At 41.2% G+C, this 42741-nt stretch carries 40 protein-coding genes; 8 read left to right on the top strand and 32 right to left on the bottom strand.

All coding sequences use genetic code 11. The annotated features are described in order from the left end of the window. On the bottom strand, window positions 1-1194 hold a 1194-nt coding region (locus tag DC345_RS29970; protein WP_113056246.1), incomplete at its 3' end, for a sensor histidine kinase. 491 nt (window positions 1195-1685) lie between these two features. Here DC345_RS29970 and DC345_RS32380 point away from each other — a divergent pair. Further along, window positions 1686-2327: a phosphatase PAP2 family protein gene (locus DC345_RS32380; RefSeq protein WP_113056245.1), complete on the top strand. Its 642-nt coding sequence runs from the start codon at window positions 1686-1688 to the stop codon at window positions 2325-2327. A 70-nt stretch (window positions 2328-2397) separates the two neighbouring features. On the opposite strand, the gene DC345_RS29960 is transcribed toward DC345_RS32380, so the two are convergent. After that, window positions 2398-3255, bottom strand: coding sequence for a hypothetical protein (locus DC345_RS29960; protein WP_113056244.1), 858 nt, complete (start codon window positions 3253-3255; stop codon window positions 2398-2400). Between the two features lie 170 nt (window positions 3256-3425). Between DC345_RS29960 and DC345_RS29955 the strand changes: the two genes are divergently transcribed. Both DC345_RS29955 and DC345_RS29950 read left to right on the top strand, forming a co-directional pair. Next, complete coding sequence (locus DC345_RS29955; RefSeq protein ID WP_113056243.1) at window positions 3426-4094, top strand: response regulator transcription factor; 669 nt, start codon at window positions 3426-3428, stop codon at window positions 4092-4094. Continuing rightward, window positions 4094-5485, top strand: coding sequence for a HAMP domain-containing sensor histidine kinase (locus DC345_RS29950; protein WP_113056242.1), 1392 nt, complete (start codon window positions 4094-4096; stop codon window positions 5483-5485). Before DC345_RS29955 ends, DC345_RS29950 begins: the two co-directional genes overlap by 1 nt. A 137-nt stretch (window positions 5486-5622) precedes the next feature. Here DC345_RS29950 and uptA read toward each other — a convergent pair whose 3' ends face one another. The 12 genes from uptA to nikA all read right to left on the bottom strand — a co-directional run bounded on the left by uptA (window position 5623) and on the right by nikA (window position 17860). Next, entirely contained in the window at window positions 5623-6219 is a 597-nt protein-coding gene (gene uptA, locus DC345_RS29945) for an undecaprenyl phosphate transporter UptA (protein ID WP_113056241.1), read from the bottom strand. 207 nt (window positions 6220-6426) lie between these two features. Beyond that, complete coding sequence (locus tag DC345_RS29940; RefSeq protein WP_113056240.1) at window positions 6427-7179, bottom strand: iron ABC transporter ATP-binding protein; 753 nt, start codon at window positions 7177-7179, stop codon at window positions 6427-6429. Further along, a complete protein-coding gene (locus DC345_RS29935; protein WP_113056239.1) occupies window positions 7176-8240 on the bottom strand; it encodes an iron chelate uptake ABC transporter family permease subunit in 1065 nt (354 codons plus the stop codon). The genes DC345_RS29940 and DC345_RS29935 overlap by 4 nt, the downstream gene beginning before the upstream one ends. Then, on the bottom strand, window positions 8237-9253 hold the full coding sequence (locus tag DC345_RS29930; RefSeq protein WP_113056238.1) for an ABC transporter permease: 1017 nt from the start codon (window positions 9251-9253) through the stop codon (window positions 8237-8239). The genes DC345_RS29935 and DC345_RS29930 overlap by 4 nt, the downstream gene beginning before the upstream one ends. Before the next feature lie 19 nt (window positions 9254-9272). Then, the gene (locus DC345_RS29925) at window positions 9273-10286 is read right to left on the bottom strand and encodes a siderophore ABC transporter substrate-binding protein (protein WP_113056237.1); all 1014 of its coding nucleotides are present in this window, start codon (window positions 10284-10286) and stop codon (window positions 9273-9275) included. A gap of 272 nt (window positions 10287-10558) precedes the next feature. Next, the gene (locus tag DC345_RS29920; RefSeq protein WP_113056248.1) at window positions 10559-11239 is read right to left on the bottom strand and encodes a response regulator transcription factor; all 681 of its coding nucleotides are present in this window, start codon (window positions 11237-11239) and stop codon (window positions 10559-10561) included. A 266-nt stretch (window positions 11240-11505) separates the two neighbouring features. Then, window positions 11506-12738, bottom strand: a complete 1233-nt coding sequence (gene cntE, locus DC345_RS29915; protein ID WP_113056236.1) for a staphylopine family metallophore export MFS transporter CntE — start codon at window positions 12736-12738, stop codon at window positions 11506-11508. After that, on the bottom strand, window positions 12735-13595 hold the full coding sequence (locus DC345_RS29910) for an ATP-binding cassette domain-containing protein (RefSeq protein ID WP_113056235.1): 861 nt from the start codon (window positions 13593-13595) through the stop codon (window positions 12735-12737). Before DC345_RS29910 ends, cntE begins: the two co-directional genes overlap by 4 nt. 14 nt (window positions 13596-13609) lie before the next feature. After that, window positions 13610-14425, bottom strand: coding sequence for an ABC transporter ATP-binding protein (locus tag DC345_RS29905; RefSeq protein ID WP_113056234.1), 816 nt, complete (start codon window positions 14423-14425; stop codon window positions 13610-13612). After that, window positions 14388-15269, bottom strand: a complete 882-nt coding sequence (gene nikC / locus DC345_RS29900; protein WP_113056247.1) for a nickel transporter permease — start codon at window positions 15267-15269, stop codon at window positions 14388-14390. Before nikC ends, DC345_RS29905 begins: the two co-directional genes overlap by 38 nt. Window positions 15270-15273: 4 nt before the next feature. After that, window positions 15274-16215, bottom strand: a complete 942-nt coding sequence (locus tag DC345_RS29895; RefSeq protein ID WP_113056233.1) for an ABC transporter permease — start codon at window positions 16213-16215, stop codon at window positions 15274-15276. Between the two features lie 19 nt (window positions 16216-16234). Beyond that, window positions 16235-17860 carry a nickel ABC transporter substrate-binding protein gene (gene nikA / locus DC345_RS29890; RefSeq protein WP_113056232.1) on the bottom strand — a complete coding sequence of 542 codons (1626 nt, stop codon included), beginning with the start codon at window positions 17858-17860 and terminating at the stop codon, window positions 16235-16237. A gap of 374 nt (window positions 17861-18234) precedes the next feature. On the opposite strand from nikA, the gene DC345_RS29885 reads away from it, so the two are divergent. Further along, window positions 18235-19779 carry a helix-turn-helix domain-containing protein gene (locus DC345_RS29885; protein WP_181586782.1) on the top strand — a complete coding sequence of 515 codons (1545 nt, stop codon included), beginning with the start codon at window positions 18235-18237 and terminating at the stop codon, window positions 19777-19779. A 187-nt stretch (window positions 19780-19966) separates the two neighbouring features. Here DC345_RS29885 and DC345_RS29880 read toward each other — a convergent pair whose 3' ends face one another. The 10 genes from DC345_RS29880 to DC345_RS29835 all read right to left on the bottom strand — a co-directional run bounded on the left by DC345_RS29880 (window position 19967) and on the right by DC345_RS29835 (window position 31816). Next, the gene (locus DC345_RS29880) at window positions 19967-20455 is read right to left on the bottom strand and encodes an NUDIX hydrolase (RefSeq protein ID WP_113056230.1); all 489 of its coding nucleotides are present in this window, start codon (window positions 20453-20455) and stop codon (window positions 19967-19969) included. A gap of 168 nt (window positions 20456-20623) precedes the next feature. Next, the gene (locus DC345_RS29875) at window positions 20624-21517 is read right to left on the bottom strand and encodes an SDR family oxidoreductase (RefSeq protein ID WP_113056229.1); all 894 of its coding nucleotides are present in this window, start codon (window positions 21515-21517) and stop codon (window positions 20624-20626) included. Window positions 21518-21706: 189 nt separating this feature from the next. After that, on the bottom strand, window positions 21707-22594 hold the full coding sequence (locus tag DC345_RS29870) for an AraC family transcriptional regulator (protein WP_113056228.1): 888 nt from the start codon (window positions 22592-22594) through the stop codon (window positions 21707-21709). Window positions 22595-22721: 127 nt separating this feature from the next. Beyond that, complete coding sequence (locus DC345_RS29865) at window positions 22722-23927, bottom strand: MFS transporter (RefSeq protein WP_113056227.1); 1206 nt, start codon at window positions 23925-23927, stop codon at window positions 22722-22724. A gap of 493 nt (window positions 23928-24420) precedes the next feature. Further along, on the bottom strand, window positions 24421-25602 hold the full coding sequence (locus DC345_RS29860) for a NupC/NupG family nucleoside CNT transporter (RefSeq protein WP_113056226.1): 1182 nt from the start codon (window positions 25600-25602) through the stop codon (window positions 24421-24423). A 41-nt stretch (window positions 25603-25643) separates the two neighbouring features. Beyond that, the gene (locus DC345_RS29855; RefSeq protein WP_113056225.1) at window positions 25644-26921 is read right to left on the bottom strand and encodes a purine/pyrimidine permease; all 1278 of its coding nucleotides are present in this window, start codon (window positions 26919-26921) and stop codon (window positions 25644-25646) included. A 4-nt stretch (window positions 26922-26925) separates the two neighbouring features. Continuing rightward, window positions 26926-27633, bottom strand: coding sequence for a purine-nucleoside phosphorylase (gene deoD, locus DC345_RS29850; protein WP_113056224.1), 708 nt, complete (start codon window positions 27631-27633; stop codon window positions 26926-26928). A gap of 157 nt (window positions 27634-27790) precedes the next feature. Next, window positions 27791-29227, bottom strand: coding sequence for an AcpB/EbpR/MafR family transcriptional regulator (locus DC345_RS29845; RefSeq protein ID WP_113056223.1), 1437 nt, complete (start codon window positions 29225-29227; stop codon window positions 27791-27793). 572 nt (window positions 29228-29799) lie between these two features. Then, a complete protein-coding gene (locus DC345_RS29840; RefSeq protein WP_113056222.1) occupies window positions 29800-30429 on the bottom strand; it encodes a DapH/DapD/GlmU-related protein in 630 nt (209 codons plus the stop codon). A gap of 31 nt (window positions 30430-30460) precedes the next feature. Then, window positions 30461-31816 (bottom strand): MATE family efflux transporter, encoded by a 1356-nt coding sequence (locus DC345_RS29835; RefSeq protein WP_113056221.1) that lies wholly within the window; start codon window positions 31814-31816, stop codon window positions 30461-30463. A 157-nt stretch (window positions 31817-31973) separates the two neighbouring features. Between DC345_RS29835 and DC345_RS29830 the strand changes: the two genes are divergently transcribed. Next, entirely contained in the window at window positions 31974-32861 is an 888-nt protein-coding gene (locus DC345_RS29830) for an AraC family transcriptional regulator (protein WP_113056220.1), read from the top strand. On the opposite strand, the gene DC345_RS29825 is transcribed toward DC345_RS29830, so the two are convergent. Next, the gene (locus DC345_RS29825) at window positions 32823-33260 is read right to left on the bottom strand and encodes a cache domain-containing protein (protein WP_146752173.1); all 438 of its coding nucleotides are present in this window, start codon (window positions 33258-33260) and stop codon (window positions 32823-32825) included. The genes DC345_RS29830 and DC345_RS29825 overlap by 39 nt on opposite strands. Before the next feature lie 366 nt (window positions 33261-33626). Beyond that, entirely contained in the window at window positions 33627-34316 is a 690-nt protein-coding gene (locus DC345_RS29820; protein WP_113056218.1) for a nitroreductase family protein, read from the bottom strand. A 194-nt stretch (window positions 34317-34510) separates the two neighbouring features. Here DC345_RS29820 and DC345_RS29815 point away from each other — a divergent pair, with 194 nt between their 5' ends. Continuing rightward, window positions 34511-35107 carry a TetR/AcrR family transcriptional regulator gene (locus DC345_RS29815; RefSeq protein ID WP_113056217.1) on the top strand — a complete coding sequence of 199 codons (597 nt, stop codon included), beginning with the start codon at window positions 34511-34513 and terminating at the stop codon, window positions 35105-35107. 146 nt (window positions 35108-35253) lie between these two features. On the opposite strand, the gene DC345_RS29810 is transcribed toward DC345_RS29815, so the two are convergent. Together DC345_RS29810 and DC345_RS29805 are read right to left on the bottom strand one after the other, a co-directional pair. Further along, window positions 35254-35994, bottom strand: a complete 741-nt coding sequence (locus DC345_RS29810; protein WP_113056216.1) for a hypothetical protein — start codon at window positions 35992-35994, stop codon at window positions 35254-35256. Window positions 35995-36047: 53 nt separating this feature from the next. Further along, window positions 36048-36953: a LysR family transcriptional regulator gene (locus tag DC345_RS29805; protein ID WP_113056215.1), complete on the bottom strand. Its 906-nt coding sequence runs from the start codon at window positions 36951-36953 to the stop codon at window positions 36048-36050. Window positions 36954-37082: 129 nt separating this feature from the next. Here DC345_RS29805 and DC345_RS29800 point away from each other — a divergent pair, with 129 nt between their 5' ends. Next, window positions 37083-38108 carry an alpha/beta fold hydrolase gene (locus DC345_RS29800; protein ID WP_113056214.1) on the top strand — a complete coding sequence of 342 codons (1026 nt, stop codon included), beginning with the start codon at window positions 37083-37085 and terminating at the stop codon, window positions 38106-38108. A 121-nt stretch (window positions 38109-38229) separates the two neighbouring features. On the opposite strand, the gene DC345_RS29795 is transcribed toward DC345_RS29800, so the two are convergent. Beyond that, window positions 38230-38658, bottom strand: coding sequence for a MarR family winged helix-turn-helix transcriptional regulator (locus DC345_RS29795; protein WP_113056213.1), 429 nt, complete (start codon window positions 38656-38658; stop codon window positions 38230-38232). A gap of 158 nt (window positions 38659-38816) precedes the next feature. Between DC345_RS29795 and DC345_RS29790 the strand changes: the two genes are divergently transcribed. Next, entirely contained in the window at window positions 38817-40127 is a 1311-nt protein-coding gene (locus tag DC345_RS29790) for an amidohydrolase family protein (protein WP_113056212.1), read from the top strand. A 293-nt stretch (window positions 40128-40420) separates the two neighbouring features. Here DC345_RS29790 and DC345_RS29785 read toward each other — a convergent pair whose 3' ends face one another. From DC345_RS29785 to DC345_RS29775, 3 genes are all read right to left on the bottom strand, one after another. After that, complete coding sequence (locus tag DC345_RS29785) at window positions 40421-41407, bottom strand: glycoside hydrolase family 43 protein (RefSeq protein ID WP_113056211.1); 987 nt, start codon at window positions 41405-41407, stop codon at window positions 40421-40423. Window positions 41408-41495: 88 nt separating this feature from the next. After that, on the bottom strand, window positions 41496-42518 hold the full coding sequence (locus DC345_RS29780; RefSeq protein ID WP_181586781.1) for an endo-1,4-beta-xylanase: 1023 nt from the start codon (window positions 42516-42518) through the stop codon (window positions 41496-41498). 51 nt (window positions 42519-42569) lie between these two features. Next, window positions 42570-42741: beta-xylosidase family glycoside hydrolase (locus DC345_RS29775; protein ID WP_472924298.1), on the bottom strand; the 172-nt coding region annotated here is incomplete at its 5' end.

The following is a 42741-nucleotide window of genomic DNA, read 5'->3' as shown; positions in this document are numbered from 1 at the left end:
ATCCAGCGTATTCATCAAAAAGTGTGGGTTGATCTGGTAAAGCAGCTTTTCAATTTCCAGATCTGCCCTGCGTTTCTCTTTCAACTCTACCTCGGAATATAACCTCGCAATATGCGCCTTCATCCGACCGAATTGCGTCAGCAGCATTTCGAATTCCGGAATGCGCGAGTTCGCATCCACCACGTTGAAATTGCTGTTAAGCATCTGCTTCATTTCCCGGTGGAATTGGGACAAGGGTCTGTATACCATTTTCCACAACAACCAGCCGATGGCCAAACTAACTGCAGCAAACAGCAAGGTTAACAGAAACATCTGCATCATCCAATGGTTTTTCTCCTGATTGTAATCCGCCTTGGAGACTAGGGAGACCACGCTCCATCCCTGGTTGCTGTATTGCCTGTACCAGTAATAGCCTGAAGCGATTCCTGAAGTTGACACAGCAAGCGAAGTATCGTCAGGAACCGAAAACGTTGTATTTTCGGGAAAAACATCCTCTAACTCGCTGTAAGAGACCCTTCCATGGTTATCCAAAATGAGATGGGCCGTATTTTTGCTGATACCGTCTAAATCAAGAATGCTTTGCGTTAGCTTGAAGCTGGATTCACTGTATATGTAGGCATCATCACGTTCCGGCAAATCCACCTTTCGCAATGCCGAAAGGACGTATTGATCGTTAAACCTGTCGTTGCTGATATGGGGCCCGAAATAAGTGATTCCATAATAACTGGCCATGATCGGCAGCTTGTCTGGATCGAATGAATCCTTTACTCCCATTGTTTCAAATAGATAGATACCGTCATCGCGGAAATAGTACATGGATAACCCAATATTGGGATTGGTAAATGCAATTAGGTTCAACTGGTATTTGATCTGGTCGGTCAAATCACTGCGGTCATAAGGTTGATCCGCAATCATGAGCTGCTCCAGCTGTTTGCCGATGCTTCCCTCAAAGGCGAGCTGTTGGGATACATGATTCAGGTTGCTGAGCGTATTTTCTAGGGATAACGTCACCTGTTTCAGATTGTTCTGAATGCCGGATTGTAATTTGGTTGTCAGAATGGAATTGATCGTACGGTAGGATAGGTAGCAGGAAAAGAGGAATGGAATGAGGGCTACGGCCGAAAAAAGAAAAAGAATTCGATTTTTGAGAGAGATTCGCTCGATACGAGACTTTCGTACATGATCTGTGTTCATGCATTCATCTCCGCTTCCGAGGTTTCAACACGCCGATATGGCGGAACCAAACTCCCCTGTAAAACACAAGGTCCTTCTGTCCTGCCAGGCTCAAAACCCCCGTTATGTTAGGTTACCATTCAATGCATTGAAACAATCGATTTGCTTGGATGGCACCTCTGTACAAGCTCAATTATATGCTTGGTATTACCTACTTAATAGGAGTGGAATGAACCAATTTCTATAAAATATAACACAATGAAAGGGTTCACATATCCCCCCCATTTACTCACAGGATAAAGAAGAACACCAACCTGTATTTTGCTCAAGCCTCTGTTATATAGACACTGAAAAAGCCTCCAACCAAATTAATCGCAGATTTTGTTGCTCCGCTTAAGAATAATATGATCTCGTTTATTAAGATTTTTTTATTCTTCTCACAGAGAATTCTTAACAAACAAGAGTAGACTGGTGAAACGTTAAAGCGATTAAATACATTGCATGGAGGAATTATGTTTAATATGTCTAATTTCAAGAAAATACTTCCAATCCTCATACTTCTCGTTTGTTTTACTAGCTTCGGTGTGGATGTTTTGAGTATCTATAACAATCACATTCGCAATTTTGACCAAAGTGTTGGATCATGGATTCAAGGTTTCGAGACACCTGCAATAACAAGCCTAATGAAGTTGTTTACGGACATTGGCGGAGGGTTACCATTAATCATTATCATTCTTTTGGCTCTCTTCATTATGTATCGATATTTGAGTTACCACAAAGAACTGGGCTTCTTGATTGGTGTTATGGTTGGCTCTACTGTGTTAAATGCATGCCTCAAATTCCTATTTCACCGAGATCGACCACTCATTCACCGGATCATAGATGCTCATGGTTACAGTTTTCCGAGTGGTCATTCGATGTCTGCTTTTAGCTTCTATGGTGCTTTGTCTTTTATGCTCTGGAAACATGTGCCTACATTGGTGGGACGTATAATCTTAGTTCTGATAAGTTCCTTTTTAATTCTTGGAATCGGAATCAGCCGCATATATCTGGGTGTACATTATCCTAGCGACATCATTGGAGGATATTTTGTAAGTGCCTCTTGGTTAATACCCTGTTTCATGTTGTACAGGAAATATATAAAGCGAGAATAACAGCTCAACGAATATTCTCATAGACCTACAAATTTAAATACATGGATTCCTTAATGGACACCTGTGCTTATTACTTCCCTAAGGCTTGGATGATTTTAGTAGCCGTACTTGCCATTCCCTTGTTCGATGCCATAGCTGTCAGCAGTTTAGATTGATTTTGTTCATTCATTTTTTTTATTACTTGGATTGTAGTATCTGAATCCGTCTTCATCATTTCCTGAATCAGTTTGGCTGCTGCAGTAACTGGCATATCCGAATAAAGATTAGATAGATCTTGTATCGACTTGTTTTGTGTATCCTTTGCCTCAGAATGGATTTTTTTCTGTAAAGCTGCAAGATCCTTATCTTTTACGAGAGCCCGCGGTTTTATTTGAGCTGAGACATCTGCAACAACAGCAGGATCCATTTTACTCCATATTTTCGATCTTTCTTCCGTCGACATCTCTGTCATTGCATAAACGATCGTTACAGTGGACTGCTTCTCTAGAATAGCTGCTGCTTTGTTTGGCATCATTGCCGCATACACTTTTGCTATATCTTTTGCTTCGGCAATGTGTACACCTGCCTCGAGAGTTTCCTTGGACGGTATAATCGTGCCCGCATTATTTGTTAGCGTTGTACTCGGCATTTGCCTGTCTGTTTTCGTCGGTTTTGGTTTAACATCCGTAACCAGTGTCGGTTTAACTTCTGAGGGATTGTTACTTGATGAACCGCTCCCACCTAACGCAGTAAAAAACAAATCCTTGGTAGCAGGTACCTTTAGGACTGTATACCCCACAAGTACGCCCAACATGACTAAAATAAACAACCAAATTTTCCATGCAGATTTCTTTTGATTTGGTTTCTTTTTAGTTTTTTTCTCAATGGTTTTCGCTTCACTTTCCATTCCGGTATGTACTGCTGTTCTGATTTTTGTGACTTGACTCACGTCATCACTTCCTTGTTCATAATTTAATTAGTTCACTTCAAATCCAAGTGTATACAATCTTTCTTAAGAGACAATAAGAAATAAAGCATCCTTTTTAAGGATTTTCTAATGTAATCGTTATAAACTCAGATAGACCAGAAGAATCCATACTAAAGGGACCGATGACAATCATGAAAAACATTTTACTGATTGAAGACGAAAAGAATATTGCGAGATTTATTGAACTTGAACTCAAACATGAGTCTTATCTAGTGACCGTGATTCATGACGGACGTAAAGGATTAGATCAGGCGCTTGAGGAGGAGTGGGACATGATTATTCTTGATTTGATGCTACCCAGTATCAATGGTATGGAGGTTTGTAGAAGAATCCGAAGAGAAAAAGATACGCCCATCGTAATGTTAACAGCCAGAGACGGTGTAATGGACAAGGTGATGGGACTCGATAGTGGAGCAGATGACTACATTGCCAAACCTTTTGCTATTGAGGAACTACTGGCTCGTATGAGATCACTGTTCCGCAGAGCTCTTTCTAAAGAAGAACGGCCGTTTCTTGTATTTGATGACCTAGAATTAGAACCTGAATCCCGCACTGTGCAAAAAAAAGGAAGACAGATTGATTTGACTAAGAGAGAATTCGACTTGCTGTTTATTTTAATGAAAAATATGGGACGTGTAATGACTAGAGAGATGTTGCTTGAAAAAGTCTGGGGGTATGATGCTGAGGTAGAAACAAACGTTGTAGATGTTTACATCAGTTATTTGAGAAGTAAAATCGATGACATCGAATGTCCCAGTATTATTCAAACCATTCGTGGATTGGGGTACAAAATACAGTAATGCGACATATTAATCTAAGATTCAGCCAACTGCCTATTCGCTGGAAATTGGCTACTTGGTCATTTTTCTTGTTAAGTACCCTCTTCATTGTCTATAACGTAGGACAGTATTTTGTCCTCAGTCAATGGTTGATTCATCAAGAAGAAGATGCCATTCGAACAAAAATGCAGGAGATCAAAAGCCATCTAGTTGAAAAAAATGATACTACATTGATTCAGAAAAGTCGTGGATTCATTGATGATGTCATTCAAATGAATCAAATGGTGCGGATTCTCGATGAACATGGTTATCCAATATTATCAGTATCAAATCACCTATCAGAAGATTGGGTGACACCACAAACAACGGTTTCCGACGAAGTAATTACCATGTGGCATCATGACGACCATTTGTTGATTATGCGAAGCCCACTCCATTTAGGTTCATGGATGGGAACCATTGAGATCGTCAAAAACATGGAAAATGAAGATAAGCTCAGCGACAAGATGCTCATCGTTTTGCTCGCCGGTGGAGTAGGCGCCGTTTTGTTAAGTGCTGTTGGAGGTGCTATCTTATCACGCACCTTATTGAAACCTATTACAGCCATGAACAAAACGATGGATAGTATTGCCCAGAAAGGTTTGCACGAACGTGTACGTGTAACTGGTCATCATGATGAGCTTGCTGATTTGGCATTTACCTTTAACCGATTAATGGATCAGTTGGAATGGTCTTTTGAACAACAGAAACAATTTGTGGAGGATGCCTCCCACGAGTTGCGGACACCACTTACTGTTATAGAAGGTCATATTTCTTTGTTGAATCGATGGGGTAAACATGATCCGAAAATTCTAGAAGAATCCCTACAGTTATCTGTGCAGGAATTGCAACGACTTAAAGCGCTTGTAAAAGAACTGCTCGACTTAAGTCGTGCAGAGTCTGAACCCATAAGCAAAGAAGATTTCTCTACTGAAATTCATCAACTGATCCTGTACACAATTAATCAGTTTTCAGTTCTACATCCAATGTTTGTTTTTGAACAGAATATCAATCAAGCCAAAGGATTGAATGTGCGGATACCTCCTCAACATTTGGAACAGATTCTGATGATTTTACTGGATAACGCTGTGAAATATTCGAATGATTCCACCTGGATTAAAGTAGCAGTTCAGCGATATGAAGGAGCAGTTGGTATAGAAATAACTGATAAAGGTATAGGGATACCAGAAGAAGATCTCCCTCACGTTTTCAATCGCTTTTACCGAGTTGACAAAGCCAGAAGCCGAGCTGAAGGTGGGTCTGGATTGGGACTTGCCATCGCGGAACGCTTGGTAAAACGATATGACGGAAGAATTCAAATTTTGAGTAAAGAACATGAAGGGACTACAGTTCAGATCTTTTTTCCTTGTTAAGGATGCACCGTAGAACGAACCCAAAGATGTAATTCGTGTTGTGCCCTACTGTAATTAGTTAATAAAAAAAAGACTTTACTCGCATAGTGCCAGTAAAGTCTTTTTTAAGATGCTCAAAGTCAACTAATTCAAGTTACCTATTGAACTTTCTTGTGTCTAATAGTTTTAAACACAACGTAGATAAACATCAAACCGACAGCTCCCCATAAAAAAGGTTGTGTATATGGGGCGGCTATCTCATTAATATTTTTCCAATTCTCGCCTAATGTTTTACCTAGAAATACGAATAGAATCGCCCATGGAATTGAGGCCAAGCCTGAAAAAAGTAAAAAAATAAAAATATTCATTTTGGCAATACCTGCTGGAATGGAGATTGCTTGTCTAACAACAGGAATAAAGCGCGAGGTGAACACCACACCAACTCCATACTTCTGGAACCAGCGTTCAGTCATATCCACGTGCTTGGATTTTATATGCAAATATTTTCCGTACTTATCTACTAGCATTCTTCCTCCGTATCTTCCAATTGCATACAAAATCACATGCTGCAGCAAACACCCCAGTGTCCCAAAAATTACTGCCTCAACCAGACTCAATTGTCCGTGATAAACTAAATAACCTGCATAAGCTAAAACAATTTCACTTGGAATAACTTCAAGCGTCATACCCAGCAAAATCCCCCAATATCCCATCCCCGTGATAACTTCCAATATTTGATTAATGATATCTCCCATGGCTATTCCTACCTTTACGTTTACTTAATCCGTACACCCAATAGAACTATATCAAACTAAAATTGGAATTTGATTAAAATTGATATTTGTTTTACTTTTGGATATTAATTTCAATTCAAATAAAGAATAGGGATGTAAGCAATCATCTCTAAGAAGACTGTTTACATCCCTATCCCTATCATAAAATGATTTCTCAGAACATTGTAACTAATAAATCGCTATGGGCCCATAAGGACCCTCGATAATTTCTATTTTTGTTTCAAAAATATCTGTCAAAATTTCTGAATTCATAATCTCTTCTACTGTTCCAAAAGCGGCAATTTGACCATCTTTCATAGCACAAATCCGATCAGAATATTTGGCTGCAAAATTGATGTCATGCATAACAGTCAGAATGGTTCTTCCAAATTCCTTTGCAGCAAGCCTCAAATGTTCCATCATTTGAACAGAACGAGCAACATCAAGATTGTTCAGCGGCTCGTCCAAGAGCACATATTCCGTTTCTTGGCACAGAACCATTGCTACATATGCCCTTTGCCTTTGCCCACCAGAAAGCTCATCTAAATATCTATTTTCCAGATCAGTCAAGTCTAAAAAGTCGATATATTTAGAAATAATAGCCTCATCTTCTTTCGTTAATCTTCCCTTTGAATAGGGAAAACGCCCAAATCCAGCTAGCTGTCTAACAGTAAGCCTTGTAACAAAGTGATTCTCTTGTCGCAAGATAGTCACAATTTTGGCTAAGTCTTTTGATTTAGATTCAGAGATATCCATGTCCGCCACCATAATTTGGCCTTCATCTATACCCAAAAGTCTTCCAATCATCAAGAGTGTCGTAGACTTTCCAGCACCATTTGGCCCAATTAAAGAAGTAAAACAAGCCTTTGGTATTTCAATATTCAAGGGTCCTATTTTCACCTTATCGGCATACAGCTTTCTTGCGTTATCAATCTTTATCATAAAGCCCTCTTCCTTAAAATCACAATTAAGAATATGATTCCACCAAACAGTTCGATTATGACTGAAACCACACCTTGTGCATTGAATATATGATACATCAAAAAGTAAGCACTTGTTATGATCAAGAATCCGATAGCAAGAGCCATTGGAAAAATATATCTGTGATCATAAGTTGGCGCTGCTTGATAACTCAAAGTTGCAATTAAAAACCCATAGAACGTTAGTGGTCCAACCATAGCCGTAGAAATTGACATCAAAACGGCAACTAATATAAGTGTATAAATTATACTTGCTTGATGTTTTACTCCAAAAGTAGTAGAGACATCTTTTCCAAGTGATAATACATTTAACTTCTTAGCAAACGCAATTAGAAGAAATCCTGCAATAATCACAATTGGAATGGCAACAGGATAATATTCAGAATTCGCATTATTCACAGAACCAAATAATCTTGCCTGTAAAATATCAAACTCAGACGGCGCAAGAAGTCTTCTCATAAAAGTTGACACAGATCTCAGTCCAGCTCCAATAATAATTCCCACCAAAAGCATAAGTTGCAGATTTCCATACTTTCCAGAAAGCAACCATCCATAAAGGATTAAACTCATCAAGACCATAACAATAACCTGAAATGCAAAGGATCCAATACCAGTAAAATTGATGAATGCACCAGCACCAAAGAAAAATATTGTACTAGTCTGAATGGTTGAGTATAGTGACTCGAATCCTAAAAGTGAAGGAGTTATTATCCGATTGTTCGTAATCGATTGGAAAGCAACGGTCGACAAACTCTGACAAATCGCAGCAATAATCATTGCAACAAGAGCATCTACCCTTCTTCTAACCACTGGAATAAAAGAAGGAGAATCAATGGGAACTGGATTGTTATAAACTAAAAGTCCATACGAAGAAAGTACACCCAAAACAATCAATGTGATCAGCAAAATCCAATACCGCTTCTCTTCTTTCTTAGAACGAAAAGCTCTGGCTGATCTTTTTACATTATGGAGGCTGGAATCGATTTCGACATTTTCTTTATTTCTATATTCCAATGTGGTCATCTTAGCCTCCTTTGTTTCCTTTGTCTCAACAAAATAAGAATAAATACGATTGCCCCTACGGTTCCAAGGATCAATGAGACCGGTACTTCAAAAGGCTTGATAATGGTTCGAGAAATGATGTCGCAAACCGTTATAGTACCCATGCCTATCACACATACCCAAGGCAAATTACTCCTAAGATCATCGCCTCTGAACATTGAAACAATATTGGGTACAATCAAACCTAAAAAAGGCAAGTTTCCGATCACTGCTGCAACAATTCCAACTGCAAGAGAAATAAGACCCGTACCCACAAAAACAATCCTATTATAGTTCGCTCCAAGACTTGTTGCGACATCTTCCCCTAGTCCAGCTAACGTCAATCGATTAGCATACATAAAAATAAGAAAAGTAACGATAACAATCAGCCAAAGATATTCATATCTTCCAGCTTGAACAGGCGCAAAAGAACCTACAAACCAGGTTTCAATATTTTGTGTCATTTGAAAAACAAGCCCGATAAAAGTGGAAAATGCAGAAATAACTGCTCCAAGCATCATCCCGATAATAGGTACAATCAAAGACGAACGAAGTTTAACTCTTTTTAAAAATAAAAAGAAAACCATCGTTCCTATAAAAGAAAAAAGGATTGCACCAGTCATTCTTTGAACTAAAGTAGGTGCAGGAAATAATAAATAAACAGAAAGAAGTCCCAACCCTGACCATTCAATAGTTCCAGTTGTGGTAGGTTCAACCAAACGGTTCTGTGTAATAAGTTGCATTACAAGTCCCGCCATGGACATGGCAGCTCCAGTAAGCATTAGAGCAGCTGTTCTTGGAACACGAGTGATGAAAAACATTTCCATTCCATCCTCTTGTCCGCGTATATCATACGCTCCAGTAAACAATGATATAATACTTAAAATAAAAACAACTATAATCGCTAATATAAACGGTTTTGTCCATATCTTATTGTACTTATAAAGCCGAGGTTGAGAAGTGTTCTCAACCTCAGCGATTATATTTTTCGGCACTATGTTATACTCCTTTAAACTACTTAGCTAAAGTGTTTGCAAGGTTTTCAAATACCTCTATGAAAGTTTGGATAGATTCATTGGTGTATGTGTCATTTGGCGCATAAACAATCTGCCCTTTAGAAATAGCAGTTACGTTTTTAAGGGCAGCTGAATTATTAATAACATCCTGCGCTGGAACGGCATCCGTTGTAGAAGATACTGCAGCATCACGATCTAATACGAGAAGCCAATCCGGATTGCTTTGTGCAATAGCTTCTACAGAGATCTCGTCTCCTTTATGATCAGAAGTAGCATTTTCGATTTCCAGGGCTGGTTTCCATCCAAAAATATCATACATGGGTCCCCACACACGTCCGAAATGCGGAGCTGAGAAGCCGATATTTCCACCTGCAACTTCAACCCCCATAACGGTATCCGTTCCATTATAAGCTGACTTGGCATCTGCAATTGCTTTATCGAAATCAGCTACCAATTGTTTAGCTTCTTCATTTTTATCAAAGATTTGTCCTAAAGAAATGGTAGCATCCTTAAATCCATTTACGAAGTTTTCTCCAGGCGTATCCGCTTCCTCAGAAACATCAAAATTAAGATCAATAACAGCTGCGTTCGGCACTAATTTTTTTATTTCATCATAATAGCCAGCAAATCGTTGCCCGATAATGACAAGTTCAGGGTTTGCCGCTGCTACAATTTCAAGATTGGGTTCACGGTGATTTCCAATATTTTGAACGGAATCATCACTTACATATGGTGAATCCGCAGGCATAACGTCCTTTGGAGCAGCTGCTAATGGGATACCCCAATCTGCTAAAGTTTCAAAAGTTCTGCTATCTAAAGAAATCACATTTTTAGGGTTTACTGGAACAGTAACCGTACCATGAGCATCAGTAATTGCAACCGTTGAAGCTTCAGTAGATGTACCTTCTTGTCCATTATTTTCAGTGTTACCATTTTCATCACTCGCACTTGAACAAGCTGCTAACATCAACACAAAAATTGCTAAAAAAACAGTTAATTTAAAATTTCTCATTCTTCATACTCTCTCCTTAAATAAACGTTATAGTACCTGAGCTCACTCACAATCAATCTTGGAATCCGCAACATCTACTGATTTAAATCCACCAACCATTGTAGCGCGCATTACTTAGTTAAATTTTTCTTTCCCCCTTGCAAATGCTTTTTCTGAAAAATGATTAGCAATAGTCATCTCTATCCGCTCTAATTGCTATTGATAATCATTTTCATTTAAACGCTCTGTGGAACAGTATAACTATTAATTATGTGAAAATCTTGTGGAAAATTTTACTTTTCAATCATTGAATAGCCTCTACCATGTATGGTTTGAATGTATCTGTCTTTCTTCTCGCATTTTAGTTTTTTTCTTAGATACCCAATATATAAATCTACTACATTTGGATTTACTGCTGCATCATATCCCCAAACCTGATTTAAAAGCATTTCACGGCTCAATATTCTATTTTTATTCTTGATTAAAAACACAAGTAAATCGTACTCGCGCTTAGTGAGGCGGAGATTCTCATCCTTTTTTTTCACAATACTACTGGATACATCGACGAAGAGTTCTTTAAACTGATAAAAATGTGTATCGCTTGACTGGATGCCGTCTCCTCTTCTTAAAATAACTTTTATCCTTTCTACTAACTCTTCTTTTGCAAATGGTTTTCTTATATAATCATCTGCTCCAGCTTGTAGTCCTGCTATGCAATCCTTGCTGGACACATTGTCGGTCAAGATGATGATCGGTGTCGTTTTAACCATTCGGATTTGTCTGCAAATTTCCGGTCCAGATATACTTAATGAATCCCAATCCAATAAAATAATGTCCCACTCATGCTCGTATACTATATCTAAACCTTGAATTTCATTATGAAGTGTTAAACTGAAACATCCTTCTTGCTTTAGACCACTTACGATTTTCTTCGCCAAAGACCGTTTGTTCTTAATCACCAGTACCTGCTTCACCTTTCTAAACCCCTCTTTCAATATTACTCATCTCTTGACCTTACTACGATTGAGGAATTTTTGTCAAAATAGAGGAATCTATAGGCTCTAATTTCTGTCCAACCCATATATCTGGTGAATTACAGGTGGTTGATTGCTTTTCGGCATAAAAAAAACCCTTCTGGTTAACAAGATTAATCCATCTTTCCAGATGTCTTTTTATTCTTGTCTTCTAAAAGGGGATATTATCAATTTGTTGTTTTTTAACGTCTTAACTACAGTGCTTTTCAATGATCGTCATTCATCCAACGATTACTCATGGCAACAAGGATGGCAATACTGAGTGAAACTCCCGCAGAGATCAAGAACATGGATGTGTAACCGACATGGTCTGCCGCCATACCTAAGACGATGCTACCAATCACGGTTCCAAGATCGGACATAGAGATAAACAGACCCATCCATATTTTTCGTCGTTCTTGTCCAAGTACGATGCTCAGGTAAGCGGCAAGAACGGGATACATGTTTGCGATCCCATAGCCGATTGCGATGCCGCCCACATACATCACCCATGTCATGCCTGTATAAGGGGCAATGGCAACCAGTGCCAGACCTATCGTAATTGAAACCAACAATAAACCCACATAAAAGGAATGCCAATTTCCGTCCGAAGGCAGTCGCTTACGCAGAGCAAATCTCGTTGTTACGACCACTCCTGATTGTATGAAAAAAAATACCCCCGCATTGCCAATCCCGGTCTGCACCACGTACAAAGCCATGAAGGCCGTTATCGCACCGAATCCAATCGTTGTGCTTATCATCACGAGGCTGCTCAGAATGAAATGGCGGTTCCAGAGCGTGGCTTGTATGCTCACAGTAATATCGCTCTTTCTTGTCTTCTGCTCCGAGGAACGGATGGCCACAGTAATGCGTTTCGTGTCTCTTCCAGTTCCATAGGCCGATATGAGAGTCAATCCGCCAAGAACTGCAAGGCCCGCATAAAATCCGTTCATTCCAGCTTGGTCCCAGGCGATCCATCCCAGAGCAGGCATCATAACCGAGGGCAACAAACCAAACAGCAAATACAGTGACAATCCCTGAGTTCGGTCGCGTTCAGGTAGCAGGTCCATCACGGTCATTTGTACAACCAGTGAGAAAAAGGCGGCTACGGCGCCTTGCAAACCCCTGATGAAGATAAGAGGAACATTGCCCTGCCACACGTACAAAAGCAAAACGCACAGATGCCCCGTTAAGATGATAGGTAAAATTCGGGTAATCCCGATTCGCTCAACCACTAATCCCGCCCATGGTCGCAGCAGCATGCTAACCAGCAAATATGTACCCACGATTATGCCAATCCTATCGTTACCCAAACCGACGCTGCGCGAATAAAGAGGCAATATCATCTGAACGAAGGCGTTTGCACTGTAAAACAAAAAAGTCAGGGCGTACAAGCGCAGCAACGCGGGGGAAAATACGCCGCCGTTGTAGGTGTCTGTCAAAACTTCGCTGCGATTCATGCCCCTGCGTCTTCTCGCTGCTCTGTGTCATGAAGAAAGTACCTATCCTTGCGAATCGTACCGAGCTCCGGACGTTTAGAGAGTGAAGCGTCCAACAACTGCTTAACTGCTGACTCTTCGGATGCCTTCATTTCAGCCTTCGTTGAAAAGCTCCCGCACAGGTTACCCTTATCCAATACGGTCCATCGGTCACACAGTGCAAAAGCAGCCTTTAGATTGTGCGTGATAAATATATAGGACATGTCCCTTTGTGCCTTTAAATCTCGTAAAACGCTGATAATATGCACCTGGTTGGCGACATCTAGGCTACTGACAGCTTCATCAAGCACGATGAAGCTGGGGTTAGAAATCATGGCGCGCGCGATGTTGATGCGCTGCAGTTGTCCACCGCTAAATTCTTTCGGTAACTTGTTCATGACAGTTGTAGGCAACCCTACCAAGTCAAGAGCTTCGCAGATACGATAAGTCTTCTCCTTGGTGGTTAGCCGCTCAAAATTGTCGAGCGGCTCTGAAATGATTTGTGCTGCCGTCATCCTAGAATTGACCGAAGAATAACAATCTTGAAATACGGCTTGGACATGCTTCCGCAATTGTTTCTTCGTTCGTTTGTCGCTCGTATACATGTCCTTACCTTGAATAAGTACGGAGCCCGATTGTGGCCGCTGTAAGCCTAGCATGATTTTCCCGAGCGTACTCTTGCCTGCACCACTTCCTCCCAACAACCCAATGCATTCTCCTGCCTCCAGCGTTATGGAGACATCCTTCACCACTGTTTGAGGCCCCTGTTTCGATTTCCGCAAGAAGCCGTGTGCAGTGTCATAAGCATGCGTAACGCGGGAAAGTTCCAGCAATGCCATGTTTACTCCTCCGTTCAGTCATTCAGCCGGCTTCGCAGCAATTCCTGAGTGTAGGCATGCTGCGGCCGATTGAATATGGATAATACGTCGTTATGCTCCACAATCCGCCCTTCCTTCATGACAATAACTTCATCTGCCATCTCTGCGATGACATCAAAGTCATGCGTAATGAGCAGTATAGCAACGTTTTTGTTCAACCTTAACCTTTCGAGTTCCTCCAGTACGCGGTATTGATTGATCGTATCCAGGGCGGTAGTCGGCTCGTCCGCAATGACGATGGAGGGTGACAAGCTCATCGTGAGTGCAATCAACACACGTTGCAACATGCCACCGCTAAGCTCGAATGGATACCTTTTGAGAAGTCCGGCCGGATCTGGAAGCCTTACACTTTCTAGAGCTTGCAGAGCCAGACTCAAAGCCTCTCTTTTGCTGCAATGGGAATGCGTACGAATCGTTTCGACAAACTGGCTTCCGATGGTATGGACGGAAACCAGTGCATTCATTGGATTTTGCACGATATAACCTATATCGTTGCCACGAATGGTCCGTAGTTCCTTTTCGGTCATACTGTTCAGTTCCTTACCTCTTAACCTGATGCTACCGTTGAGGCGGATGCTGGAATCAAGTAGTTGAAGAATGGATCGACAGGTCAGCGTTTTTCCACTGCCGCTCTGACCTGCGAGACCAATGACGCGTCCTGGCTGCAATGAGAACGAAACGTGGTGAAGCAACCGCTGAGAGGATCCGTTAGAGATCACATCGGCACAGACATCATGAAGTACGAGCAATGGTTCAGATGTTACTGACTTTGCGTGATGATTTTCTAACATGGAATCCGCTCCTTTCCTTCACCTTTTTGACCCCAAGCCATTGGGATAGCGATTCGCCTAATACATTGAACGCCGTCACTACCAGTAAAATACACATTCCAGGGTACAACATTAGCGAGGGATGTTCTCGTAAATAGCCGCGTCCCTCATTAATCATTGCTCCCCATTCAGCGGTCGGAGGCTGGATGCCCAGGCCCAGGAAAGAAAGGGCTGAAATATCCATGATGGCCCACCCCATCTCAAGCGTACCAATCACCACAATCTGCGGAAAAATATGTGGAAAAACATGTCTTCTCAAGATGGTTAATCGACTGGAGCCGCAAATGGTAGCAGCCATCAAGTATGGCTCTGAACGCAGTTGCTGCACAAGGCCTCGGGTCATACGTGCATAGTACACCCACTGTACCAGCAGCAGTGCAATAATGACCTGATAAATGCCCGGTCCTAACATGCCAACAATGCCTAACACAAGAACCAGGTTCGGAAATGCAAGCATGCCATCGCAAATTCGCATGAGCAGCTGATCCAACCATCCACCTACATAGCCGGATAACATGCCGATCGATACGCCAACGAGCACTGAGACAGAGAAGACGCCTAACACCAATCCAAACGAAATGCGGACGCCATAGATAAGTCTGGATAATACATCTCTGCCCAAATGGTCCGTACCCAGCCAATGCTCTGCTGAAGAAGGCAACAGCTTAATAGCCATTCCAATCTTATACGGGTCGTGAGGCGCTATCCATGGAGCAAAGACGGCTGTTACCGCACAAATACCCAAAAACAATATGCACAAGCCTACGACCAACCGTTTGCCGAAAACTAAACCTATTAACTTCATGATGTCACCTGCCCCTTTCTTGCAAGGAAAGCCTCGGATCGGCAGCCATATGTAGAAGATCGGTTAACAAACTCGTGCACAGATAAAGACAGGCAGCAAAAAAAACATAACCTTGAATAACAGGTAAATCACGGTTGAAGATCGCTTCAACAAAAAAACGTCCCAGACCTGGCCATGAGAATACCTTTTCGACTATAATTGTTCCGGTGATTAACCTACCCAGATTCATACCGAATCCGGTAATGACCGGCAGAATGGCTATGCGGACCACGTGTTTGAGCATGATGCTGTGTGGTTTCAGTCCTCTTGTATGTGCATAGTCCACATATGCATGTTTTAACTGCTCTAGAATACTCTCACGGAACAGCCGCGCATAGGTTGCCACAAGTGCCAGAGCCAGAGTCAACGATGGCAAAATTAAATGCTGCCACGTGCCCTTTCCCTCTACTGGAAGCAAGTCCCACTGGAGGGAAAACACATAGATCAGTAAGTAACCCAACATGAATTGTGGCAGTGACGCTCCGATATAGGAAAGGAAGCGAACCGCGTAATCTATCCACTTCCCGGCGTGAACTGCAGAGAAATAACCCAGTATTACGACGGTGATAAATGCTATTGCCATACTGGTTCCGGCTAATTGCAGTGTTGCTGGTAGCCGACTCCATATTTCTTCCCAAACGGATTTGGATGACAAGTATGACGTGCCAAGGTCCAACTGCAACATATGAACAGCAGATTGCAAGTACTGAGACATAAATGAATTGTCCAGTCCCATTTCTGCCCTTTTCTCCTGCAACATTTGTGCGTTAGGTTTGATATGAGCTGCCGAGAAGTAAGCCTCCGCAGGATCAACCGGAGAGAGCCTCATTAGCACAAACGCTACGAAAGTAGCGAACAGCACGAGCGGAATCAGCGTTAGTGCTCTTTTGAAAATATAACCTGCCATGAGCGGCCCTTCCTTTACTCTATTTTAAGCGGATGCTGTTAAATGGATGATCCCATCGGCTCTCCGGAAACGATACGTTATCGAGTGTTTTCTGGTATACGTTGAATTGACGAATATAGGACAAAGGTATAATGACCGATTCATCTTGAATTTTTTGTAAAATATGGTCGTAAAGCTCTTGTCTACGCTTTTCGTCAACAGAAGCAAGTACTTGCTTGATTTGTTCGTCAAGTTCTGCCTTGCCTTCAATATTGATATGAGCCTCAGCAACGCCGAAAGTGGGCTCGGCTACCGCATTGACCAACGTATGTGGATCATATGGCACGCCGGAGTTGAACCAGAAGTTTATATCGTAATCACCTTCGCGAAAACGTTTGGTTTGTTCAGTCAACTCAAGTCCAGTCAAGCGAAGTTCTACGCCGAGTCCTGCCCATTCGGCCTGAAGTGTTTCACCCATTGCTTTTTGGATGCGATCCGTTGTATCGTACATCAGTTCGAATGACAACTTCTCTCCATTTTTCTCTCTGGTCCCTCCGGACGCTGGAACTGCCCATCCTGCTTCATCCAAATAGGCTGATGCTTTGGCAACATCATACGCAAATCCAGGGAATGTTTGGCTAACATATGGATAATCGGTAGTTAGCACCTGCGTTGCGGGCTGTTCCACATCTGATGTGATTCCCTTGATTAATCCGGCTTTATCGAATCCTTGATGTAAAGCGAGCCTTACACGCACATCTGTCAATTTTGTATTCTGCGTGTTCAGGATCAGATTGCGGGTACCCAGCGGGCCTGACAATGCTGTTTCAAAGTTCTCATTTTTTTGCAGGCGAGTAAATTCGTCAAGACTTATGGAACCTTCTCCAAAGATGAGGTCCAGATCACCTTTCTCAAATGCTAGCACGCGGGTTTCGGCATCGGGTATGATGCGGACTGTGATTTTATCCAGCTCAGGCTGTTCACCCCAATAGTTCGGATTCTTCACAAATACGCTGTACTCATCCTGCTTGTACTCTTCAAGCATCCATGGCCCTGTGCCGATTGGAGATTGAATGCTCTCCAGTGTATTGTCGCCTTCGGGGAAGCCTGCATCAGCTAAAAAACGAAAAGGACGTACGGTCGTCAAGTCCTGCAATACCGGGTAATACGGCTCAGCCATGATCAGTTTGACCGTATACTCGTCTACGACCTCGGCTTGATCAAGCAATTTGGCTGTTCCCAACCAGCTATGCGTCGTTTTGTTTTGCAGAATGGCGTCTATATTACGCTTAACGCTTGCGGCATTGAACGGTGTGCCATCCGAGTATTTGACGTCCTCGCGAAGATGAAAAGTATACTCTTTTCCATCCTCACTAATTTCCCAGCTGGAAGCTAAATGGGGTTTGATTTCTCCTCCTTCTCCGTACTCAACCAGAGGTTCATAAATCATAGATTGTGAAAACAACTGTGATGGATAATACGCATGTGGATTGGACGGACCTAAGTCCCTCATCCAAGAAACAGTAATTTCTTTGGGTTTTTCCTGTTCACCGTTGGCTGTTACAGATGAAGCAGCTTCCTCTTTTTTGGAACAAGCTGCTGTTATGGCAATCAGAAGTGCAAACAGCATGCCGAATGTGACGCGAAATGTATTTCTCTTTATCATGGTAAATCCTCCCCTTAACACATTAATGAGAATGAAAATCATCTTCAATCATGTTAAGGAGTTTGGTATGATTGAACAATGAATATATTTCTGATTTTTTATAGCACAAAAGGCAGAACCGTGCTTGCGACAACGGACTTGTCTAGGATTGATGTTCAGAAGAGCGAGTCAGAATACACGTAATTAAGGAGCATAACATGGAACATTCACCTGTTGATGATACAAAAAAACTCTTTTTTCCTGATACTGGATTCGGATTATACATACCTCAAAGCGTGATTTTGTTGCGTAGGTTGTCCTGTAAACAGTGTATCCCCTGCCCACCCGGAGCGCATCGCCTCATCGTATTTAGATCAGCTTCCGGTTTGCTGCATTTGGGGAAGCATTTCGTACAGACTGAAAAGAACGATTCTTTACTTCTTGCACCAGGTGCACAGGCTAGCATCCAATTTGTCGACCAGCATGAAGAGGACCCGGACTCATTAGAGTTGGATCCGCAACTGGATTCGGCGGCAGCCATCATCATCTTTTTTCACGTATACCGATTAGGAGAGTCAACACCATCCAACGAACTCCTATCCAAGGTTCCATATGAGACACGAATGAATATAACTGACGAATCAAGGCTGCTTGACCTGGTAGGAACGCTCGATTCCTCATTAATGAGTCCTTTTTCCACTCCTGAAGAGTCGCGATTGAAACAGCAGATCACGTTGCAGGAGCTAATCCTGTTTCTAATGGAAAACATTCGGCGGAACACGGAAATACCCGATAGCATTCAAGCCGTGAAGCAAACGGTCGCTTATATTGAATCCCATTATCAGCAAAACATTACGGCTCGTCAGTTATATAGCATCGCTGGCGTTGCTAAATGGCAATACAGTAGCTTGTTCCAGTCCATTACCGGAAAAAAGCCGCTGGATTACTTGCTGGACATTCGTCTGAAACACGCCAAGCGACTGTTATTACAAACCGATGACACGCTTGCGCAGATTGCCCATGCCGTTGGATTCAAAGACGAAAGCTACTTTTCACGGAAGTTCAAGCAGACAGAAGGGATTACTCCCCGTCAGTATGAGGAGACCTCTTCAGTAAATTCATCTCCTTTCATCTTGCCGGAAGTCCCTTATAAACGTATTGTTGCCATTGGTTATTCACTTGGCGATTTGCTATCCTTGGGGATTAAACCAGTTGGTGCAGACGTCCAGATTATCGGTAAACGAGGGCTTTACTGGGATGCAATTAAAGACATTGAGGATGTTGGATTACTTGGTGAGCCTACAAAAATACGCGAGCTTCATCCTGACTTGATCGTTCATTCTGGTTTCCGTCAGGATTGGGTCAACGAGCTGGCATCCATAGCCCCAACGGTACTTATTGATCGCTATGAACCCGTCTATTCCAGAATTATGCAGATGGCTGAGTTGTTGAATCGACAAAAGTTTGCGGAACAATGGATCTATCGGCATCGTACTGCAAGTAATCGAATGTGGAGAAATCTGGCTGAGCATGTGGATGTCAAACAAACGGCGGCCGTGTTTTCCATTGTTGAAGGCAATCTTTACGTCATGAGCATGAAGGGTTTTGGAGTCACCATCTACCATCCTGACGGCATGCAGCCCCCGCCTAAGGTGAAGGAATTGATTCAAGCAGGTATTCCTTTTCAACTGACGCGAGCGGAACACGCTCGTGCCTACGAAGCAGATATTCATTTTATTCTCATGGATAACGACACACGTACAATTCGGTTATACAGAGAACTAATGCAGTTACCATACTGGAGCACAAAAAGTGCCGACAGAATCATCGTTTCTGAGAACAAGTATAATTTTGATGACCCGCTCACGATGGACAAATTATTAATTGAGCTGCCACAAATGATCCTTAAGAAAAGTTACAGACAACCTCATTACATGTAAACAGAATAATCTGGATATTGTAAAAAATTCATTCTTCACATCAAAAAACCGTTGATCTTTTTATTAAGATCAACGGTTGAATAGTCAATTAGGTCCCTCATCAGAACCAGAAAACCACGGATGTTCTTACATAGATCATGTAGAGAAATATTGACCTAGTTACTCCTTAAACACAACCTTGTACAATTTACACACGCCTTTGAACCTTGACATCACATTCTGACATAGTCCCAGTGACGTATTCCATATAATTCACAGAACCACTAAAGTTCAAATAAGCTTCATAACGCATGCGGATGGCGGGTAATGTAATCCAATCCAGAACATTCTCCTTGGGAACCCACCTACATTCGCTCGTTTCATCAGAAGTAGCTAACTCTCCACCTACAGCTTTGCACACAAAATCAAACATAACTTTTGTAGGAACATCAGTTACACCGTCATACCATTTATGTATCGCTGTATTCGAAACAACATTAATTAAATGGTTTACCTCCGCATCTATTCCGCTTTCCTCTTTAATTTCACGAATCACGCCATCAATCAGATTTTCTCCAACTTCAGTTATACCACCAGGATACACCCAACCATCGTCATGGGCTTTTACTAATAGAATATTCCCATTCCCATCTTCTACAATCCCACCTGCTGAGACAATATGTGTCGGAAAAGCCATTCTAGGACCTCCAAATTCAGTAAAGTTGTATATTTATTCCACACAGTTCCTAGATTGTCCTGCTTTGGTGAGCATCTTTAGAAATCGTATATATTCCCTGACAAAATTAATGTATGGAGATCGGTCATTACGGAATTGAACATAATATTCATCAATTGCTTATTGCCTTTATAATTTAAAATAGTTCATGCTATCTATATCATTAAGAAGCCCATGCTGTTTGGGTTTCCATCCTAACTTTTCTTTCGTTTTTTCACTTGAGGAAGCTAGATCCATTTCAGCAAAATGAGTAAACCACGTGAAGTGGTTGTTAGCTTCCTCGCGAGCTATGCTTTTAATAGGAACGTTAAGTCTTTCCCCTATCACAGCAGCTATTTCTTTAAAAGCTACAGCCTCCTCTGCAACTGCGTGATATACTCCTGTTGTTTCGTTCTCCAGAACCAGCCTAAATAGTTGAGCAGCATCAAGCCTGTGTACCGCCGGCCAACAATTAATTCCTTCTCCAATAAAAGCCGAAACACCTTTATTACGAGCTAAATCAATTAGTGTTGGAATAAAAGCACGATCACCATTTCCATGTACGGAAGGCGGAAGCCGAACTATAGAAACGTTAACCCCTTTCTCCATCGCTACCACTGCTGCCTCTTCTGAAGCGATACGAGGATTGGCATTTGGCCCGAACATTGGCAACGTATCTTCGGTTACGCGTTTCCCCTTTGGAAGAACTGCCAGGGCAGATGTAATAATAAGCGGACGGTCTGAACCAGCTAAAACAGAGCTCATAGCATCAATAGCCCTCTTATCCTTCTCACAGTTCTCTTTGAATTTTGAGAAATCGTGATTAAATGCAGTATGAATAACTGCATCAGCCGTCGATACTCCACTGCGCAAACTATCTAGGTCTTCCATATCGCCTCTATGAATTTGTGCACCTATTCCGATAAGAGATTGAGCAGTTGCTTCTGATCGAGCAAGCCCAAGCACCTCATGACCCGCACGAATTAATTCCTGAACAATAGCAGAACCTACAAACCCGGTTGCTCCCGTAACAAAAATCTTCATTTCTATTCCTCTTCTCTTTAAATTTCATGATTTTCTTTTACTTATATAATTTATCATCATGAAATCTTTGAGGCATGGATAATAACAACACAATGTAGCACAATATTATCTCAGAGCATTAGTACATATCTTCTGTACGAGCACTAAAGTTCTTGCTCAGTTAAACTGTGTAAGAAGAGATGAATGAACTTAGCGATTTAGAAATTTGCATCTAAAATTGCTAGGAGTTTCATTTTTAATTTTCTTAAAGATTCTACTAAAATAGTTACCGTCATTAAAACCTACTTCCAATGCGATTTCAATAATCGTTTTATCCGTGGTTATCAAAAGCTGTGCTGCTTTTTGAACACGCATCTGATTTAGAAAATCCATCGGCGAGAAGCCTGACACCGTTTTAAAAACTCTTGAGAAATGGACTGGACTTAAATGAGAAACCTTTGAAAGATCATTTAATGTGATTTTTTCGGAAATATGCTTCTCCATATGTTTAATAGCTGACTTAATTTGACTTAGTTTTCTATATTGGATGTCTATTTCTGATTGCTCTGGTATTTTCTTCGTATAAGATCGAATAAGATCAGTCAATATTTGATAGGTTAATCCCCTTAAAACAAGTTCAAATCCTTCCTTCTTCCCTTCATACTCTTGAATCATTTTCTGTATACTGCCAAGGATAAATTCATCCTCCGTAATCTTCTCCTCAAACAGAAATCGATTCTTTAAGAGCAGATCAGTGTATAGGGATTGTTGTAAATCAGGCTGATTTCCTAAAAGCAATAAAAGGTCAATTTTGAATAAATAATATGCTAAGTCCGAATTTATATTTTCCCCTGAGTGAATTACATTAGGGTTCACAATTAAAATTGTACCTTGCTCTCCGGTTATCTGATGATTACCAGCCTGGAGAATCATCTTTCCTTTTTCAATATATAAAATCATTAGTTGTTCATGCCAGTGAGGAGGAAAAATACTGCCTTTTTCATGAAAAGAACAGTATTCCGTAATAATAGGTTTTGAAATTTCCTTGTCCTCCACATAACCATACATATTTTCATTCACAACTAATTCTCTTCCCATTAACCAACACTCCAAACGCTAATATTTTCCCGTCAATCATTTTTGGGGTTAAAAGCAATCTGATTATAGCAGTAGAATGTTCAAATTTGTATGAATTGAATTACTGGCATCGTTCTTCTGAAAATCATTAAACACGTGCACGCTGTACATGCTTGACTCCTGCACGCAGAGTAAGCCCAAAGCAAAGAATAAGGATGATTCCGGCAACCACATAAGGGTAGTTAACATTAATATCAAACATCAGTCCAGCTACTATCGGCCCAATGATATTGCCAAGGCTGGTAAAAGCGGAGTTAAGTCCAGCCAAATACCCTTGATGTTCTTTTGCGACCATGGACATTTGAGTGCTGATGGCCGGGCGTAAAATATCGATGGACAAGAATACAACAAAGGTGACGGCGAAGATCAGCCAGTATTGGTGAACAAACAACGTCAATAGCACAAATATCCCGGCGAGTAGCAGGCAAACTGTAATGACTGCTTTCTCACCATAACGGCTTATAATCCAGCCGAAAATGGTTAACTGAACCAACGCACCTCCAATGGAGCCGAATGTGAAAATGAAGGCAATATCCTTTGGTGTGAAGCCAAACTTATGGTCAACGAACAGACCGTACACCGCTTCATAGTTCGCAAGTCCAAAGGACATGACGAACACAATAATTAGACTAATAAAGTAAGGCTCTCGATATGTAAAACGCAACTGCTGAAATAGACTTCTTTTGGGTTCAAAATCATCCACTCTATTCTCATCACCCTTTACAATAGATGATAGTGATTCCGGTAGGACAACCATAGTTAGGATCGCAGCGATCAGACCAGCAACCCCGGCAGCATAGAACGGAACGCGAATGCCGAATTCGGCAATATATCCCCCGATGCCAGGGCCAATGATGTAGCCTGTCGAGATTGATGCATTAATGAAACCCATTCCCTTTGCACGATCTTCCTCGGAGGTTACATCTGCCACATAAGCCATAACCGTTGGCATGATGAGTGCTCCGCTAATGCCACCCATCATCCGGGAAACAAAAAGCAGCAAAGCTGAGTCAGCTAACCCGAATATCACCTCGGCACAGGCGAACACAAGCATTCCGGCGACAATCATTCGCTTGCGCCCTAAAGAATCGGACAACCGTCCCGCCAATGGTGAGAAAACCAACTGTGTAAATGCAAAGGATGCAGTGAGCATACCAGCAATCGTTCCGTTAATATCTAAAATAGTAATATATTGCGGGATCACTGGTATGACCAGGCCGATACCAGCAAAGACTAAAAATAGATTAAACATCAGAAGCAGCAGAGCGCCCCGACTTTTCAATAATAAAGCCATCTAACCGTCCCCTCCAAATCAAATACTGAATATGTACGCAAAATATGTATCTTCCGCAAATGCTGGCCTAACCCATTGTGAATTGAAGAATAACCAACATATGCTGCTACCTATTTCTATTTCAATTGACTTTTTAAAGATAAATGTTTAAAAAGTATGGGATTAAATGTAATACACATTTTTTTCTCTGTCAATATATACTTGCTTAAAATTTAATAGATTGATCTGTGAGTGAGCCGAATAGATCGATCAAACGTATTGGACTGTTAGTCTGTATTTATCCAATGTACAGTTAAGGCTGAAAACCTTGGCCTGACCGCTTGTGACAGGTGAGCACGGTATCCAATTCGTCGTCCCGAATTTGAGTAAACAGACGAAAAAAGCCGCTAAAATTAGCGACTTTAATTGAATTTTTTATATCCCTCGACATCAACCGTCCTTTTGGAACAGCTCCATTTCGAGTTAAATCGAATACAAATGAAACGAGATTCAACTAAAATATTATACCGATAATTATAGCGGATAAAACGCTTACAAGTGTAGCCCCATATAACAGCTTCAATCCAAAGCGGGCAACAATATTCCCCTGTTTTTCATTCAAACCTTTTACTGCACCCACGATCGTACCAATGGATCCAAAGTTAGCAAATGAGATTAGAAAAACGGAAACAATGGCTGTAGTGCGCCCACTTAAACCGTCTTGAATCTTAACAAAGTCAAGCATGGCAACAAATTCATTTGCAACTAGCTTCGTGGCCATGATACTTCCCGCATGAACCGCTTCATGCCATGGAACACCGATCATAAAGGCAATTGGTGCAAAAACATATCCTAGAACTCCTTGAAACGAAATACCAAATATGCCGCTGAAAACTCCGTTAATTAAAGCAATAATTCCAACAAAACCAACTAACATTACCCCAACCACTATGGCTACTTTAAAGCCATCCATAATATACTCGCCCAGCATTTCAAAAAACGTTTGTTTGCCCTCTTCCTGAACTTCAACAATATCTTCTTCAGCTGTAACTTCATACGGATTAATGATGGATGCAATGATAAAGCCGCCGAACAGGTTTAATATTAATGCAGCTACTACATATTTAGGTTCCAGCATCGTCATATATGAACCAACAATGGACATGGATACCGTGGACATTGCAGATGCACATAATGTATACAAGCGATGTTTTGGTAATAATCCCAGCTGATTTTTCACAGATATAAACACTTCATTTTGTCCTACAATTGCGGCTGCAACCGCATTATAAGATTCCAATTTCCCCATGCCGTTTACTTTACTTAGCACCAAACCGATATACTTGATAATAAACGGCAGTATTTTGTAATGTTGCAGAATCCCTATTAATGCTGACATAAAAACAATTGGCATCAACACAAACAGGAAAAAGGTATGAGCTCCTTCATTGGCAATGCCACCAAAAACAAAGTTTGTTCCTTCGTTGGCATATCCAAGTAATTTCGAAAAACTATCCGCAAACCCTTTAATTAAGAATTCGCCTATACTCGTTTTTAGTATAATCAATCCCAAACCTAACTGAATAACAATCATTATGATGATTGGGCGATATTTGATTTTCTGCTTATTATTACTCGCAAGCCAGGCCAATAATAGAACAATAACCAGACCAACAACAGAAATTAGATAATGCATAATTAACCCTCCAAATTAGCGATACATTTTTTTGGAATCCTCTATCGATTTGCATCTTTCCACATTAACGCTTGTTCCAAAATAATCGCCAATAGACTTCCGCAAATTAACCCATTATTCAAAATGGCTATTACAATCGGAGATAAATGGCTCGTAGCGGATGTAGGAATAAACATTAAACCCACACCCACTAAAAGAGAAACTCCGCTAACAACAAAAGTTCGTTCTTCGTGAAGAACCTTCTTCAATTCCATCAGCGATAATCCAACCATTCTCACAAAGATGACGAATGTAACGGCATAGCCTATAGGCGCTGGAATACCGGATATTACGTTCATTATTGGCGGAAACAAGGATACAGAGATGACTAAGATGCATCCAATTAAAAACGATTTCTGTTCCCTCATCCCTGTTTGTTCCACATATCCCGCTGCTCCCGAAATAGGCACTGAGCCAATTGCTCCGAAACTGCCACCAATAAAATGTGTAATGCCAGAAGTAAATCCAGCACGCAAATACCGGCTATGATCCAATTTCTTTTGTTTCAGAACGGTCTCCATCAACCGAATGGATGCAAGCGCATTGGTTATTAATAATAGTGTTAATAGAAAGGCAGTCGTGATTGTCCCACTATCAAATCTCGGTCTTCCAAAAGGGAATAATTGGGGCAGCTTAAATAGTGTATCCGCCGGTGAAATCATCGGCATCTTGTCGCATATGACAAACAATAAGCAGCCTATCAATATACTGATTATTACTGAAAATTGGCGCAGCAAAACAAAGCGACTGTTCCCTAACCCAAAGGTAATGCAAATCACAATCACGCTCAGCAAGAACACGTTAACATCTAACAAGGTGTGGCTTGACGTGATCCCCATCATACCTTTCATAAAAGAACCGCTTAATTGAAAGATCAATAAGAGCAAATATATAAAAGTGACCGTTGGCGTAAATAGACGAGCGATTTTATCCATTAGCTTAAAAGCTGAAATCAGGATAAATAAAACCCCACTAGAGATCATTCCGCCACTTAAAGCTTGCAGAGCAGCAATATTTGATGTATATAATACCCCTACTAAACTCGCGTAAATGGTAAAAATGCTCCACCATAACCCGGCTGGACCTTCATGAATAGGGAATTTGTGGCCGATGACACCTTGTAAAAATCCAGCTATTCCTAGAGTAATCAGTGTGCTCTGGATGAGCCCAGAAGTCTCCATAGGTGTTAGGTTATATAAATCTGCGATAGCAATTGGCGCAGCGATTGCACCTGCAATCATAAACATCATCCACTGCAATCCAGACAGTATTCCCTTCATAAGATTAGCTTTCAATGCCTGTGTTAAGAGCGATTTCTACCATTTCATAAAAAGATTGTTCACTTTCTTGATGAGTTAAATATTCCTGTGTTAACAGTTGACTGCCTACTGTCAAAATGGATAGAGCTTTCACTCCATATTTAGCGGCTAACGTATATAAGGCTGTGCTTTCCATTTCTACCCCTAATACACCAAAATCCATAAACTTGTGAAGTGGATCTAAGCTCTCACGGTAGAATTCATCGGAGTTATAGATGTTGCCAACAAAAACATTTACTTGTTTAGCTTGTGCTTGTTGATACGCTTTCATTAACAATGAGAAATCTGCTGTAGGTGCATAATTGCAGCCATGGAAGATCTTATCCGTCATATTACTATCTGAAGACACGGATTGGGCTATTATAATATCGCGAATATTAATTTCTTTCTGCATCGCGCCACAAGTACCGATACGAATCAATTTCTTCACTTCATAATCGACGATCAATTCCGTTGCATAGATGCTCATCGATGGATTTCCCATCCCTGTTCCCTGAACGGATACCCGTATGCCCTTGTATAATCCGGTGTACCCATACATGCCTCTTACTTCGTTATAACAATTGACCTCATCCAAGAAGTGTTCTGCTACAAATTTTGCACGTAAAGGATCTCCTGGAAGCAAAACGATGTCCGCTATGTCTCCTTTTTTTGCGCCTAAATGCCTACTCATATATCTGCCCCCTACTCTCAATGTTGAACAAGTCTTACCGAAACCTCTTTCGCTTGCCTTAAGAAAATCAGTTCGGAAAGTACATTGAGCATAAGATTTTTCAGCATAACAAACTAGACCAAAATCTTACGGAGGGTAAGGGAAATAATTGAACAAATTATAAAAGCAACTCTTTGCGAATATTGTCTAGATCTCTCTTGGACGGGATCGTAGAGATAATAACAACAGGCACGGTCTGCAATGCAACAGGGATATTACTAATGACAAAATCAATCTGATGCTGCTGCATCATTTCATCGGAGAGTCCTTTCATTATGGAAGTATTAATGATCAGCTGATCCCCAATTTCCTTCTTGATCAAATCCGCTATGTAATGACGAATTGAGAATTCTTCTCCAATTACCAAGAAGGCTCTTTTTTGTTTATAACGTAAACTGGAACGAACAATTAAGGTTAACTTGGTTAGATGAAAATTATTGTACATGACGGCAGGATAAGCTTTACTCCACGTTTGCATGCAGGTTTGCAGTTCTTGATAGAGCTGCTGGCATTCCTTTTGAACATATGCTGTTAAATTACTTTGTGAAATTATCATCCATTCAGGAATTGCATTATCGATTAATAATTTGTCAAAGAATGCGTATATCTCCAATATAAATCGTTCTTCCTTCTCCAAGTTGGGGTATACGTTGGCCAGTAGTTCTAGAAGCAAATTACCCATTTGATATTCTTCTTTGTCTTTATGCAACTCGACTTCTTTCATCGGTGTAATTTCCGATCCTTCATAGTAGTGATATTGGCTGAGGCTAACCTGGGATTGCATAAAACAAATTTCACTAATGGGAAAATTGATTGAAAAGTTCTCTTCAAGACTCTTAACAAGGGACTGCACGGGTAAATAAAACATCCCCTTATCCCAGGGGTAGCCACTTTCGTCGATCTTTACGCATTTCCCTTGAGCGACTCTTTCCACAACAATGGCCAACAAAAAGGATAATCTCCTTTTGGAATTAATAAAATATACAATGTTTTTCTCATTCTCTATATTCGTGATTAACTGATTGATATAAGCATAATCGACGTTCACAAAGGGCCATCCTGTGAATTCATGCGCATCACAATATAACTTCCAATAGAAATATCGAATATTCATTTCATTTCCTTTGATCATGGGGGTTGAATACGTAATGCGTAACTTATACGCTTTTAGATCATTATTATTTAAGTGCACAATCAGTTTCTTCAACGACGAGGTACTCATAAACATGACCCCGGCAAGCTCCTCCACAGACAGTCGGTTCACATTCGTAAACAAAACATTCATCAGTCGATAAAAGACGGTTTGTCTGAACATCGAAGAAATCACTTCACTCATCGTCTCACTTCGTCCATCACGATGAAGAACGATTCCCTTTCCTCTAGAAACTTCTATAGTTACGGTAGGAGGTAATTGCTTACTGATTTCCTCAACCATCTTACGTATGGTTTTATCGGAGATACCTAAACTTTTTTCAACTTCAGCTAAGGTAAACCATCTTTGTTCCGTATCAAGCAGCGTTAATAGTTGACTAGCTAATGTAAATCCCTTATCCATTTTCCCCACCCTATTTCAATTTAAATTAAATGTCATCGTGTTTTTGGTTAAAGAAAAGTCGATTCCCTCATAAGGAAAGAATCGGCTTTTTAAAGTGTTTAAATACAATCTATGATAAACCAATGTGAATAAGCTTAAACTATCCCACACGTTAGTTCAATCCATATACATGCTGATCCTTTCGGTCACACCATTGATCAGATCTCCCCTTTTTAAACCATAAAAAAACCCTCCGCTCAGCAAGATTAAGTCCATCTTAACAGATGTCTTTTTTCTCTTGCCTACGAAAAGGGTTTAACAGCAATTTATCCTATAATTCCTATACCTTATTATTCATTTTCTGTTGTCTTCATAAAGATTAAGATTTTTTTCAAATTGTTCTTCTAGATGCTCTGCGTAACTGACAACACGTGGGGACTCCAATAACCTACCTACTACACAATATAAACCGATCAAAATACTTACTGATATAATGATTTCAACAATGAGTGGCATCATTTCCCCATATCCTCTCCTTGCCAGGTAACGTCTAGTCGGCCTAAGTTAGAATTGATTATTTGCTTGGTTATCCATTACCATTCGACTTGGTCGAAACGCATGTTTTTGTAGTAATACTCTCTGTCATGATCGGTGATTTCACGAAGGACCCTGCATGGATTACCCACAGCGATAACATTACTAGGAATATCCTTGGTCACCACACTTCCTGCACCGATCACACTACCCGCACCAATAGTAACCCCTGGCACAATCACAGCGCAGCTACCAATCCATGCGCCATCCTCGATGACTACCGGTAGAGCGAACATTCCACCTTCTTTGCGTTTTTCAGGGTGCACTGGATGATTGGTTACAGCAATCGTCACATTTGGACCAAACATGACATCGTTTCCAATCGTAACTTTATAGTCATCAACAACAGTTAAATTAAAGTTGATATAGACATTGTTACCTACTGTAGTGTTTGATCCATAAGACATCCGAATAGGAGGTTCCATCCAAACATTTTCACCAATACTACCGAAAAGTTGTTCCATCAGAGCCTTGCGCATGTCAATATCATCGGGATGTAAGCGATTGATCTCATAACATAGTGCCTTTCCTCGTTGACGAGCCCGAGCCAGATCAGAAGCTTCCTGAGGATAATTCGCATCGTGATCAGTAAATAATTGTCGGCTTGCCATTCGTTCTGTAATATTCATGCCTTAGTCCCCTCGCATTTAATCTATTTATTTAACCTACTGGTGAAAAAGTCCTTGTAATATTATTCAGCCATTTGTATTGGCGATAACGGTAAAATGCCAGTGGCAACTTAATGATCTCATCCAAACTTATGACGATATATAATACCAGGGGAGATACGTGCCAGACAAAAGCACAGAGATAACCAAGCGGTAATATAATACCCCACATTACGATCGAATCACACCAAAAGCCAAACTTAGAGTCACCGCCCGCAGTGAATATTCCTGAGATATTGGTTGCATTAATGGATTTAGCAATACAATAAAATGCACTAATATATAACATTCCATCCAAGTAATTTTGAGATATGGTATTTAGATTTACTACAGAGAAAACAAGCGGTTTTATCAGGATAATTGTACATCCTGCTATTATTCCAAATAGTAAAGCATAAAGATTCATTCTGCTTCCCACCTGTTTTGCTTTGTCGATCTCCCCTTTACCTAGATATTTCCCAACCAATATTGATCCTCCACTAGCAATACCTCCACAAAGGACAATGGTTAAATTCTTAACCACGGATGCAACAGAATTCGCTGCAACCATATCAGCACTTACATGTCCAATAATTGCGGCAGTCGCAGTTAGTGCCCCTCCCCATACAATATAATTGCCTTGTACAGGCATGGTGTATTTCAGGAAATCCTTTAAGAGATTGCGCTGAATACCATCCCATATGGGAAAACGAAAACGAATCGACCCTCTCGTCGCAGAATAAATAACACAGCAGCCCAACTCCATAAACCGAGCAAGAACTGTAGCGAGAGCTACCGCCATGATTGCCATTTCAGGTCTGTCCGGGAAAAGGACAAAGATGCATAACGCATTAAACAAAATGTTTAAAATTAAACATAGTGAACTAATCCAAGCGCTTAGTTTTGCATTTTCCATACTTCTAATCACGCTGAGATACATTTGAGAAATACCCATTGCAAGATAAGAAAACGAATTCATCTTTAGAAATATTGAACCATAACGAATTAATTCACTATCATTTGTAAAAAAACGCATTAACTTTTCTGGGTATAAAAAAGATACTAAAAAAAACAAAATAGAGATACTAATTGAGAACAAGCAGGCCGTGCTGAGAATACGCTGTATGGTTTGTACATCTTTCTTCCCCCAATATTGTGCAGTCAAAATCCCTGCTCCCGTAGCCATTCCCATGTAAAACAATGTTAATGCAAAAGTGATTTGTCCCGCTAGTGATACGGCCGACATTGTAGATTGGCTTATCATTCCCAACATAACTACATCAGCTGATATGACCGTGGCTGAGATTAGATTTTGTAATGCAATGGGAATGACAAGCGTGATTAATTCCTTGTTAAAATCTCGCGTCATAGGAGTAGTTAACTGTATGCGCTTTTTCTTTTTAACTTACATCCACTCCTCTCTGTTGCCATCCATATTATCAAGATAGGATAAATTTATTGTCCTTTCCACAAATATTGGCTATACTTTTATCAAAATCGTATATTTATCGGAGGCACTTTGTTTAATGGAAAATTTAGAGGTATTTTCTGATTTATCGGAACGATTGAATTATAATTTACCTGATCTACCCTTGTATGTCCGAAAGGGAAGCTTGAATCAATTTGATAATTTTGCAGCTGCCGCCCATTGGCATTCGGATGTAGAGTTCATTTATATTCTGGAAGGCTCGATGGAGTATTCTGTTAACGGACAGATCGTTAGTATAGAACAAGGAAATGGGATTTTTGTGAATAGCCATCGTTTGCATTTTGGTTTTTCTCACACTCATTGTAATTGTTCATTTATTGTTGTAGTGATCCATCCCTCTCTCATCGGGGAAGGTTCGTTCATACGAGATTACTGGGAAGAAAAGTTTGGTCCAAACATGGATGATTTTGTATTACTAGCAGAGCAGATCTCCTGGCAGCACGAGATATTGTTAACCATTCAATCAATCTATGCTGAAATGCACAATAACTTTGCTCCAAATCCGTTCCGCTTAACTTCAGAGGCTCTATCTTTATGCGCTGGTATTGGGGATCACTTGCAACCGAAGGTGGGAGATATCGACGATGTGCAATTATGGACGAATATTCAGAAAATGACTCGATTCATTCATCAAAACTACGAGCAAAAAATAACTCTTGAAGACATTGCATCCTCAGGAGCCGTTTGTCGAAGCCGCTGCTGTACTTTATTTCATAAATACGTGGGTCAAACTCCCAACAATTATCTAACTCGATACCGCCTTCATAAAAGTTGTGAGATGTTGAGAGAAACCAAAAGATCTGTAAGTGAAATCGCACTTGCCTGCGGCTTTCAAAGTGTGAGCTACTTCTCCTCCCTTTTTCGCAAGCACATAGGACTAGTTCCGCTAGCATATCGAAAAAGCGGCATAAATGGATACAAGTAAATAGACAATAATAATGACAAGAAGCAACCGATTCATCTCCATAACAGGCTCCACTAGGGCATCCATCGGAGTCAGACTGATAATCGTCCAGGGGAGGCTGTCCATCCGGACGAAAGTGATCAAATGTTCTTGATCATAAATCGACAATTTCTCAACGCCTTCGTTATACAGATTGCGCTTGGCTAGCAGTTGTGGAGAAGGTAAAACATCACCAGTCCATTCGTTCCCGACCGAATCAAAAAGAATAGCCCCTTTTTCATCAATGATCAGAAATTTTTGCCTTTGCAGTCGTTTGGTAGGTGAAAAGAATCGGCTTAGGTGATTGTCATCCAGATCCGTTATCACAATGCCGCGGGGTGTCCTACTGTGCAGACTTGTGAACGTCTTGATATAAGACAACAGCGGGCCCCGATTCGTACCATCACTTACTGATTGACGGCAGGGCGGAATTCGCCTTTATACCGCTTAAATACATGATCAAAAGTAATGCCTTCCACCTATTCTCACCTCTCCCTTACTCAACTTCCGTTTGTATTTTTAATGGTAGCGCAAACATTTCCAGTAAAAAATGAGATAAAATTAATCTTTGTAGTTCATTCTTAATCTGTATTTCAAAACAGTAACTAAAGCTAACAAAAGCCCGTGTATGGAACCACTGATCCTGGCTCTATACACGGGCTTAGTTAAAAGATTGAGATTAGTCTTCAAAATATTTAGCTATCTAGACAATACGCACCTGTCTGCATGATGAGAATATATAGGACTTCAACGCTCACACGTTATTTCATCGAGATCTTCCTCAGGCATTTCGTTAAAAAAAGCTACATCATCGACTGCCAGCCTTACCGTCGGATGACCCGGCTTGACCGCCTTGCCGATGGCGATCAGCATAATCGGAACGTAGCGTTCGGATATACGGAAAGCTTCCATGAACTTTTGTTTATCGTAGCCGCCCATCGATACCGTGTCGTAGCCTTTAGCCCGGGCGACAAGCATGAGTTGCATCGATACTAGCCCGCCGTCGGTATACACTTTTTCGCGGATGGCCTCGGGCGGCAGGCTCGAATACATTCCAGTATAACGTTCCACGAACGATTTAGCCGTCTCTGCAGGCATGTAACCTGCATCGACCGTCATTCCGTATATTTTTTCGGCCAATTTATAACATTCTAAATCTCCAAGTACCGCAATAACAGCCGAAGCTTCGACCACTTGCTGTTGATTGAATGCAATCGGAAGTAGCTTCTGCTTCAGCTCCGGCGAGTCGATTACGAGAAAACGCGACGGCTGCAGGTTAGCAGCTGAAGGAGCCAGCGTAGCTTGCCGCAATACTTCAGTCAATTCCTCCCTCGAAATCCTGATCTCTGGATCATAACTACGAACCGACCGACGTTCTCCAATAACATCAAAAAAAAGTTGTTGTTCCATCGTTAGTGATGGTTGTGAAACTGACATGTTCTCTCCTCCTTTTGAAAAATGCAGTGTTCTGCTATGGTTTCAATACAACATAAGTAGGGTAGTTTGAACAACACTTGTTGTATTTGTATGTTATAATACCAACCGAATGGTGCGCAATCATCAATAACCGTAAACCGTTGGATAGACAACATCACTTCTATAATGTCGTTTTATGAGGGGAGATTTTAACGATGACAATTCAAAAGAATGACGCGGATCCTCGTGTGATACGTACACGGCGACTGCTTCAAGACGCTTTTGCTTCATTAATTCAAGAAAAAGATTTTGAATCGATAACTGTCAAGGATATTGCAGAGCGGGCTACTGTGAACAGAGCGACTTTTTATGCGCACTTTGTAGATAAATTCGAAATTCTTGAGGCCAAACTAATGGAATCATTTATGAGAATCATAAATAGTAGAATAAACGGTCACGAAGTGTTAAATGAACAAACCATTCAGAGTATTTTTCTGGGTGTGTGCGATTTTCACGAGGGTTTAAGCACGATGTGCAAAAGAAGGTATACAGCACTTGGAGCAGTATTCGAACTTCAGATCAAGGAAAAAATTCAATCGATACTTCTCTCCTTTATAGACAAAGACAAGATGCCATCGAGTCCAAATGCAAACTTACTAATAAATACAGCTTCTATCATGTTAAGTTGGGGGATGTATGGTGCGGCTTACGTTTGGAACAATGAGGGGCGTCCATCAAGTGCGGAATCGTTCGTTAAACAGACGATGCCCTTAATAATGAACGGAGCCAAGGAACTAAAATCGCTAATTTAGCGGCTTTCAAGAGAACCCTATTTTTGCCTCATGACATAACGGATATTAACAGTATAAAAATTCTTTTAGATTCATTGTTCCACTCATCTTTTATCTTTTATCTTTTATCTTTTATCTTTTATCTTTTATCTTTTATCTTTTTTCCATTATGATCGTATCTGTTCTAGGGTTACCGAAACCTTCTCATCACCTTTTTTATTAATTAAAGCAACTTCAAAATCAGATAACCATTTAAGTTCACCCAGATGTCTAGCATAGGCGAATTCATCTGGTAGTTCTGATATGACATTTTCTAAAAGTATCTGGGTACCATCTGGATGCTCAATAGATATAAATATATCTAAACTTTCTACTTTATGGTGACATATGACTTTAGCATTATACAACTTGTTTGGACTCTTTATGGTTTTTTTCCAAATCCATTCATTTACATAACCTAACTGCTCTATTTGCAAAGCGATCTCTCTAAATGGCTTAACGTCCCAATTATTATATATTGTAAGCTTTTCTATCCCGTCCATAAGTAGTCGAAGCGTTGCCTTTTTTTTCTCCAACTCACTCTTTACACCAAAGTCATTTAAACTAAATTGGATCGGCACTGAACACACACCTGAATCGTTAACAATCCTTTCGTCCGAAATGTTATCTACACATTCGATTAGGACTTTCCAACAATCTTTCGTTTTATATTTCCCAAACAAACGTTCATACATCGCTGTAATACAGCGAGTTTCTAATCTAAATGAACGTCTTTTCCATTTCCAATTCAATTCATAATCTAATTTTATTGCTTCTTTGTACTCGCATTTTTGATTTTTTATTATTAAATTCACACTATCTTGATCTACAATATATGGTAAATCTAAATTAAACTCTTTTAGTAGCATTTGATTCTCTCCTTAGATTCCTTTCATGGGCGTTTCGTTTGGTGTTCACCCTTTTATGAGCCAAATTCCTCTTCCGTTTTTAACTCACTCTTTGCAGTACCAATGAAGGCAGACATTGATGGAGAAATCCATTTCTCACGGTGCCAGAGCATCTGTGCGGAAAAAGATACCTCCGATAAATCCCATGGTAAATCAACTAATCTACCCTCTCTTAATTCTTCCTTCAAAGCCATCTCAGGTAACAGTGCAACACCAAGACCAGCCACAGCACATTGTTTAATTGCTTCTACACTATGAAACTCCAGTTCGGTCAAAGCATCGGCTCCTTTTTTCAATAAGGACTGATTAAATGGAGTGCGATAAGAACAGTTTTTTTCAGTCAACAAAAAATGCTGTTTGTGAAAGTCATCAATGATCAATGAAGAGCGAGTTGCTAACAGATGATCTGGAGAAACCACCATTTTAAAATACTCCTCTTTCAAAAATTCTGAATGCAGGTCTTTGGCTGCAACGAATTCATCCAATACAAATATCACATCTACAAGCCCTTCTCTTAGGCTATTTCTAAGCTCTTGTCCGGACAAGGGACGAAACAAAAGATGAACGTCTGGAAAGTCTTCGCGGAAACGTTTAAACAAAGCAGGAAGAAAGTATGCACAAAGGACTTCGTCTGCCCCGATAGTAACGGTTCCTGTCGTTCCACCATGCTGACTCGATACACACTTGGCCTCTTCTACATCGTTCAAAATTTTAGCAGCATAAGGCAAGAATTGTTGGCCAGCATCCGTTAACATGACATTTTTCCCTAATCGATCCAGCAATTTCACGCCCAATTCTTCTTCCAGTGATTTGATCTGCATGGTTATGGTAGATGGTACGTAGCTCAATAGTTCAGCAGTCCGAGCAAAGCTGCGTGTAGAAGCCAAAGTCCAAAAGGTTTTTAGTTGACGTATTTCCATAATCGAACACCTTCTTTGTTCAAAAAAATTGAATGTTACCTTTAAAAACGTTTCGTTGAATTGATGATAAGCGTATTGTAAAGTGAAAATCAAGTTATTACTAATTTGGTTATGAAGGAGCATCCCTCAATGAATGATTATGAAACGTATCCCCTTGGAGATATACTGCTTCAATCTGGTCAGCAACTCCCTCAAGCATTTATTGCTTATAAGACCTATGGTACCTTAAATGCCGCAAAAAACAATGTCATTCTGTATCCGACTTGGTTTGCTGGTCTTCACACCGACAATGAATGGTTAATTGGAGAGAACAAGGCATTAGATCCCAATCGATATTTTATTATTGTGCCCAATATGTTGGGTAACGGATTATCGTCCTCTCCCAGTAACACTCCTGCGCCCTTTGATAAGTCCAATTTCCCTCTCATCTCTATGTATGACAATGTACGTGTTCAACACCAACTACTCACTCAAAAATTTGGTATCAGCAAAATTAAGCTAGTTGTGGGTTGGTCTCTGGGTGCAATGCAAGTTTTTCAATGGGGGACAAGTTATCCTGAAATGGTCGAACGTATTGCACCGTTTGGCGGAACAGCGAGAACGAGGCCACTTGCTCAACTGGTATTCCAAAGTATGATCGCAGCATTACAAGCAGATTCAAAATGGGAAAGAGGACTTTACAAGCAACCACCTGTTGACGGTCTCGCCGCGATGGGGAGAGTATATGCCCCGTGGGGATTTTCGCAGGCTTACTATTTGGAGAAATTGTATCAATCCGAAGGTTACGATTCTTTGAAATCTTATGTAGAAGAATACTGGGACCAAGTGTTTTTATCATTCGATGCGAATGATTTGATTACCATGTTACGTACAGGAATAAGTGGAGACATTAGCGATAATCCCATCGACCAGTACAACTTCGAACAGGCATTGCGTAAAATCTCCTCTCCTGCACTCGTTATGCCCGGGACAAGTGATTTATTTTTTACTCCTGAGGACAGTAGGTATGATATTCAACATATGCCGAATGCTGTTTTTCAACCCATAGAATCCAAGTGGGGACACTGCTTTGGAATCGGAGCAAACGAAACGGATTCACTTGTTATAGATAATCATTTAAAGCGATTTTTGGAGTTAGGTTTTCAACGGGACTAAAACCTTTTTGTCATTTATCAGAATTCCCCAGGTTCTCTAGATCGTAATCACATGCAAATCCGGGACAACCTATTTTCAAAGGATTAAAGTTGTCCCCATCAGTTCACAGGAAATTTTCTTCTTATATCGTCTCATTGATTTTGATCAACAATTTCTTTAATACTTGTTTCTCCTCGTCGGTAAGGACTTGAACGATTTCTTCCTCCACCTTTTGGAAAGAGTCTTGAAAGTCTTCAATCAGTTCAACCGCTTTTGGCAATACGTATATATTTTTTTGCCGTTCATTATTGGCCGGGATTTTACGCTCGATTAACCCTTTTTGCTCTAGAGCTTGAAGCATACTTGTAATGCTGGCCCGACTTAGATGAAATCGATCTGCAAGATCCATTTGAATAATATGACTATTTGGATTTTCGTAAATATAATCGATTACTTTTCCTTGTTGAGCGTTTAACCCCAGCTCTTTTATACTTTCGTCCGCTCTTTTCTTTAACTTAAGACCAATAATCTGAAATAAATCCAGATAAGGCGTTTCCTTTCGGGATTTCATAATCTTCCCCTCCTGTGATTGTTAGGAACCTAATTGTAAGTATATAAACTATACTGCGATCCTTTTAGCTTGTCAAAAGAATATTAGTCAGTTGACAGTTAGAAAGCTAACAGTTATGATTCGAATTGTTCATAAGAAAACACTTGGGAGGATTTCAAATGGAGAAGGTAACTAAAAATGCTGCGTTAGAACAAGTTATTGCGATTGAAAATGTACGTATCTTTGATGGGGTGCAAATCATTACGCCTAGGCATGTTATCATTAAAGGGGAATCTATTATTTCAGTCGGTGGAGACCTCCCGGCCGATGCAACCATTATCAATGGAGAAAACGCGACTCTAATGCCTGGTCTAATTGATGCACATGTCCACACTTCCATCGGAGGATTACGAGATGCCTTAAAATTCGGCGTTACCACTGAACTCGAAATGAACGGTGATTTTACTAAACGAGGGCGCGAAATTCAGTTGAAAAATGTGAACGACATCGCTGATGTCCGTTCTGCTGGCACAGCAATTACCGCTCCGGGTGGCCATCCCGATGAATTATTGCCAGATGGAGATGAAATACCTGAATTCGTATTAAAGGAACTAGAGAAGTTATCAGAGGCAGACCGGGAAGCAATGTTAGCCGCATACGCTCACGATCACGATGAAATCCCGCAAGTGACAACGGTCGAAGAAGCGATTAAACATGTGCATACCCAGGTCGAGAATGGGGCCGACTATATTAAGATCATGATTGAAGAAGGTACGGTCATGGGAGCACCTGGCCTGCCTGTATTAAGCGACGAGATTCTAAAAACAGCTGTGACAGAAGCCCATAAGTTCGATAAGCTGGTCATCGCCCACGTTTTGACGGCTCTTTCATCGCAACAAGCCATCGATTTTGGAGTCGACGGTTTGGGCCACTTGTTTATCGACAGACCCGAGTACACCTCCGAGTTGGTGAAATCTATAGCAGGTTCAGGCGCATTTGTTACTCCATGCTTGGTGTTGAATTCATCGATTATTGGAAATACGGCATCCGAATTGGCCAATGATTCGCGTGTTCATTCCAAATTAAGTCCTGATTGGATTGATATTTTGAACTCAAGCTTCAATACGTTCCCTCAAGGAAACATGGAGAACAGCTTTAAGAATGTAATGGACCTTCACCGTGCAGGAGTTGATATTCTAGTAGGGACAGATGTCGCACCGGTTCCCGTTCCGAACCTCGGCGGCCTTGCTCATGGGGCAAGTGTCCACCATGAAATGCAGTTGCTGGTGAAAGCCGGTTTCACTCCGATTGAAGCTCTTCAGTCGGCTACATCGAAACCGGCCCGTTGCTTTGGTCTTCACGATCGCGGCCGTATTACCGAAGGTGCGCGTGCTGATCTCATTCTCATAGACGGTGATCCAACAACTAATATTTCAGATAGCTTATCGATCAAATCCGTGTGGTTCAATGGTTCGCAGCAACTAGGTTAATCCAATCGATCTGCCCATATAATAGAAAACTCCGTGCCAATGCACGGAGTTTTAAGCATTTTCTTCTGCACTACTAACTTCTTCGTTTCTTCGCTGACCTAACAAAAACCCCCTCCGGTATCCAGTGTTTGAGTTTCACTGTCTACAATGAGGGAATATACCTGATGTTATACTGGTATTCGTTCCTTTTCCTCTTGGAGAACGAACCCTGCCCTGAAATTTGTATTCACTTTAGGACTCTTCAGGATTTACGGTTACAGAGAAAAAGACATAGGTTCACATTCACATCCATATCACTTCTCTGGATACGGATCAATCATGCATATGGTGCCATCCGTGTTGTACGTCAACTCGGCAAATTTTACACAGCGCTTGTAATCGACTCCGCCTGAAAGGGAACAATCGTGATAGAACAAATACCACTTTTCCTGAAATTGTACAATCGAATGATGCGTTGTCCAACCCATGACAGGCGGCAAAATGGTACCTTGGAACGTAAACGGTCCCATGGGATTGTCACCGATCGCGTACACCAGCTTATGAGTTGTTCCTGTGGAGTAGGACAAATAATATTTACCGTTATATTTGTGCATCCAAGGGCCTTCAAAATATCTACGATCCTCGTCCCCAGCGGTCAGCGGCTTTCCTTCCTGATCCACGATGGATATCTCTAGAGCCTCCGAAGCCATGGAGAGCATATCTTCACTTAGCTTTGCAACTCTTGGGCCGATCGCCGGAGCATCCTGAGCAGGGCCCTCCGCATGTTCCACATAGCTTCCGGTCTGCCATTTTTCCAACTGTCCCCCCCAGAGCCCGCCAAAGAGCATATAGGCCTGCTGATCCTCGTCCACGAACACAGCGGGGTCAATACTGAAACTGCCCTGAATATATTGCTCCTCCGGCTTGAACGGTCCTGCCGGAGACGACGACGTAGCCACGCCGATGCGGAAAATGCCGTCATGATCCCGTGCCGGGAAAAATAAATAATAGGTTCCTTTTCTGTATGCAGCATCCGGAGCCCACATCTGACTGGACGCCCAAGGGACATCCTTCACATGCAGCACTTCGCCATGGTCCATCACTGGTGAATTCATGTCCGCCATCGACAGCACATGATAATCCTCCATCTTGTACTGATCTCCATTGTCATTCACTGGACCGTCGTGATCCAGGTCATGGGAGGGATAAATATAAATGCGATCCTCGAATACATGCGCTGACGGATCAGCAGTAAATATATGGGTTACTATTGGTTGATTCGGTTTAGGCAATTCGGACATACAAATGACTCCTTCCAAAAGATATATACACCCCCGAATGTCTGTTCGAGACTGCTATGAGTTAAAAAATGATATTGATCCGTTCATGTCACTTGGGTACAACGATTTGCGCAATACGCTGATATGCTTCCTTCGGACGATGTGACTCATCGAACAGGAATGGCCAGTTTTTCCGCCCACGGACAGGGAAATTGTCAAGCCAGGTATAATCGTCGGCAGCCCCCCAAAATGTTACGGCGCTAATATGCTTCTTATATTCGTGAAGCAGGCGGAAGATGGATTCATATCGCTCAGCTTGCAATTCCAGCATCTCCTGCGAGGGCATAACAAGATCCGTACGCTTGTCTTCAAAGCGAAATACGGATACATCCAGTTCAGTGAGCTGAAGTTGCAAGCCAAGCTGCGCATATCGCTCAATCGCGGCCCGCATATCATCCAGAGACGGATCATACAGATTCCAGTGTGCCTGCAGACCAACGCCATGAATCGGTACGCCTTGATCGAGTAATGAACGAACAAGCCGAAAGATGCGTTCCCGCTTATGCGGACTGGATTCGTTATAATCGTTATAGAACAACAACGCTTGAGGGTCTGCTTCATGGGCGAATTCAAACGCTTTGGCAATAAAATCCTCTCCGGCGATATCCAGCCATTTGGATGGGCGCAGGAATGCGTTTTCGTCATCCGCATCATCGGAAATAACCTCGTTTACAACGTCCCAAGCATAGATAACGTCCTTATATCTGCCAACAACGGTCTGAATGTGCGTCTTCAATCGCTCCAGCAATATACTGCGCTCCACCAGTTCGCCAGTTTCATTCTCGAACAGCCAATCCGGAGTTTGGTTGTGCCAGACCAGCGTATGACCGCGCAGCGCCATGCCTTGCTCCCTCGCAAAGGAAGCGATTGCATCTGCATCCTCAAACGTATACACTTCCTGCTGTGGATGCACACTGGAGAATTTCATTTCATTTTCCGCCGTCAGGCTGTTGAAGTGATATGCAAGCAATGAACGCTGGCTTTCAATTGTCTTCAAATTCACTGCTGCTCCAATGTGGAACGCATCCTTGTACAATTCCTTCAGTGGTGCCTCTTCTCGAAATGAACTCATGATTTCCCTCCTCTAAATTCCCTTCTTCGTATTGATTTATTAGCAAGTGAATCAGACCGAGTACTCGAACCACTCAAAATAGGCAGGTGTGCTACTTACCTTACCATTGCCGGTAGCATAGAGTCCGACCACTGCTCCGGTAAAGCACATTTTGTGTACAAAATCCTCTGGGGATAATGCTCTTGCCGAGCCAGAACCCAAAACTGTCCAGTTCTCTCCATCC

The organism is Paenibacillus taichungensis, from assembly GCF_003287275.1.
Classification (GTDB): domain Bacteria; phylum Bacillota; class Bacilli; order Paenibacillales; family Paenibacillaceae; genus Paenibacillus; species Paenibacillus taichungensis_A.
Note: the sequence above shows the minus strand (reverse complement) of the source record. Positions and strands in the feature narration are given on the sequence as shown.

Bases quoted from the DNA above. Each gene is read 5' to 3' on its own strand.
- DC345_RS29950 (WP_113056242.1), top strand. From the start codon at position 4,094: ATGCGACATATTAATCTAAGATTCAGCCAACTGCCTATTCGCTGGAAA.
- DC345_RS29925 (WP_113056237.1), bottom strand. From the start codon at position 10,286: ATGAGAAATTTTAAATTAACTGTTTTTTTAGCAATTTTTGTGTTGATG.
- DC345_RS29805 (WP_113056215.1), bottom strand. From the start codon at position 36,953: ATGGAAATACGTCAACTAAAAACCTTTTGGACTTTGGCTTCTACACGC.
- DC345_RS29840 (WP_113056222.1), bottom strand. From the start codon at position 30,429: ATGAATATTACAGAACGAATGGCAAGCCGACAATTATTTACTGATCAC.
- DC345_RS29935 (WP_113056239.1), bottom strand. From the start codon at position 8,240: ATGACCACATTGGAATATAGAAATAAAGAAAATGTCGAAATCGATTCC.
- DC345_RS29895 (WP_113056233.1), bottom strand. From the start codon at position 16,215: ATGGCAGGTTATATTTTCAAAAGAGCACTAACGCTGATTCCGCTCGTG.
- DC345_RS29835 (WP_113056221.1), bottom strand. From the start codon at position 31,816: ATGACGCGAGATTTTAACAAGGAATTAATCACGCTTGTCATTCCCATT.
- DC345_RS29910 (WP_113056235.1), bottom strand. From the start codon at position 13,595: ATGGCATTGCTGGAACTTTCCCGCGTTACGCATGCTTATGACACTGCA.
- DC345_RS29855 (WP_113056225.1), bottom strand. From the start codon at position 26,921: ATGAAGGGAATACTGTCTGGATTGCAGTGGATGATGTTTATGATTGCA.
- DC345_RS29870 (WP_113056228.1), bottom strand. From the start codon at position 22,594: ATGGGAAGAGAATTAGTTGTGAATGAAAATATGTATGGTTATGTGGAG.
- DC345_RS29820 (WP_113056218.1), bottom strand. From the start codon at position 34,316: ATGTCAGTTTCACAACCATCACTAACGATGGAACAACAACTTTTTTTT.
- DC345_RS29780 (WP_181586781.1), bottom strand. From the start codon at position 42,518: ATGAGTTCATTTCGAGAAGAGGCACCACTGAAGGAATTGTACAAGGAT.
- DC345_RS29955 (WP_113056243.1), top strand. From the start codon at position 3,426: ATGAAAAACATTTTACTGATTGAAGACGAAAAGAATATTGCGAGATTT.
- deoD (WP_113056224.1), bottom strand. From the start codon at position 27,633: ATGAGTAGGCATTTAGGCGCAAAAAAAGGAGACATAGCGGACATCGTT.
- DC345_RS29845 (WP_113056223.1), bottom strand. From the start codon at position 29,227: ATGGATAAGGGATTTACATTAGCTAGTCAACTATTAACGCTGCTTGAT.
- DC345_RS29830 (WP_113056220.1), top strand. From the start codon at position 31,974: ATGGAAAATTTAGAGGTATTTTCTGATTTATCGGAACGATTGAATTAT.
- DC345_RS29905 (WP_113056234.1), bottom strand. From the start codon at position 14,425: ATGTTAGAAAATCATCACGCAAAGTCAGTAACATCTGAACCATTGCTC.
- nikC (WP_113056247.1), bottom strand. From the start codon at position 15,269: ATGAAGTTAATAGGTTTAGTTTTCGGCAAACGGTTGGTCGTAGGCTTG.
- DC345_RS29865 (WP_113056227.1), bottom strand. From the start codon at position 23,927: ATGGCTTTATTATTGAAAAGTCGGGGCGCTCTGCTGCTTCTGATGTTT.
- DC345_RS29790 (WP_113056212.1), top strand. From the start codon at position 38,817: ATGGAGAAGGTAACTAAAAATGCTGCGTTAGAACAAGTTATTGCGATT.
- DC345_RS29940 (WP_113056240.1), bottom strand. From the start codon at position 7,179: ATGATAAAGATTGATAACGCAAGAAAGCTGTATGCCGATAAGGTGAAA.
- DC345_RS32380 (WP_113056245.1), top strand. From the start codon at position 1,686: ATGTTTAATATGTCTAATTTCAAGAAAATACTTCCAATCCTCATACTT.
- nikA (WP_113056232.1), bottom strand. From the start codon at position 17,860: ATGATAAAGAGAAATACATTTCGCGTCACATTCGGCATGCTGTTTGCA.
- DC345_RS29860 (WP_113056226.1), bottom strand. From the start codon at position 25,602: ATGCATTATCTAATTTCTGTTGTTGGTCTGGTTATTGTTCTATTATTG.
- DC345_RS29815 (WP_113056217.1), top strand. From the start codon at position 34,511: ATGACAATTCAAAAGAATGACGCGGATCCTCGTGTGATACGTACACGG.
- DC345_RS29800 (WP_113056214.1), top strand. From the start codon at position 37,083: ATGAATGATTATGAAACGTATCCCCTTGGAGATATACTGCTTCAATCT.
- DC345_RS29795 (WP_113056213.1), bottom strand. From the start codon at position 38,658: ATGAAATCCCGAAAGGAAACGCCTTATCTGGATTTATTTCAGATTATT.
- cntE (WP_113056236.1), bottom strand. From the start codon at position 12,738: ATGAATCGCAGCGAAGTTTTGACAGACACCTACAACGGCGGCGTATTT.
- DC345_RS29880 (WP_113056230.1), bottom strand. From the start codon at position 20,455: ATGGCTTTTCCGACACATATTGTCTCAGCAGGTGGGATTGTAGAAGAT.
- DC345_RS29875 (WP_113056229.1), bottom strand. From the start codon at position 21,517: ATGAAGATTTTTGTTACGGGAGCAACCGGGTTTGTAGGTTCTGCTATT.
- DC345_RS29785 (WP_113056211.1), bottom strand. From the start codon at position 41,407: ATGTCCGAATTGCCTAAACCGAATCAACCAATAGTAACCCATATATTT.
- uptA (WP_113056241.1), bottom strand. From the start codon at position 6,219: ATGGGAGATATCATTAATCAAATATTGGAAGTTATCACGGGGATGGGA.
- DC345_RS29810 (WP_113056216.1), bottom strand. From the start codon at position 35,994: ATGCTACTAAAAGAGTTTAATTTAGATTTACCATATATTGTAGATCAA.